This is a genomic window from Bacillus sp. AK031, assembly GCF_053903065.1.
The window spans coordinates 1031388-1089058 of record NZ_CP096424.1; the positions used below are offsets into that span (position 1 = coordinate 1031388).

The following is a 57671-nucleotide window of genomic DNA, read 5'->3' on the forward strand; positions in this document are numbered from 1 at the left end:
GTCTCAGCTCAACTGACCCGAATCTGCAGAACATTCCAATTCGCCTTGAAGAAGGAAGAAAGATCAGACAAGCTTTCGTGCCATCCGAGAAAAACTGGCTGATGTTTGCTGCCGATTATTCTCAAATTGAGCTTCGGGTTCTTGCTCATATTGCCGGTGACGAAAAATTGATCCACGCATTCAGGGAAGGAATGGATATCCATACAAAAACAGCAATGGATGTCTTCCATGTAGATGCAGATGCCGTTACCTCTAATATGAGGAGACATGCCAAGGCGGTAAACTTTGGAATTGTCTATGGTATAAGTGACTTCGGCCTTTCCCAGAGCCTCGGGATCACCCGGAAAGAAGCAGGAGAGTTTATCCAGAGGTATTTGGACAGTTATCCAGGGGTAAAAGAATATATGGATGACAGTATAAGTGAAGCGAAACAAAAAGGATTCGTGAAGACTTTACTGCAGCGCAGACGTTATATTCCTGAAATTACAAGCCGGAATTTCAATCTTCGCAGTTTTGCCGAACGGACTGCGATGAACACTCCTATCCAAGGTAGTGCGGCTGATATTATCAAAAAAGCGATGATTGATATGGCTGAAAGGCTCCAACAAGAAAATCTCCAAGCGCGCCTGTTGCTGCAGGTACACGATGAATTGATTTTTGAAGCGCCTGAAGAAGAAATTGAACGATTGAAGGTCATCGTTCCAGACGTGATGGAAAATGCAATTGAACTGGACGTCCCTTTAAAGGTTGATTATTCTTATGGTCCAACATGGTATGATGCAAAATAAGCAATATGGGTGGTGAACGGATTTGCCGGAACTTCCAGAAGTGGAAACCGTCAGAAGAACACTGGCGGAATTAGTTACAGGGAAAAAGGTCAAGGCAGTTTCTGTTTTTTGGCCGAAGATGGTTAAATTACCTGATGAAGTGGAGGAATTCAAGCTCACACTGCAGGGCGAAACAATCCAGGGAGTTGATAGAAGAGGAAAGTTTCTTATCCTCAATACGGATCATTATTCCCTGGTATCACACCTCCGGATGGAGGGAAGGTATGGCGTATTTCCAGAGGATGAACCTGTCGACAAGCATACTCATGTCATCTTTCATTTTGAAGATAGAACAGAGTTGAGATATAAAGATGTCCGCAAATTTGGGACTATGCACTTGTTTCCAAAAGGGGAAGAGTCTTTGAGTCTGCCCTTATCACAGCTGGGGCCCGAGCCGTTTTCACCGGATTTTACAGTAAGTTATTTAGCTGAGAGGCTGGGAAAAACAGATCGCGCTGTTAAAGCAGCGCTCCTCGATCAGACTCTATTAGTCGGACTGGGGAACATCTATGTGGATGAAGCACTCTTCCGGAGCGGGATCCACCCGGCCAGGAAAGCAAAATCGATAAAGAAATCCGAAATGAAAAAGCTGCACAAAGAGATAATTGATACTCTAAGTGAAGCAGTCGAACAAGGTGGCAGCACGATCCGCTCCTATGTAAATTCCCAAGGCCAAATTGGTATGTTCCAGCAAAAACTGTTCGTCTATGGCAGAAAAAATGAAGAGTGCAGAAACTGCGGCAAACCGATTGAAAAAAACGTAACTGCAGGAAGAGGAACACACTTTTGCCCTAATTGCCAGAAATAATGATGTGGAATTCAACAAAGTACAATAAAAAATGTTCTTAACAACTGATAAGCTCTTTCCATATACTATCGTAGCTTTTAGCGTATGGAGGAATAACGGAGATCCAGTAAGAGAGACCTGGTTTTCTTTACTCCTGATTCAAGGTTAGGGAGGAGCTTTACATCATGAGTGGAACACTATTATTATTGATGCTTGCATTTGCCGTAAGTCTGGATAGTTTTAGCACAGGACTGACTTATGGACTCAGAAAAATGGGAATCCCGCTTAGGTCAATTGTTATTATTTCGGTGTGTTCTGCAGGGTCGCTGCTTGCTGCTATGTCTATAGGGGGAGCAGCGGAAAATGTCCTTTCTGAAGGCATTGCAGACAAAATTGGAGGGTTCATCCTTATAGCTTTGGGAGCTTTTGTGCTTCTGCAATTTTTTCGATCGGGAAAAGAAACGGCTGCAGAGGATGAGAAAGTATTATTTAACTTTGAAATTGAATCTATTGGGCTTGTTATCAATATCTTGAAGCGCCCGACGGCTGCCGATTTTGATAAATCAGGTACCATTACGGGTGTTGAAGCGATCATGCTCGGGCTTGCTCTGTCCCTCGATGCCTTCGGTGCCGGAATAGGAGCGGCATTATTAGGTTACTCACCATTGCTGCTGGCGTTAACCGTTATGATGATGAGCATCGTGTTTTTGTCAGCAGGGTTAAAAATCGGTGAAACATGCGCCCATATGAGGTGGGTCCAAAAAGTATCGTTTTTACCCGGGGTGCTTCTGATAGTGATAGGTGTACTTCGGTTTTAATGAAGAAAGGGATGACTGATAATGAGTTCAATTATCGGGCTGACTGGCGGTATTGCCAGCGGAAAAAGCACAGTTTCCAGGCTGCTTATGAATAAAGGCTTTACTATTGTGGATGCAGACCTTGCTGCCAGGAAGGTAGTAGAACCTGGAGAACCAGCTTATGAAAAAATTATTGAAGTCTTTGGACAGAAGATCTTGAACGATGACAACACAATCAACCGTGGAGAACTGGGAGCGATCATTTTCCACAATCAAGAGCGGAGATTGCTATTAAATGAAATCGTTCATCCTGCTGTCAGATCCCAAATGCTCGCTGAAAAAGATGAAGCCTTTTTACAAGGCAAGAAGACGGTTGTCATGGATATACCTTTGCTGTTTGAAAGTAACTTAACTTGGATGGTTGAAAAAACGATTGTTGTTTATGTCGACAGGGAAACACAAATAAATAGGTTGATGGAGCGGAATTCACTTTCTGAGGAAGAGGCGCTGGCGCGTATCCAGTCACAAATGTCTTTGGAAAAAAAGAAGGATCTTGCACATGCTGTATTGGATAACCGCCGAACAATCGAACAAACGATGCTTCAGCTCGATGAACTGATTGCCAGTTGGAATTTGCAACCTTAAAAAGGAGCTGAAAAGCTTCTTTTTTTTTGCTGTGATACATAATGATGCTGTTAGTGGTACAGTGATACAGCTGAGCCCAAATCCATAGATTGTTGATTTTATTGGGCAAATGATTCGGGTAAAGTGTAGTTGAAACAATAGAATGGATCTGAATCAAAATTCTGAATAATTAATCATTTAAAATACGCAAATTAATCATTCAGTTTTTAAATAAATATGTTATACTAATGCTAGTTGAAACACACAAAAAGTATAACGTTTATATAGAGGGGAGCCAATATTATGAAGGCGAAAATTGCAATTAATGGTTTTGGACGTATAGGCAGAATGGTGTTTAGAAAGGCGATTCTGGATGACAACCTTGAAATAGTGGCAATCAATGCAAGTTACCCTGCAGAAACACTTGCCCATTTGATTAAGTATGACACAAATCACGGTACTTTTAATGCAGAAGTATCTACTGAAGAAAATGCAATCATTGTAAATGGCAAACATGTTAAATTGATAAGCAATCGTGATCCTAGAGAATTGCCTTGGAAGGATCTTGAGATTGATATTGTTATAGAAGCAACAGGAAAGTTCAACTCAAAAGAAAAAGCAAGCATGCACCTTGAAGCAGGAGCGAAGAAGGTCATTCTGACTGCACCAGGGAAAAATGAAGATGTTACGATTGTTATGGGCGTAAATGAAAGCGCTCTAAATATTGAGGAGCATGATGTAATTTCCAATGCCTCTTGTACAACAAACTGCCTGGCACCTGTAGCAAAAGTGCTGGATGAGCAGTTCGGAATTGAAAACGGCCTTATGACTACTGTCCATGCTTACACAAATGACCAGAAGAACATCGACAATCCTCATAAGGATTTGAGAAGAGCGAGAGCATGCGGGCAATCAATCATCCCTACAACGACGGGTGCTGCGAAAGCATTATCATTGGTGCTTCCTCAACTGAAAGGAAAGCTTCATGGTATGGCATTGCGTGTCCCTACACCTAACGTTTCTCTTGTCGACCTTGTTGTTGATGTGAAGAGAGATGTAACTGCAGAAGAAATCAATGAAGCTTTAATTACTGCTTCCCAAGGTTCACTGGAAGGTATCCTTCAATTCACAACAGAACCGCTTGTATCGATTGATTTCAATACAAACCCTAATTCTGCGATTATCGACGGCCTGTCCACAATGGTAATCGGTGACCGCAAAGTTAAGGTCCTTGCATGGTATGACAATGAATGGGGTTACTCTTGCCGCGTTGTTGATTTAACAAAGTATGTTGCGCAGAAAATGAAATCAAGCGTGAATGTATAATAGGAGAGTTCTGAACCGGGTTAATACCCGGTTCTTTTTTTGCTTTTCGGGTTATGATCGTCCCGTTTCATCCCCTGAAAATGCGTAAATATCCGATAAACAGGAAAATGAAATTCTGAAGCATTAAACGGGGAATAGTTTTATGAAAGCAATAACATATGTGTCCTCATGAGGGAAGCAGGTGCATAGAAACCGTTTGAGATAGCACTCTGCAGACACTTTGTTTATAAAAAAACTTTTGCAGAAAAATATTTGTTTTTTTTATTGCAAAACTGAAATAAACAAAGTATACTAACTTTCGTGAACTTCTTGAAAGCAAATGTAAATATTGCTAACTACTTAAAGGGTTAGGACCTCTTCGGACTAACTTTCCCCCGTGGTAGTTATAATCTTGCCAATGGAAATGTTCATTTTGACGAAAAAAATTATGTCAAAGGGGGAACAACAAATGGAAACAATGGGTAGACATGTAATCTCTGAATTATGGGGTTGCGATTTTGACAAGCTAAATGACGTAAATGGAATTGAAAGAACATTTGTAGATGCTGCACTAAGATCAGGTGCTGAAGTTCGTGAGGTAGCATTTCACAAATTTGCTCCTCAAGGTGTAAGTGGAGTGGTAATCATTTCGGAGTCTCACTTAACGATTCACAGCTTCCCTGAGCATGGTTATGCAAGTATTGATGTATATACATGCGGTGATCTTGATCCGAACATCGCTGCTGATTATATAGCTGAAGCACTGAATGCACAAACACGCGAAAACATTGAATTGCCGCGTGGAATGGGTCCTGTACAAGTTAAACAATCAAAAGTGAATGCACTATAAAAAGATAAGGAGCCTGCTGATCTATCAGCATGGCTCTTTTTTGCGTCTAAAATTTTCCATGACATCACGATCCAGCGAATCGGGGCAGTTCAGCTACTTTTGAAAGAGGAATGCTTTTTTTAAGTGACAAAAAAAGGTACAATAAAGATAAGTAGTAAAGATTACGGGAAAATATCCTGGATTATGAACCAGATCGTGAGGGAAGAAGCTTGGGAGTATTTTCATCGATATTATCAATATTTAAATCTGATATAGAAACGTCCGATAAGAATCCGGATGCCGGATTGCGTACACACTATTATAAATCCAGCTACGACAAGGTTTATAAAGCGATTCTGGATCTATATAACACCAGCGAATACAATATTCTTGCCGAATCAAGGGAGCGCGGAGAAATAACAGTGGAGAAAAACGGGTTTCCAGGCTATTTCATCGTGGTAACCGCCATTAATGTTCAGGCATTTGAAACGGCTGTAGACTTTAAAGTCAGTTCTGAGAAAAAAGTACCTGGTTCCTATCCAAAGATGAAGCAGGAAATTGCTTCTTATTATAAAGTGCTGGACAGCAGTCTTATCCGGGCATGAATGTCAACGTAATCATGTGATAAGACAACTTGTAATTATTATCTAGACTGTTTTCTAAGAGGTTGTGGTTTTTAGCCTATTATCTCCAGTTTTAATTTGAAATTTGTTCGTCTGGAGCTAAATCACTATATATTTACGAAAACAGCCATTATTTAAGTAGAACAATCGGAGCTGATATTATGAAATGTCCGTCGTGTAAATATAATGGAACCCGAGTGGTTGATTCCAGGCCTGTTGATGAAGGGCGCTCTATCAGGAGAAGAAGGGAATGTGAGATGTGTTCCTATCGTTTCACCACATTTGAGAAAGTGGAAGAACTGCCTCTTATCGTTGTGAAAAAAGAAGGAACACGAGAGGAATTCAGCCGCGAAAAAATGTTGAGGGGCCTCATAAAAGCTTGTGAAAAGCGTCCTGTCTCCCTTGATACTCTGAACAGTATTACTGGAGATATAGAGAAAGAGCTTAGAAGCGAAGGGTCTTCGGAAGTGAATTCGGAAAAAATCGGCGAGCTGGTGATGGACAGGCTGGCTAGTGTTGATGAAGTAGCCTATGTAAGATTTGCATCGGTTTATCGCCAATTCAAAGACATTAATGTTTTTATAGATGAATTAAAAGACTTAATAAAGAAAGACTGATTGTGATGTTGAGCTGAGGGGCGAAATCTTGGCTCTTTTTCTCTTTTTGACCTGCCGGCAGATCCAGGCAGTGAAAAAATGCTACAGTGATTGTTTTGGAAAGGTAAGGGAGATAAGATGAAGAACCATTGGAATAAGATCCAGCCAGTCGACAGGTACACAGTTTGCTTAAACGGAGTCATTCAAGAGTATGAGCGGAAAACCGTCACCTTTCTGTATCAACCGTTAATAGGGCCGGTTTGCTGCAGTCTTTATATGACATTGTTGAATGAAGTGGAAGAAAACAGGCTGAATTCAGGTCAATCAACCCATTATCACTTGATGAATTTTCTCTCCTCAAATTTGCCTGATGTTTATGAAGCGCGTCTCAAATTAGAGGGGATAGGTTTATTGAAATGCTTCGTTAAAGATGATGAAGATCCGCGTGAATTCATTTACGAACTTCAGCCGCCTTTATCTCCGCAGCAATTCTTTTCTGATGGGATGCTGAATGTATACCTTTTCAGAAAAATTGGAAAGACCCATTTTAACCGCCTTAAGAATTTCTTTTGTGATGAGAAAAAGGATTTATCACAATATCAGGAAGTTACAAGGTCATTTCAAGACATTTATACATCAAGCCAGAGTATCAACCTGCTTGATGAGGAAGCGGAGAATGAAAGCTCTCTTCCGCCAGACAAAAAATTTACAGATCCACAAAGTTCTCCGGGGGTTCCAGTAGATACAATCGACTTCGATTTTGATCTGCTCCTTTCGGGACTGTCACAAAATATGGTTCCGCGGCGAGCCTTTACCCCTAATGTGAAAGAGACGGTTGCGAAGCTTAGCTGCTTATACAGCATTGATCCCTTGCAAATGAAAAATGTGGTGTTGAGTGCCTTGACAGAGCAAGATGAAATCAATATTGAAGAGCTGCGAAAAGCTGCCCGTGACTGGTATCAGCTCCATAACGGAGGGGATCCTTTGCCGGATCTGCAGCCAAAAATCCAAAAGCGGGCTGCCCCGCCGAAAGCAAAACCTGCTTCAAAAGAGGAAGAGCTGATCGAATATCTTGAAACCACTTCCCCTAAACAAGTGCTCAAAGATATCTCCGGCGGGATTGAACCTGCTAAAAGCGACTTACAAGCCATCGAAGAAGTGATGATTTCAAAGAAGTTGTCTGCAGGAGTCGCCAATGTGCTGCTTCAATATGTTCTACTGAAAACCGATATGAAACTGACGAAGGGCTATATGGAGAAAATCGCTTCCCACTGGGTAAGGAAGAAGGTTTCATCAGCTCAAGAAGCCATGGAGCTTGCCAAAAATGAACATAGACAATATTTAACATGGGCAGAAGGAAAGAAAGATCCTAAAAAGAGTTATAAAAAACCTGTCCGAACTGAAAAGCTGCCAGACTGGTTTGATGAAAAACCAGCAGCCAAGACAGCAGGTGAGCAAGTACAAACGGATAGCAATGACGACTTTGAAGAACAAAAACGGAAGCTTGAAGAAAAGCTGAAGAAATACCGAAAGTAGGTGGAACAGAATGGAACCCATCAATAACACCCTGAAGAAGCTTGCGGCATCTCAAAGTTTTAAAGAAAGGTACCAGAGAATGCGGCAGGAAATCATTCAAGATGATTATGTAAAACACTTTATTGAAAAGAATCAAGGTAAAGTCACAAAGACAATGATCGATAACAGCTTGATGAAGCTGTATGAGTATATTACACAAAGTAAACAGTGTGTGGACTGTCCCAGCCTTGCCGGGTGCAAAAACTTAATGAAAGGCTATGACCCCCACCTGATCATTCGGGGGGACTTAATTGATATTGAATATCATGTCTGTCCACGCAAAGAAATGGACGATGAAAAAAGAAAATCTGAAAAGCTGATCAAAAGCATTTATGTTCCCCAGGATATTCTCCAAGCCTCTTTCTCAACGATTGACCTGGATTCACCAAGCAGACTGGAAGCTGTGGATCTTGCCAATGAATTCGTCGAAGCTTATGAGTCGGGTAGAAAGAGCAAAGGCCTGTATTTTCACGGGAAATTTGGTGTAGGCAAATCTTATCTTCTTGGCGCAATTGCCAATCAGCTTGCAGAGAAAAAAGTATCGTCCCTGCTTGTATACATGCCGGAGTTCGTCAGGGAAATGAAGCAATCCCTCAATGACCATTCGATGGATGAAAAATTGGATGCAGTGAAAAAAGCTCCTGTCTTGATGCTTGATGATATTGGAGCAGAGACAATGTCCAGCTGGGTACGCGATGAAATCCTCGGGACAATCCTCCAGTTCAGGATGCTTGAGAACCTGCCGACCTTCTTTACTTCCAACTTTGATTATGACGGGTTAAAACACCACCTTACCTATTCTCAGCGCGGTGAGGAAGAAAAATTGAAAGCGGCCAGGATTATGGAAAGAATCAAGTATCTGACAAGGCCGGTGTTCCTTGACGGTGCTAACCGGAGAGAATAATAAGGGTTTATGAAGCAGGGGGATTTATTTTTCTCTGCTTTTTATTTATGGTCCTGAAAACCCTGGCTATGCCGGGGGGCGGGACCAGAGAGCTTTTAGCGTGGTATAAAAAATTCCCCCTTCATGATAGGTAAACAGGTTTCTCTATCACTTCATTGTATGCCGTGTGAAGGCCATGAATAATGCTCTCTAAAATAAGGGGAAATTTTCCCGTTAAGCTGTGGAATAGCATTCGATTTAGGGTATATAAGAGGAATTTTTCCCCTTAAGCACAGCGAAATGAACCACTTTCGCATCTTTTTAAGAGAATAAGGGGAATTTTTCCGCTTATCTTAGCTGTTTTTCGAGTTTTTCCTTAAATAAGAGGAATTTATTCCCTTATTTTCAAAAGTTTTCAAAGGGGATAAATTGCTGGAGTAAATCATTCAGTGGGCCTTTTAGGCCGAGCCCGGTAAGAGAGGCTTCATGCCGCAGAGAAAACCACCATTCCACACTGGTGGTTTTGAATTAAGCTTGCTTCAGGTGTAGGTCTTTAACGGGGTATTTATTTTGCCAAGCAACAACCAATACAAAACAGCCTGCTGATAAATACACTTCATTTTTGGACGCATAATACAATGACCCTTGACTTCCTAAGGAAGTTCGTTCTAATTTGTCCATGCCCCCCATATATATAAAGCAGGGATTTGGCTTTAAAGGGGGGAGCGGATTTGTTTGAAATCATTTTCAAACAAAATGGAGATGCAAAGAATCTCCAAAAGTTCTTAGAAAAAGAATCGTGTGATACCTTGCTCCACGAAACTCTTTTTCAAAATCAAATGCATTATATTGTTTCGCTGAATAAGCGGGGAAATAAAACGAACATCTTAGATGGACTGTTCCAGTTCATTATGAAAATAAAACGGTTAGATTGGGCCGCATTTATTTTATCAGAGTACTACCTTTACAAGGATCCTCATGAACAGGAACAAATATTGACGATCATCAGTGAAATGCTTTTAGGGGAAAGAGAAGAATTGACCAGCCTGATTCAGGAATGGAATGAGACCGGTTACTTGAAGGACAACCTGGAAACGTTACTGGATAGTGAGGAGCCCGTTCATTTTGATTCATTTGTGAAATTCAGGTTAAAAGCTTTATTTGAAAGAATGATAATGTATGTTGAAAAGGCCATTGATGAATACAAGCTGGAGCAGGATTACCAAATGTTTGTGCAGATGCTGAGGGATTATCTTGCAAGTAAAAACAATCAGCAGGAAACCATACACCTTTACTTTTCCAGCTGTGACTTGCTGTTCTTCAATGCTGAATTGAAAGAGATGAAACGAAATGAGTTGTTCAGTGTGGTCGACAAAAGGCTTCTGACAAACCACCCGATTTACGTGGATTCCTATACGATTGCACCTCTGCTGTCCATGGCCCCAAAGTTGATTAACGTCTATTGCATGGAACCGGAATTGAAACTGATACGCACCATTCAGAATATTTTTGAAGAACGTGTCAGGATTTTACCGTTATCCGCTTTTCCAGGCACTGTACATCCCGCCATACGGGATGCAGCAAACGAATAGGAGAAATTACACCAACACGCTTGATTTTCCTCATTTAACCGACTATAATAACCTACATATTAACTTCATAAAGCAAGGTTATGATGAGGACACAAGTATTCACATACGGTTTACAGAGAGGGAAGCACAGGCTGAAACTTCCTAACACGATTGAATCACTTACCGCCTCTGAACTTCAACTATGAACACGAATGAGCGAAATCGACGCAGAAATTCGCCTTCCTTTACTCCCCTGACGAACAAGAAGCAAGAAGTTCAAGGAGATGAAGGAGAGAGGACCGGAGCGTATCCTAATACGTGAGGATCCGAATGAGCGAAATCGACGCAGAAATTCGCCGCCCTTACTCCCCTGACGAACGAGAAGCAAGAAGTTCAAGGAGATGAGGGAGGGAGGACCGGAGCGTATCCTAATATACGTGAGGATCCGAGCGAGCGAAATCGACGCAGAAATTCGCCGCTTATCGTTCGTCAGTATTGGTTGACGGCAGCAGCCGTTATATGATCCGGAGACATTTAGTCCAGAACTTTTCCAGGACAAATGTGAAGTTGGGTGGAACCACGAGATAATAACGACAAAACCTCGTCCCTTCATTATGAAGGGATGGGGTTTTTTATGTTTCAAAAGGTTTTTTCAAAAACCCCCAATCACACAAATTATTGAAATTAAGGAGGAACATCACTATGTCAGAGTCATTAAAAATTACATTTCCTGATGGAGCAATAAAGGAGTTTCCTCAAGGAACTACAACTGAAGAGATTGCTTCTTCCATCAGTTCTGGTTTAAAGAAGAAAGCATTGGCAGGAAAAGTTAATGGAAACTTGATCGATCTAAGAACACCAATTAAAGAGGATGGACCGATAGAAATCGTTACAGCTGATCATGATGATGCTCTTGAAGTGCTGCGTCACAGTACTGCACACTTGATGGCACAGGCAGTGAAAAGATTGTATCCTGATGCCAAACTTGCCATTGGCCCTGTAATTGAAGGCGGTTTCTACTATGATATCGACTCGGAGCACAGCATCACATCCGAGGATCTGCCAAAAATTGAAAAAGAGATGAAAAAAATCTCTGAATCAAACATTGAAGTTGTGAGAAAAGATGTCAGCCGCGATGAAGCACAGAAAATGTACGAAGAAATCGGGGATGAATATAAGCTTGAACTTCTGGAGGCAATCCCTGAAGGCGAACAGGTTTCCATCTATGAGCAAGGTGACTTTTTTGACCTATGCCGTGGAATCCATGTTCCTTCTACTGGAAAAATCAAAGAGTTCAAACTTTTGAGTGTTGCCGGCGCATACTGGCGTGGAAACAGCGACAACAAAATGCTTCAGCGCATCTATGGTACAGCATTCTTCAAGAAAGAAGATCTCAAAGAACATTTACGTCTTCTTGAAGAAGCGAAAGAGCGTGATCACCGCAAGATCGGTAAAGAACTGAACTTGTTCATGAACTCACAAAAAGTGGGACAAGGCCTTCCAATGTGGCTGCCAAAAGGTGCAACAATCCGCCGCATCATCGAGCGTTACATCGTCGATAAAGAAGAGAAACTTGGTTACGACCATGTGTACACTCCGGTAATGGGAAGTGTCGATCTTTATAAAACAAGCGGCCACTGGGATCACTATCAGGAAAACATGTTCCCTGTCATGGATATGGATAATGAGCAGCTGGTTCTTCGCCCAATGAACTGCCCTCATCATATGATGATTTATAAAAACAGCATCCACAGCTACCGTGAACTGCCGATTCGCATCGCGGAACTTGGAACAATGCACCGCTATGAAATGTCAGGAGCTCTATCCGGCCTTCAGCGTGTAAGGGGAATGACACTGAATGATGCTCACTTATTCGTTCGCCCTGATCAAATCAAAGAAGAGTTCAAGCGGGTTGTCCGCCTGGTTCTTGAAGTATACAAAGATTTCGATCTCAACGATTACTCATTCCGCCTTTCCTACCGTGATCCTCAAGATACAGAAAAGTATTTTGATGATGATGAAATGTGGAACAAGGCGCAGCAAATGCTTAAAGAAGCGATGGACGAAATGGAAATCGATTATTTTGAAGCGGAAGGCGAAGCCGCATTCTATGGTCCTAAGCTGGATGTACAGGTTAAAACAGCTTTAGGAAAAGAAGAGACACTTTCAACTGTTCAGCTGGACTTCTTGCTTCCTGAGCGTTTTGATTTAACGTATATCGGTGAAGATGGCAAGCATCATCGCCCGGTCGTTATCCACCGTGGTGTCGTTTCAACAATGGAACGATTCGTTGCATTCTTGATTGAAGAGTACAAGGGGGCATTCCCGACTTGGCTGGCACCAGTACAGGTTCAGGTCATCCCTGTTTCTCCTGATGTGCATTTCGATTATGCCAAAAAAGTACAAGAAGACCTGCAAGCAAAAGGACTGCGAGTAGAACTTGACAGCCGTGATGAAAAAATCGGATATAAGATCCGTGAAGCCCAAATGAGCAAAATCCCATATATGCTGGTTGTCGGTGATAACGAAATCAATGAAGAAGCCGTCAATGTAAGGAAATATGGGGAGCAGAACTCTGAAACTGTTCCGCTTTCTGACTTTATCAAGAAAGTAACGGATGAAGTGAATAGATAATACAAACGAAGAGGCCGCCCTTTAACCAAGGGCGGCCTCTTCTCATTATAGATTCGCCATTCAATTATGAGTTATCAATCGTAAACTCTTTTTCTCCACCATCACTGAAGTCTACCTCAAGTTCAATGCTCTCATAATTTTCTTTAAAACCAAATGCATCGACAAGTTGCTGTGCCACTTCTTCGTCAGGTGTATCCGCGTCAAAATCAAGCTGTTCAAAGGCAGGGAGAATCTCTTCAAAAGCCTCGCTGTCATCGTCGCTGTCATATTCACGGTCCGTAAGCTTATCTGTAATATCTATATCCAGTCCGTCTCCCTCTTTTTCATACTCAACGGCATAGGCGTTTTCAAGGTCGGGGTAATCTACTTCTAAATCAAAGAAATCGTAAGCAATCACTTGGTCTGCGTCTATTTCATCTTGATTTTGGCTTTGGTCTTCTGTTTGGTCCTGTCCTTCTTCAGAACTTTGGCATGCACCGAGTGCGAGTGTTATAGAAAGTGCTGTACTAACGGTGAATAATTTTTTCACGAAAAACACTCCTTTGTGAATTCTATGTGTATTAACCTTTATCACAAAAAATAATTTTTCAAACATTTTATAAGAAAACTGTTGCGTTATGAACGGACTTTTGATAAGATAATTCTTGTTGCAAAAGAAAGCGATCATTTGACAGTGTGATACTGGTTATGATATAGTACTAAGGTAATTGAATACAGTTTGCGGTAAAGAAGAAGCTACCCGCTTCTCACCTGATTGACGCACTAGGCAGTTGGCAGGTTTTACGAAATGTACTTTTTGACGTTTAACGTCTTATTGATGCGGGTGAGCTTGTGCCACCGGCATTTTTTTGTTGACTAAAACACTAACATTAGTTCCTGCAATAAATTTGCTCTATGCTGATCTTGCCCAAACGCCGTATTCTTAATAAACCTTGGAGGTGGCTGACTATTAGCAAAGACATGTTCGTTAACGAAGGCATACGCGCTCGTGAAATCCGTTTGATTGACCAAAATGGAGAGCAGCTTGGAATTAAATCCAAAAATGAAGCATTAGAAATCGCTGGACGTGTGAATCTTGATCTTGTATTGGTTGCTCCGAATGCAAAACCACCAGTGGGCCGTATCATGGACCATGGTAAGTATAAGTTCGAGCAGCAAAAGAAAGAGAAAGAAGCTCGCAAAAACCAGAAAATCATCAACTTGAAAGAGGTTCGCCTGAGCCCGACTATCGAGGAACATGATTTTAACACGAAGCTTCGCAATGCTCGCAAGTTCCTTGAAAAAGGAGATAAAGTAAAAGCTTCTATCCGCTTTAAAGGCCGTGCCATTACTCATAAAGAAATCGGCCAACGCGTATTGGATCGTTTCTCTGAAGCATGTAAAGATCTTTCTACAGTAGAATCGAAGCCAAAGATGGAAGGACGCAGTATGTTCTTGGTATTAGCACCAACTAATGAAAAGTAATGGATCGAGGAGGAATTTCAAATGCCAAAAATGAAAACTCACCGCGGCTCAGCTAAGCGTTTTAAAAAGACAGGTTCTGGAAAATTAAAACGTTCTCATGCTTACACAAGCCACTTATTCGCTAACAAATCTCAGAAGCAAAAGCGTAAGCTACGCAAAGGCGCAGTTGTTTCTGCAGGTGATTTCAAACGCATTCGTCACATGCTTGACAACTTATAATATCGAAAAGATTTACCACACTAGGAGGGAAATAATATGCCACGTGTAAAAGGCGGTACAGTAACACGCAGACGTCGCAAAAGAGTTCTTAAATTAGCAAAAGGATTTTTCGGATCAAAACATACATTATACAAAGTAGCTAACCAGCAGGTTATGAAATCATACATGTATGCTTACCGTGACCGTCGCCAGAAAAAGCGCGACTTCCGTAAGCTTTGGATCACACGTATCAATGCAGCTGCTCGCATGAACGGTCTTTCTTACAGCCGCATGATGCATGGTCTTAAACTTGCAGGTATCGAAGTGAACCGTAAGATGCTTGCTGATCTTGCTGTAAACGACGAAAAAGCATTTGCTCAATTAGCAGAAGCTGCAAAATCTCAAAACAACAAGTAATATTGTTGATGTAAGCCATTCTCTTTGGAGGATGGCTTTTTGTTTTGGTTAAATGAAAGTAGAAATCAACCAAAACTCCCCGTCATTCCATTATACTTATAGAGAACTATCATCCCACGAAAAGAGGCTTGCAAATAAATGAGCATACAAATTATACTCCTATTGGCTTATATTGTTATCCTGAACCTTACCGGCTTTATCATAATGGGAAACGACAAAACAAGAGCTAAGAAACAGCAATATAGAATAAGCGAGAGTTCCCTTTGGAAAGTGGCCTTCCTTGGAGGAGCTATCGGCAGCTGCATAGGGATGAACGTTTTCCGCCACAAGACCAAACATAATGTTTTTAGGTACGGCCTGCCACTGTTATCCATCGTCGAACTCGCGCTATTTAGCTGGATTGGCGTTATGATCTCTTTGAGGTAACCGCCGAAAAAGCTGCCCGCTTGTTCTAACAGCTCGTACCATTGTATATGCTGTAGTAACATAGGGGAAAGAGGTGGGAGCATGGATGAGAGGTACGCGGTTGTCTTTACTTTTGTAGAAGCAAGCGGAATTTTGGCTCCCCTCGCATTTATATTATTTCATATTGTCAGACAGTTCATTTTTATACCTGTCGTTCTTGTTTGCATAGTTGGGGGCATACTGTTCGGTAGTGTGTTTGGGACGATTTACTCACTGATAGGGTTGACGCTTCTGTCAGCAGGATCCTTTTTTATATTAAAAATGGTCCCGAGTTTCAATAAGAAGCTGTTGAATCTTAAGCAGAAGTGGTTTGGGCAGGGAGCTGTATTGACCGTGGGCCAGATAGCTGTATTGAGATTGGTACCATTTGTGCATTATCAGCTTCTGAATGTCTGTTTAATGGAAAGAAAGCCTAAGTTAGGTGATTATTTAAGAAGCTCGTTTGCGGCAAACCTTCCTCTCGCATTCTTTTATACTGTTTTCGGAGAATTTATTTCAGAATTTACACCTGGTATGGTTCTGCTCATTCTGTTAGGTTTGTTTATTCTGTTCTACACGTTAAGAGAAAAGGTGAAAATCATCAAATGGAGAGAGTTTTTTCATCAGCCATTATAAAAGGCTCTTTTCTTATACTTTGTTGTTATTTGATATGAACTCAAAAAATACTGCTATAATTCACAGAAAACAGTCTTATAAAAAAATCCGGAAAATGGAGCATCACTCCATTTCCGGATTCTTTTTTTTGTTCATAAATTCTTTTAATGGGCTTTTCCAGTCAATAGTGGCGTTAGGGTATCGTTCCATTATTTCAGTTTCAACGTATTTTATATCTTCATAGCTGATCCCTTTTAATGAATTGGCGTTTTCCACCCAGACAAAGATGGATACTACTTCAAACGCCTTCTCTGTTGTCCCCAGATATTTTTCCCCTTGGAATAAAACGCCTTTATAGGTGACAAGGAAATTTTTCCTTACGTTATCCTGGTCATCATAGAAATAAAATTTCTTCTGATCCTTAGCAAGTTCCAACTTGCGCTTCGGATTCACGATATATTTAAAAGCGCGGTATAATAAGTAAATAATAAGAATAAAGACCATGATTCTGATAAGTATCAGCATGTTCCAACCCTCCCACAATCAGACTGCATAGTACATCCACTTTTCTTTACGGATGAGTTAAAAAAAAGTTTCATTTTTTTAAAAAATATTTTCACTCCCTACAACGAATTTCGCACAATATGATATAGTATTCGAGGAATTCTATCATTTTAAGAGGGTAAAAAAACAAAGGGGGCTTCAACATGAATATCAATCGGTTGTTTGAAATGCAGAAAGCGCTGGATACATATATTGAAAATGAACATGGACTTGAAAAGAAAAAACTTGCCCGGGAAAAAACGCTGGCACTGCTAGTGGAAGTGGGAGAACTGGCAAATGAAACAAGATGCTTTAAATTTTGGAGCAAGAAGCCTTCTTCTGAGAGGAAAGTCATCCTTGAGGAATTTGTAGACGGGGTTCATTTTATTTTGTCCCTTGGAATCCAGCTGGGAATTAAGCACTTTGAGTTAAGAAAAGCCAGTTACAAAGAAGAGGATCTGACAAAACAATTCCTTGTTGTTTATCAATCCATAAATGATTTTATGTCGAAAAGGTCAGTTACCGAGTACGATCAGCTTGTTCACCAGTATTTTTATTTAGGCAAGATTCTCGGTTTTTCCCATGAGGAAGTAGTCGAGGCCTATGAACAAAAAAATCAAGTGAATTATGAAAGACAAAAACAAGGATATTAATGTGCAAATGAGGAAATATAATTACGCCGGCTAAAGGAAACAAGTGAATCTTTTGAATAAATTCAGATAATTTGTTATCATAGTCTTTGGTACATAAAATCATTAGGGGGTCGAAATAATGGCGAAACTAGACGAAACACTAAGTATGCTGAAAGATTTAACAGATGCTAAAGGTGTGCCAGGGAATGAGCGCGAAGCAAGAGAAGTAATGAAAAAATACATAGAGCCTTTCTCTGATGAAATTACGACAGATAACTTAGGGAGTTTGATTGCCAAGAAAGTCGGCGATGAAAACGGTCCTAAAATCATGGTAGCGGGACATCTTGATGAAGTCGGCTTCATGATTACTCAAATCGATGAAAAAGGTTTCCTTCGTTTCCAAACGGTTGGCGGCTGGTGGTCACAGGTCATGCTGGCACAACGCGTGACAATCGTAACGAACAAAGGAGACATCACAGGTGTTATCGGTTCTAAACCGCCGCACATCCTTCCTGCAGAAGCACGCAAGAAGCCAGTTGATATCAAAGACATGTTCATTGATATCGGGGCATCAAGCCGTGAAGAAGCAACTGAATGGGGAGTAAAACCTGGCGACATGGTTGTTCCTTACTTTGAATTCACTGTAATGAATAACGAGAAAATGCTGCTGGCTAAAGCATGGGATAACAGAATCGGCTGTGCGATTGCAATCGATGTCCTTAAAGGATTGAAAGGCGAAAACCATCCAAACGTAGTTTACGGTGTTGGTACGGTTCAAGAAGAAGTCGGTCTTCGCGGTGCGAGAACCTCAGCTTCTAAAATCAAGCCTGATATCGCTTTCGGTGTCGATGTAGGTATCGCTGGAGATACTCCAGGTGTATCTGAGAAAGAAGCACAAAGCAAAATGGGTGAAGGCCCGCAAATCATCCTTTATGATGCATCCATGGTATCTCACAAAGGATTGCGCGATTTCGTAACAGACGTAGCTGACGAAAACAACATCCCTTACCAGTTTGATTCAATCGCTGGCGGCGGAACGGATTCCGGAGCAATCCACCTGACTGCCAACGGTGTTCCTGCACTTTCTATCACGATTGCAACTCGCTACATCCACTCACATGCAGCGATGCTTCACCGTGATGACTACGAAAATGCAGTTAAATTAATCACTGAAGTAATCAAGCGTCTGGATAAAGACACAGTTGCTAAAATTACTTTTGAATAAGATTGAATGAAGGAGATCCTTAAAGGGTCTCCTTTTCTTATGAGGTAAGCATTCAATGAGGTTTGATGCTTGTGGTGGTCGTCCTGTTAAAAATGAGGGTTGGGTGCATAATCCAAACCAAAAGCGGATGCACTAAGCACCCGCTTTTCTTATTGCTTCAATCCTTCTTCAATGGTTTCCAGCAGCATTTTTTGCTCCTGAGGATCAGCGTGATTCCAAAATACTTCCATCAAGACACCAAGGCCTGGAAGTGTTTTTTCTTCTCCTCCTTGGATAGCATCAACAATCGTATCTTTTAACTGGTCCTGGTTATTTCCTGATACATTATGGATAATCGCATTTCGTAAATTTAAGCCCATCTTAAACGCTCCTTTACCCTGTTAGTAATGTTTTCATGGATATCTTCTCCTCTGTTGACGTTTATTATGTATAGAATCTGAGGTATAATGTAAATTCGAGAATGGATGGACTTTATTGCCCATTTTCTTTCAATACTTTTATTAAGGAGCCATTTCCTGTGAAATATGTTCAATCTGCGAAAAATCCGCAAGTAAAGCAATGGAAGAAGCTGCATACGAAAAAAGAACGTGACCGTTCTGGTACATATATTGTTGAAGGTTTTCATCTTGTCGAAGAAGCACTTAAGGTGAAAAATGTTGTAAAAGAGATACTGGTGAAAGAAGGAGTCGACCTCCCTTCATCCTGGGATATGGATGATACAGCGATCACCATGATTTCTGAGGATGCAGCTAAAGCTGTAGCTGCAACTGAAACGAGCCAAGGGGTCTTCGCTGTCTGCACTCAGCCGCAAGATTCGGATGTCCAATTAAAAGGAAAAACATTTTTACTGCTGGATGAAGTCCAGGACCCAGGAAACCTGGGTACCATTATCCGTACGGCTGACGCAGCAGGCATTGACACTGTCATCCTCGGTGAAGGGTCGGCCGATTTGTATAATCCAAAAGTTCTCCGCTCAGCCCAGGGAAGCCATTTTCATCTGCCCGTATTAAAAGGGAATCTATCTGACTGGATTTCCCTGCTTAAGACTGAAGGAATTCCCGTATATGGAACAGCACTTGAGAATAGTACTGAATATCATAATGTACCAAGTTCCGATTCTTTTGCCTTGATACTTGGAAATGAAGGCAAGGGTGTATCAGAATCAATCCTGAAATCGACCGACCGCAACCTGTATGTTCCTATTTATGGACAGAGCGAGTCGTTGAATGTCGCCATCGCAGCAGGCATTTTAATGTATCATCTAAAAAAGGCGCAGTAATTTTAGAAAAAGGTTTGAAATCCATTCCAATGTTTTCTATAATGAATGCACATATGTAAAAAACAATGACAGAGAAAAGTAGCTTGTTGTAACCATTGCAGGGAAAGAGTGCCTAGACTGAGAGCATTCTTATGGACAGCAAAGCGAAGTTCACCTCTTGAGTTGGCATCGGGACCGTTTCATGTTGAAACCGAAAGATGCCCCGGCGAAAAGCCGTTATCCCAATGAAGAGAACACAGGTGCATTGCGCCGTGTTTTAATAAGGGTGGTACCGCGACGATAACCTCGTCCCTTGATTGGGATGAGGTTTTTTTGTTGTTATCAATAAATTACCAATGAATTGAAGGAGGCCGTTTTGCATGGAAGCAAAATTAAAGCAGTTGCAAGAGGAAGCTCTAGGAAAAATCGAAGCTGCCGAAGGACTTAAAGAGCTTAATGATGTCCGTGTCGCTTATCTCGGAAAAAAAGGACCCATTACAGAAGTGTTGAGAGGAATGGGAAAACTGTCCGCAGAAGAACGTCCTAAGATGGGTGCGTTGGCAAATGAAGTGCGTGCAGCCATAACTGAACGTCTTGAAGAAAAAAATGAAAAGCTTGAGAAGGAAGCTGTCAACAAGAAGCTTGCGTCTGAAACAATCGATGTAACACTTCCAGGCAGACCAGTGAGAAAGGGAAGCAAACATCCTCTTACACAGATTGTTGAAGAAATTGAAGATTTGTTCATCGGAATGGGATACAGCATTGCCGAGGGTCCCGAAGTTGAAACAGATTTCTATAATTTCGAGGCATTGAACCTTCCAAAAGGACATCCGGCAAGAGATATGCAGGACTCTTTCTATATCACAGAAGATATTTTGCTGAGAACCCATACATCCCCTGTCCAGGCAAGAACAATGGAAAAGCATGAAGGCAAAGGGCCAGTGAAAGTTATTTGTCCGGGCAAGGTTTACCGCCGTGACAATGATGATGCGACGCATTCTCATCAGTTCATGCAAATTGAAGGCCTTGTGGTCGGTGAAAACATCCGTATGAGTGACCTGAAGGGTACATTGCAGGTATTCGCCAAGAAAATGTTTGGTGAAGACAGGGAAATCCGTTTGCGCCCAAGCTTCTTCCCGTTTACAGAGCCGTCAGTGGAGATGGACATTACATGTAAGATTTGCGGCGGTGAAGGATGCAGCGTATGTAAAGGCACCGGCTGGATTGAAATCCTTGGAGGAGGAATGGTCCATCCAAACGTATTGGAAATGTCAGGGTTCGATTCGAAAAAATATACAGGGTTTGCATTCGGAATGGGGCCGGAGCGTATCGCCATGCTGAAATATGGAATTGATGATATCCGCCACTTCTATACAGATGACATCCGTTTCTTAAAACAATTCCAAACTCAAGAATAAAAGGCTTAAGGAGGCAGAAAAATGTTTGTTTCATATAAATGGCTGCAGGATTACGTCGATCTTTCCGGCGTGGCCCCTGAAGAGCTGGCTGAAAAGATCACCCGCAGCGGAATCGAAGTAGAAGGTGTGGAAGTGATTGGCAAGGAAATCAAAAATGTAGTGGTTGGGCATGTCCTGGAATGTGAACCTCATCCTGATGCTGACAAATTGAATGTGTGCCAGGTTGATGTAGGTGAAGATGAGCCGGTTCAAATCATCTGCGGTGCACCAAATGTAGCCAAAGGTCAAAAGGTTCCTGCGGCTAAAGTAGGTGCGGTATTACCGGGTAACTTCAAAATCAAAAAAGCCAAGCTGCGCGGGCAGGCATCACATGGAATGATTTGTTCCCTGCAGGAGCTGGGCGTTGAAGGCAAGCTGGTTCCTAAAGAACATGCAGAAGGAATATATGTATTCTCACAAGATGCTGAAGTGGGAACAGATGCAGTGGCAGAATTGAACCTGGATGATGCAATCCTGGAACTTGGATTGACTCCAAACAGGGCAGACTGCTTGAGTATGCTTGGTGTAGCCTATGAAGTTGCAGCCATTCTTGGACAGTCTGTTAAGAAACCTGAATCCGAAGTGAAAGAAGCTTCTGAGAAGGCAGCGGATTATATCACAATCAAAGTGGATGCCACAGAGGATAATCCACTTTACGTTGGAAAAATGATCAAAAATATTAAAATCGGTCCTTCCCCGATGTGGATGCAGAACCGTTTGATCGCATCCGGAATCAGACCGCATAACAATGTTGTCGATATTACCAACTATATTTTATTGGAATACGGCCAGCCTCTTCATGCATTCGATTATGACCGTTTAGGTTCGAAAGAGATACTTGTAAGAAGAGCGAAACAGGACGAAGTAATTGTCACTTTGGATGATGAGGAAAGAAAGTTGAGTGACAACCATTTAGTGATCACTAATGGCACAGAGCCAGTAGCATTAGCAGGTGTCATGGGCGGTGCTAATTCTGAAGTAGGGCAGGAAACGACGACCGTGTTACTCGAATCTGCCTACTTTGCAGGTGGCACAGTCCGAACAGCTTCAAAAGATCATGGTTTGAGAAGCGAAGCGAGCACCCGTTATGAAAAAGGGGTGGACCCGAACCGTGTCAAAGAGGCAGCAGAAAGAGCCGCTTCATTGATGGCTCAATACGCCGGTGGTGAAGTCTTGGAAGGCTCTGTTATGGTGGACAATCTGAAAGTTGAGCCGGCTGTCGTGTCCATAACATTGGAAAAAATCAACTCCGTACTTGGCACGGATATCAGTGCTGAAGAAGTAAAATCGATTTTCACCCGCCTGCAATTTGAAGTAGCGGCAGAAGGGAATGAATTCACTATTACCGTTCCAACAAGAAGAGGGGATATAACTATCCAAGAAGATCTTCTTGAAGAAGTGGCAAGATTATACGGCTATGATAACCTGCCATTGACGCTTCCTGAAGGCGATGCGACAGCTGGGGCACTGACTCCATTCCAGATCAAGCGCCGTGCAACACGCAGAAACCTGGAAGGGTCTGGCTTGATGCAAGCCATCACTTACTCACTTACAAATGATGTAAAAGCCGATCAGTATGCACTTCATAAGCGTGAGCCGATCCGTCTGATCATGCCGATGAGTGAAGAAAGAAGCAACCTGCGTCTCAGCATTGTCCCGCAATTGCTTGAAGTGCTTTCTTATAATGCGGCAAGACAAAATGACTCACTTGGTTTCTATGAAGTTGGTTCTGTTTTCCTAAAAGAGGAGAACCAGGTACTGCCTTCTGAGCATGAACACATTGCGGGTGCAGTAACGGGCCTATGGAACAGCCACCCTTGGCAGGGAGAGAAGAAACCGGTTGATTTCTTCGTAGTGAAAGGCATCCTTGAAGGCCTGTTTGAAGAGCTGGGTGTAATCGAGCACATTAGCTTCCGCCAGGCTGAGCTAGATGGATTGCATCCTGGGCGTACGGCAGAAATCCTTTTGGGTGGCAAGGTAATTGGTTTTGCCGGCCAAGTACACCCGCAGGTACAGAAGGATATGGACTTGAACGAAACTTATGTGTTTGAAATCGAGGCTGCTCCTGTATTTAATTTTGATTTACCTGCATTACAATATGCACCTATTCCCAGGTATCCTTCTATTACAAGAGATATCGCCCTAGTGGTGAATCAGGAAGTTGAAGCGGGAGAACTTCAATCGATCATTAAAGAGGCAGGCGGCAAGCTGCTGAAAGAAGTTTCTATCTTTGACTTATACCAAGGAGAGCATATGGAGCCTGGCAAAAAGTCACTTGCTTATTCACTGAAGTACTTTGATCCAACACGTACGCTGACTGACGATGAAGTCGTAAAAGCCCATAATAAAGTGCTTGATGCTGTAAAAGAAAAAGCAGGCGCTGAATTGAGAGGATAAATAATAAAAGAAATCCGCCCCACACAGAAATTTTTCTGGTAGGGCGGTTTTTTTGATAAGTTTTTCGTTTATACGTCCAAATATACTTATATGAGCATATTACCTTATGTCAGATAACATCAAATGCTTCATTTATCCTTTTGCAAGCTTCTGTGCTTTCTCGCTATTGGCAAAATGCCACTTCGTTAACTTTTTCAAGCCTGCGGTTCCAGATGTGCGGATGATCCTGGCGCCAGCTATATCCACCTGTTTACCGGCTCCTTTTGGCAAGTTGAAGCCTGCTTCGGCACTGAGTTTATCCATTTCTTTCACAAAGGCATAGCGAGCCAGTATGGATGCTGCTGCCACTGACAAGTGGATGCTTTCCCCCTTGGTACTGAAAAGGACATTCTCTCTTTGGATGTCTTTCTGGCCGGCAAGGTACTTATAATAGGTGTTTTTTTCAGCAAACTGATCAATCAGAATGGCTTCTGGTGTTTCAGGAGAGATCTTCTCGAGTAAATTCAGGATTGCCCTGTTGTGAAGCAAAGCTTTAATTTTACCCTGGGACATCCCTTTTTCCTGCAGTTGATTATATTTTTCGTTATGGCAAACCAGGAGGCTGTAGGGAATGACGGAGAGCAGGTCTTTTGCAATTGAAATGATCTTTTCATCGTTCAGGTTTTTGGAATCCCTAACGCCAAGTTCCTTCAACAGCGGAATCTGTTCTTTTTTCACATAGGCTGCGACCACCGTAATCGGGCCGAAGAAGTCACCTGTTCCCACTTCATCTGAACCGATGAGGGACATCTCCGCAATAGTTGCCGGAAGCTTTGGATTCGTTTTTGGTTTGGCGCTGCTTCCTGCTGAAGGAGAAGCCTGGGCATTTCCCCAGCGGCTGGCTTCTTGCTCTCCACTGCCTCCTTGAAAAAGAACTTTTCCCGAGCGGTAAGCGGTAATTGTGCAGCCGGGGACCTTTGCAGTGAAGATAGAACCGGGAGGCATTTTATCTTGAAGTTTTTGATTATAATAGGTTTTCATTTCTTTTATTTTTGCTTGTGTGCATTGAAGTACGGTATTTGCCAAAAAGCCCATTCCCTTCATGAAAAATAGAGTATCATATGTATTTGGAACTTAAATCATATCAAACTTTTATAGCTTTTAGAATTGTTAACATATTTAGACTAAAAATGACAATTTCTTTTCCATAATAAATATTTTCATGTTATGATATTGTTTAGGATTCTTATGAGAGGGGGCTTTCGTGTTGTCTAAAGAACAAAAAAATCGAACAACTGTAGATATTTATGGTTCGCAATATGTGATTGTCGGAACAGAATCTACGAGCCATATCCGCCTTGTTGCTTCTTTAGTGGACGAAAAGATGAGAGAGATCAGCTCCATGAATCCTTCCCTGGACAAAAGCAAGCTTGCCGTATTGACAGCCGTCAATACACTGCATGACCATCTTAAACTGAAAGAGTACTGTGAAAGTTTGGAAGATGAATTAAAAAAGTTAAAGGATTGAAGATATTATGCTTGATTTAGCACTATTGATTATCCTCGTTTTAGGGTTTTTCATCGGATTGAGAAGAGGGTTCATCCTTCAGCTTGTACATATGACGGGATTTATTATCGCATTTATTATCGCTTATATTTATTATGATCAGCTTGCACCTAAATTAACGCTGTGGGTTCCGTTTCCTGTACTTGATGAACAATCTGCCTTGAATATGCTGTTTGAGACGACAAATCTGGATCAGGCATATTATAGAGCCATTGCATTTGCCATCATCTTTTTTGCTGCCCGGATTGTATTTCAAATCATCGGTTCAATGCTCGATTTTCTGGCGCATTTGCCGATTCTGAAGCAATTGAATGTTCTCGGTGGAGGGATTCTTGGGTTCATCGAAATGTATATCCTTATTTTTATCCTCTTGTACATAGCGGCACTGCTGCCGATTGCGATGGTACAGGAACTGATTAATGGTTCGGCCATAGCCGAGTTGATGGTGACCAATACACCATTTTTGTCTGACCAGGTCCACGACTGGTGGATTGAATACGTAAAAGAATAATTTCAGACCCAGGACCGGCTTGAAACGGAATCTCCGTTACCTAAGGCCGGTCCCTCTTTTTTGTGTGCTTTTGTAAAGGCCAAAAAAATCAAAAGTGTCTCTTTTCCTTTTGCAGAAGGATTCTGCTAGTATTAATAATGGAAGACATTACTCTGAAAAATTTTTTATAGAGGGTGATTCGATGGCTGTAAATAAAAAAGATATTATTAAACTACTTGAGAGAATTGCGATATATATGGAATTGAAAGGTGAAAATTCGTTCAAGGTGTCTGCATTCCGAAAAGCGGCGGCAGCGCTGGAAAACGATGACAGAAGCTTGAATGGCATTGATTCTTTCACGGCTCTGAATGGCATTGGAAAAGGAACTGCGGCAGTGATTGAAGAATATATAGCCGATGGCAAGTCAAGCGTCTTGGAAGAGTTGCAGCAGGATGTTCCCGAAGGGCTTGTACCTTTGCTGAAGCTCCCTGGACTCGGAGGAAAAAAGATTGCCAAGCTTTATCAGGAACTGAGTGTCACCAATATAGAAGATTTAAAGGAAGTATGTGAAGCAGGAAAGGTTTCATCCCTTTCAGGCTTCGGCAAAAAGACAGAAGAAAAAATCCTTGCAGCAATTGAAAGTGCGGGCTCGCAGCCGGACAGGCTTCCGGCTGCATATATGATTCCAATTGCAGAACAAGTTGAAAGGGCACTTGCCGGAATGAAGGGGATTAAAGAGTTCTCCCGCGCAGGCAGTCTCAGGCGAATGAGAGAGACCGTGAAAGATCTTGATTTTATCATTGCAGTGGAGGATGCACAGCTTGTAAAAGAGCAGATTATGAATCTGCCTGATATTAAAGAATCCTCTGCTGCAGGTGATACGAAAATATCCTTGATTTTCTTATATGACTGGGAAGTATCCGTTGATTTCAGATTAGTACAGCCGGAAGAATTCGCTACTGCCCTCCACCATTTTACGGGTTCAAAGGATCATAATGTAAGGATGAGGCAGATTGCGAAAGAACGTGGAGAAAAAATCAGTGAGTATGGAGTCGAAAATGCAGAAACGGGAGAAGTAACCACTTTCTCTAATGAAGAAGATTTCTTTGCCCATTTTGGCCTTCCATGGATTCCTCCTGAACTGAGAGAAGACGGAAAGGAAATTGAGAATTACACGAATGATTATGGACTCGTTCGGCTTCAGGATATCAAAGGCGATTTGCACATGCATTCGACCTGGACGGATGGGGCATATTCTTTAGAAGAAATGGTTGAAGCCTGCAGGAAGAAAGGATACAAGTATATGGCCTTCACCGACCATTCTCAATACCTTAAAGTTGCCAATGGACTGACTGCTGAGAGACTATTGAAACAGCGGGATGAAATCCGTAAGATAAATGATAAATATGATGATATCACGATTCTTTCGGGGATAGAGATGGATATTCTGCCTGATGGAACGCTTGATTATGAAGATGAAGTACTGGAACAGATGGATCTCGTGATCGCATCAATTCATTCAAGTTTCAGCCAATCTCGTGACAAGATCATGAGCCGTCTGAAAACAGCGTTAAAAAATGCCCATGTGGATATTATTGCCCATCCAACCGGGAGGATCATCGGCAGAAGAGACGGCTACGATGTAGATGTTGATATGCTGATAGAACTGGCAAAAGAAACGGATACCGCAATTGAACTTAATGCCAACCCAAACAGGCTTGATCTTTCCTCTCAAAATATCAGAAAAGCAGAGGAGGCAGGGGTGAAGATTGTCATCAATACAGATGCCCACAGCATCGACCACCTGGAATTTATGGAAATCGGTGTAGGAGCAGCAAGAAAAGGCTGGGTCAAATCAAGCTCTGTAATCAACACTTTTGAGAGCGAAGACTTGCTGAAATTTTTAAAAAGAAACGATTGATACGTTAGGGAGGGGTATACTCCATGAATGATAAAGTGTTAAGGACACTGGAATATAACAAAGTAAAGGAACTTCTTGCAGGATTTGCAGCCTCAGCGCTTGGCAGATCGCGCGCAGAAAGTCTTCATCCTTCTGTGTCTCTGGAAGAAGTGGTTAGAATACAGGCGGAAACGGATGAAGCGGCAAGTATATTGAGAATTAAGGGACATGCTCCGCTGGGAGGCATTTTTGATATTCGCCCAGCTGTAAAGCGTGCGACAATCGGGGGGATGCTCAGTCCTCAGGAATTCGTCCAGGTGGCCAGCACGATTTATGCCAGCAGGCAGTTCCGGCTTTTCATGGAAGATCTTGAGGACGAAGAAATCGACTTGCCTATTTTAGCTGAAAAAATCAGCGGCATGGCGGTCCTTACTCCATTGGAGCACAAAATCAAGGCGGTCGTTGATGAAAATGGAGCTATCCTGGACTCAGCGAGTGATTCCCTAAGGCAGATCCGCTCACAAATCAGAGCCAATGAAGGACGGATCAGAGAGAAGCTTGAAAGGATGATACGCTCAAGCAACGCACAAAAAATGCTCTCTGATGCTATCATCACCATCCGGAATGACCGTTATGTAATTCCTGTGAAGCAGGAGTATCGCGGGAACTATGGAGGGATCATCCATGACACATCTTCTTCCGGACAGACTCTATTCATCGAGCCGGAAGTCATTGTTTCTCTTAACAATACGCTGCGGGAGCTGAAGCTGAAAGAAGGACAGGAAATCGAACGGATATTGACTGAGCTGACAGTGGAGGTCAGTGGATATTCGGAAGATTTGCTTGATATCGTTTCCATTCTTTCGGATATTGACTTCATGTTTACCAAAGCGAAGTATGGCAAGTCTATTAAAGCGACCAAACCCGAAATCAACGGCGATCAGGTCCTGAAGCTGAACCGGGCAAGGCATCCCATGCTTTCAATAGAAGAAGCTGTCGCCAATGATATCGAGTTAGGCAAGGATTTCAGTTCGATAGTCATTACAGGTCCGAATACCGGAGGAAAAACCGTAACCCTTAAGACGATCGGGCTTCTGACTTTGATGGCGCAGTCCGGCTTGCAGATTCCGGCTTTGGACGGCTCTACAATGGGCGTATTCCAAAATGTTTATGCCGATATTGGGGATGAACAATCAATTGAGCAAAGCTTGAGTACATTCTCTTCCCATATGGTGAATATTGTGGATATCCTTGGAAAAGTCGATCATGAAAGCCTTGTACTTTTCGATGAACTGGGAGCCGGTACAGACCCGCAAGAGGGTGCAGCCCTGGCTATTTCCATTTTGGATGAAGTGCATCAACGTGGAGCCAAGGTGGTCGCCACCACTCACTATCCGGAATTGAAAGCTTACGGCTACAATAGAGATGGTGTAATTAACGCAAGTGTCGAGTTTGATGTCGAGACATTGAGCCCGACCTATAAATTGCTGATCGGGGTTCCGGGACGAAGCAATGCTTTTGAGATATCGAAGCGATTGGGGCTGGCTGATCGAGTCATCCATCGTGCCAAGTCACATATCGGCACTGACAGTAAGGAAATTGAAAATATGATTGCGTCCCTGGAAAAAAGCAGAAAAGATGCCGAAGCGGATTATGATGAAGCGCATGAACTGTTGAAGCAGGCTGAAAAAATGCATAAAGATATTCAAAAACAAATGATGGAGTTTTATGAAAAGCGGGACAGCATGTATGAGAAAGCTGAACTGAAAGCTTCCCGCGTCGTTGAACAAGCAAAAGAAGAGGCTGAAGGCGTTATTCGTGATCTCAGGAAAATGAGGCTTGAAAAAAGCGCACAAGTAAAAGAGCATGAGTTGATTGACGCAAGGAAGAGGATAGAAGGTGCGGCGCCTGTATTAGAAAGAAGCAAGCCTCAGAAAGCTGCTGCCAAACAAAAGCGCGAGCTCCAGCCTGGAGATGAAGTCAAAGTGCTTTCATTCGATCAGAAAGGGCATCTGATTGATAAGGTTTCTAATAAGGAATGGCAGGTACAGATGGGGATCATGAAAATGAAAGTCAAAGAGAGAGACCTGGAATTCATTCAAGCAGAGAAAAAAGTGGAAACAAAACCTCTAGCCACTGTAAAAGGAAAAGACTTTCACGTCGGACTGGAACTTGACCTTCGGGGTGAAAGGTTTGAAAATGCATTGTCAAGAGTAGAAAAGTATATTGATGATGCCTTGCTTGCCGGTTATCCACGGGTTTCCATCATCCATGGTAAAGGGACAGGAGCACTTCGACAAGGTGTTCAGGAATATCTTAAGAACCACCGCTCCGTTAAACGTGTAAGGCTTGGTGAAGCAGGAGAAGGCGGCACAGGTGTTAGTGTAGTAGAGTTTAAATAAGGCTTTCTTCTACTTCTATATCAAACAATACTTTTATTGCATGCGAAATAATAACTTTAAGGGAGTTTGGGGATGGAGAACTTTTGGGAAAATGAATTTATTCAAACAGCTGGTTATTACAGTGTTGTCATACTTTTCCTCGTCTTGTTTCTTTCAATTTTTGAACTTGTGACAAAGTACAAGAATTGGGAAGAAATCCAAAAAGGGAATTTTGCCGTTGCAATGGCCACTGGCGGGAAAATATTTGGAATTGCCAATATTTTCAGGCATTCCATTGCAGAAAACGATACATTGCTGACCACCATCGGCTGGGGTGTATTCGGTTTTCTGCTGCTGTTATCCGGATACTTCATTTATGAGTTTTTGACACCAAAGTTTAAAATTGATGACGAGATTCAAAAAGACAACCGGGCGGTAGGCTTTATCTCCCTTGTCATATCTGTTGGCCTGTCTTATGTTATAGGGGCAGGAATCTCATAAGGAGAGAAACATGGAAACATTAGCGAAAGTATTACTCGGGCTTTGTGCCGGATTTATCATTGTAGGCATTATTTACTTATTCTTCTTTGTGTAAAAATATTGCTAAGAGAACAGGGCTGCTGCGGCGGCCCTGTTTTTTTATGCAAAGCTATAGGAGAAAAGATAAGTTGTCCCAGGTATGAAACGCTGAAAATATTCATAATGTGTGTAAATAGCATTTCGAATTGTAAGAGTAGTAAAGATATACTATAATAGTATAAAGAATTAAAATTTTCTAATAATTTAAAAGGGGGGAATGAATTATGGAAAGGCCATGGCTTGAATTGTATCCGGAAGAAATTAAGAAGGAACTTGATTATACACCCGCACCGCTGCAGGACTATTTGACTAAAGCGGCAGAACTTTATCCTGAAAAGTCTGCCATCCATTTTATGGGCAAAGAGATCTCTTACAGAGACCTCTATGACTCAGCCTTGAAGTTTGCCAACTATTTAAGAAGTCTGGGAATAGAAAAGGGAGACAGGGTTGCGATTATGCTGCCGAACACTCCTCAATCAGTGATTGGCTATTACGGCATTTTATACGCTGGCGGTGTTGTCGTTCAGACTAATCCACTCTATATGGAGAGAGAGCTTGAATACCAGATGAATGATTCGGGTGCGAAAGTGATCTTGACGATGGATATCCTTTTTCCAAGGGTTTCAAAAGTAATGAATGATACATCTCTCCAGCACATAATTGTAACCGCTATCAAAGATTACCTGCCGTTTCCGAAGAATCTGGTTTATCCTTTTATCCAGAAAAAACAATACGGCATCGTGGTCAAGGTGGAGCCTTCAGAGAAATTTCATCTTTTTACAGAAATTATGAAGAAATCCAGCAATGAAACGATCGACCTGCCTTTTGATTTTGAAGAAGATCTGGCATTGCTCCAGTATACAGGCGGTACGACAGGATTTCCAAAAGGTGTCATGCTCACCCATAAAAATCTTGTATCAAATGCCGCAATGTGTGACACTTGGCTGTATAAGTGTAAGAAAGGTGAAGAAATCATTTTAGGGATCCTTCCATTCTTTCATGTATATGGGATGACCACCGTAATGATCCTGTCCGTGATGCAAGGATATAAAATGGTATTGCTGCCGAAGTTTGATGTGGAAACGACGCTGAAAACCATTCAGAAACAAAAGCCGACACTATTTCCAGGTGCGCCTACCATATATATCGGTTTATTGAATCATCCGGACTTAAAAAAGTATGATTTATCTTCTGTACATTCTTGTATAAGCGGGTCAGCTCCCCTTCCGGTAGAAGTACAGCAGAAGTTTGAGGAAGTCACTGGTGGAAAGCTGGTAGAAGGATACGGGCTGACGGAATCGTCCCCTGTCACACATGCCAACTTTTTATGGGATCGCGAGCGAATGAAAGGAAGTGTTGGAATTCCATGGCCGGACACGGATTCTGCCATCTTCTCCATGGAAACGGGCGAAAAGCTCCCGCCAAATGAAATTGGGGAGATTTGTGTCAAAGGTCCTCAAGTAATGAAAGGGTATTGGAACAGGCCGGAAGAAACCGAGATGACAATGAAGGACGGCTGGCTGCTCACGGGTGACCTGGGGTATATGGATGAAAAAGGCTACTTTTATGTAGTAGACCGCAAAAAAGATATGATCATTGCTGGCGGATTTAATATCTATCCACGGGAAATTGAAGAGGTCCTCTATGAACATCCTGATGTACAGGAAGTTGTCGCTGCCGGAATCCCGGATCCATACCGTGGTGAAACCGTAAAGGCATATATTGTACTGAAAGAAAATTCAAATGCGTCAGAAGAGGAATTGGATGAATTTGTAAGAAAGCATCTTGCAGCCTATAAAGTACCGAGAATTTATGAATTCAGGGATGAGCTGCCAAAAACAGCTGTCGGCAAAATCTTGAGAAGAGCACTGGTTGATGAAGAAAAGAGTAAGTTAGATAATGATGAAAAACTTGGTTGAGGTTCATTGGCTGGAGTTAAAGATACTTCAATTTGAAACCGTATAACATTGAGGCTAGTATTCAGCCTTCTTTTTGCAAGAGAAGTGGACAAGGATTTTATTCTTGACATTTATTCTCGAGCATTTTATTATGAAAATATGAATGAATAGTCATTCAGTATTTGAAGAGGCAGGGCATGATATGAAAAGAGACAAACCGAAATATAAACAAATCATCGATGCCGCTGTAATTGTGATTGCTGAGAATGGATACCATCAGGCCCAGGTTTCAAGAATAGCGAAGCAGGCTGGAGTGGCGGATGGCACCATTTATCTTTACTTCAAAAACAAAGAAGATATATTGATCTCATTATTCAGAGAGAAAATGGGAATGTTTGTCGAAAAAATTGAAGAAGTTATAGCAGGAAAACGAACAGCGGCGGAGAAGTTATTAATGATGATAGAAAATCATTGTAAAATCTTGTCGGAAGATCACCATCTGGCTATTGTCACACAGCTTGAATTAAGGCAGTCAAACAAGGATATACGTTTGAAGGTCAATGAAGTCTTAAAAGGATATCTATCAGTAATAGATAAGATTTTGACTGAGGGAATTGATTCGGGAGAATTTTCGTCCGATCTTGATATCAGGCTGGCACGCCAGATGATCTTTGGTACAATTGACGAGATGCTTACGAACTGGGTCATGAATGAACAAAAGTATGACCTTTCATCACAAGTCCCTGCTATACATAAACTGCTGCTTAACGGCTGTGGTTCCAGGGGCTGAAGTATTTGCATAAGGAGGTAGGAAAGATGCAGTATTTGAGCTGCAAGATTGAAAGCCAAACAGCACTGATTACAATCCAGCGTCCCCCTGCAAACGCTTTGGCAAGCGATTTGATCATTGAATTGGATGCCTTGATGGATGAATTGGAGAGTAACGAAGATGTAAGAGTGCTGCTTCTGCATGGTGAAGGAAGATTCTTCTCAGCAGGCGCCGATATTAAAGAGTTTACCAAGGTCGAAAGCGGAGATGACTTCACGAAATTGTCCAAAAGGGGCCAAGACCTCTTTGAACGCATGGAGAACTTCTCTAAGCCGATCATTGCTGCAATTCATGGCGCTGCCTTAGGAGGCGGCCTTGAACTGGCAATGGGCTGCCATATCCGCCTTGCCGGTGAAAATGCCAAGCTTGGCTTGCCTGAACTTCAATTGGGACTTATTCCGGGATTTGCCGGTTCTCAGCGTTTAGCTAAGTTTGTCGGTTCAGCAAAAGCTGCCGAAATGCTGCTGACGAGTGAGCCGATAAGCGGTAAAGAAGCAGCCCGCTGCGGATTGGCAAACAGGGCCTATCCTGATGAGGAAGTTTTTGAAGAGGCAAAGAAAATGGCGTTCACAATCGCGAAGAAGAGTCCTGTCTCCATGAAAGCAGCTCTCGAATTGCTTCGTTATACTAAAGATGACCGTTTCTATGAAGGTGTCGAGCGTGAAGCGAAACTCTTCGGAGAAGTCTTCATGTCAGAAGACGGTCAAGAAGGAATCAAAGCATTTATTGAAAAACGTTCTCCTGAATTCAAGGGCAAGTAAATTAATGGCCTGCTCTTGAAACTCAGATATAGAATATTTTTTTGCTTAAAATTTTCTCAATCTTTTTAAACAATTGAAAGTTTGAACTTTTAGGAGGGAACTAGAAATGAACATCTATGTACTTATGAAAAGAACTTTCGATACTGAGGAAAGAATCAGTATTTCAAACAATCAAATCAGTGAGGATGGTGCTGAATTCATCATCAATCCTTATGATGAATATGCAATCGAAGAAGCAATCCAGGTCCGTGACGAACATGGTGGAGAAATCACTGTAGTCTCTGTTGGCAATGAAGAAGGTGAAAAACAGCTTCGCACAGCACTTGCTATGGGAGCGGATAAGGCTGTCCTCATCAACACTGAAGATGACGTAGAGAATGGTGACCAGTTCACAACTGCAAAGATTCTTTCTGAATTCCTGAAAGACAAAGAAGCAGATTTAATTCTTGCAGGTAACGTTGCGATTGACGGAGGTTCCGGACAAGTAGGTCCACGTGTAGCTGAGCAGCTTAATATCCCTTACGTTACAACAATTACAAGCCTGAAAATCGATGGAGATACCGTAACGGTTGTACGTGACGTAGAAGGTGATTCTGAGACAATCGAAACATCCCTTCCTTTGCTGGTAACGGCACAGCAAGGTTTGAACGAGCCGAGATATCCATCTCTGCCTGGAATTATGAAAGCAAAGAAAAAACCTTTAGATGAAATCGAAATTGATGATCTGGACCTTGAAGAAGAAGATGTTGAGGCGAAAACGAAAACGATTGAAATCTTCTTGCCGCCTGAGAAGGAAGCGGGCAAAATTCTTGAAGGTGAGCTTGATGATCAAGTCAAAGAACTTGTCGAGCTTCTTCATACACAAGCCAAAGTCGTTTAATAAAGCTCTTTCCGTAAAAATTGCTGCTTAGAAAGATTAGTGAAATCGTTCTAAGGAAAAAGCGCGAATGGCCTTTGTGCCGGAATTTATCCGAAAAGCAGCAATCTAAGCGGCGACAGCTTTAGTTGTAGACCAATCAACAGAACATTCACTCAGGAGGTAATCTAACATGGCAAGAAAAGTATTGGTACTTGGTGAAGTAAGAGATAATGCATTAAGAAACGTTTCCTTTGAAGCAATCGCAGCAGGCAAGACGGTTGCAGAAGGAGGAGAAGTTGTAGGAGTTTTGCTGGGCGCTTCTGTAAGCGCTTTAGGAAATGAAATGATCCAATATGGAGCTGACCGTGTCGTTGTTGTTGAAGATGAGAAGCTTGATCAATATACATCTGACGGGTATTCTCAAGCAGTAATGGCTGTAATCGAACAGGAAAATCCGGAAGGCATTGTTTTCGGGCATACTGCTTTGGGTAAAGACCTTTCTCCAAAGGTTGCCAGCAAGCTTAGCACCGGCTTGATTTCTGACGCTACAGCTCTTGAGGAGGCAGGCGGCAACCTTGTATTCACCCGCCCTATCTATTCCGGTAAGGCGTTCGAAAAGAAAATCGTTACAGATGGATTAATCTTTGCAACAATCCGGCCTAATAACATCGATCCGCTTGAGAAAGACGAATCCAGAAGTGGAGATGTTAGTTCCGTCTCAGTGGATATTAAAGATATCCGTACGGTCATCAAGGAAGTTGTCCGCAAAGCAAGCGAAGGAGTTGACCTTTCCGAAGCGAAAGTTGTCATTGCCGGCGGACGCGGAGTGAAAAGCGAAGATGGTTTTAACCCATTAAATGAGCTTGCCGATGTTTTAGGAGGTGCTGTAGGAGCTTCCCGTGGGGCATGTGATGCGGATTATTGCGACTACTCTCTTCAAATTGGGCAGACTGGTAAAGTTGTTACTCCTGATTTATATATTGCCTGCGGTATTTCTGGAGCTATCCAACATTTAGCAGGTATGTCAAACTCTAAAATCATCGTGGCAATCAATAAAGATCCGGAAGCTAACATTTTCAATGTAGCTGACTACGGAATTGTAGGCGACCTGTTTGAAGTTGTTCCTATGCTTACAGAAGAATTCAAAAAGTTAAAAGTATCTTCTTCATAAGCAACCTAAGCAGCTGCTCTCAGAGCAGCTGCTTCACTATTTGTACTTTGATTGTAAAGCTGCCGGCTAAGAGGCCGCACGGAATTTCATCGTGCTAATACGATAATATATCGACTGATTTCTTCTGGTAACACAAGGTATGCCGCTTTGTTGGAGGGCTCATTTCCTGAAAAATTTGGTTATCCAACCATGAATAAACAAGGTGATTAAGGGTAAATTACCTCCGAGGCATATTTATAGCATCATCAAAAAAACGATGATATACTGACGTTAACTTTTAAAGATAATTGGAGGCGAATATAAATGGCTATTACGAACGCAACAGATCAAACATTCACAAACGAAGTAAGTTCAGGTTTAGTACTTGCTGACTTCTGGGCACCTTGGTGCGGGCCTTGTAAAATGATTGCACCAGTCCTTGAAGAACTTGATTCTGAAATGGGCGACAAAGTAAAAATCGTCAAAGTTGACGTTGATGAAAACCAAGAAACTGCAGGAAACTATGGTGTAATGAGTATTCCTACTCTTGTAGTTCTTAAAGATGGCGAAGTTGTTGATAAAGTTATCGGCTTCCAACCAAAAGAAGCTCTTGCTGAATTACTGAACAAACATTCATAATGCTGTGAGAAATTAAAGAAACGGGCCCTTTGGCTCGTTTCTTTTTTTATGGATGATATTCACAGTGCAAATGTATTCTTTTGCCAAAGGTTCTCCTGTTGACCTTATTCGACTAATTGCCTATGATTATTGAAGAAGTTTACTGTTTTCCGTTCATTTTATAAAGGTATGGCGCAGGGGGTGAATATAAATGAACGAGATCATTTCAAATAAACTTGCACTGCTGCCGGATCAGCCGGGATGTTACCTGATGAAAGACAGGCAGGGAACAGTAATCTATGTTGGGAAAGCCAAAGTGCTGAAAAATCGTGTGAGGTCTTACTTTACGGGATCTCATGATGGAAAGACTCAAAGGCTCGTCGGTGAGATCGAGGATTTTGAATATATTGTAACATCATCCAATTTGGAAGCGCTGATTCTTGAATTGAATCTGATCAAAAAACATGATCCTAAATATAATGTCATGCTGAAAGATGATAAAAGCTATCCATTTATCAAACTGACAGCAGAGAGACATCCCAGGCTTATCATTACACGCAATGTAAAAAAAGATAAGGGCAAATATTTCGGTCCGTACCCAAATGCAGGGGCGGCAAATGAAACGAAAAAACTTCTCGACAGGATTTACCCGTTGAGAAAATGTGATAACCTGCCTGACCGGGTCTGCTTGTATTACCACTTAGGGCAATGCCTTGCACCCTGTGTCAATGAAATCGAGCAGGAAACATATAAAAAACTAACCGATGAAATATCCCGCTTCCTCAATGGCGGCTATAAAGAAATTAAGACAGAGCTTCATGAGAAAATGACAAAAGCAGCTGAAAACCTGGAATTTGAAAGAGCAAAAGAATTCAGGGATCAGATTCAGCATATTGAAGCAACGATGGAGAAGCAGACGATGACCATGACGGACTTCACCGATAGGGACATCTTCGGGTATGCTGTCGATAAAGGCTGGATGTGTGTACAGGTGTTTTTTGTCCGCCAAGGTAAGCTCATTGAGCGCGATGTTTCCATGTTCCCGATTTATGATGAACCGTCAGAGGAGTTCTTAACATATATTGGGCAGTTTTATTCGAAAACTAATCACTTCAAGCCAAAAGAAATCAATCTTCCGGAAGGAATTGATGAAACCATCGTATCCGAACTCTTGGATGTGAGAACCACCAGGCCGCAAAGAGGGCAAAAAAAACACTTGGTACAACTGGCAGGGAAAAATGCGGAGATTGCATTAAAGGAAAAGTTCTCTTTAATTGAAAGGGATGAAGAAAGAACGATTCATGCAGTTGATAAACTGGGTGAGGCAATGGGCATCTATACACCACATCGGATTGAGGCATTCGACAACTCGAACATTCAGGGGACGGACCCTGTCTCAGCTATGATTGTTTTCCTTGACGGCAAACCCGAAAAGAAGGAATATCGAAAATATAAAATAAAATCTGTAAAAGGGCCTGATGACTATGATTCCATGCGTGAAGTAGTCAGAAGAAGATATACAAGAGTATTGAAAGAAGGCTTGCCGCTTCCGGACTTGATTGTGATTGATGGTGGAAAAGGGCAGATTGGGGCAGCAAAAGAAGTGCTCGAACTGGAATTGAATCTGGATATTCCAGTAGCAGGATTGGCGAAAGATGAAAAACACCAGACCTCAGAACTCTTATATGGCGACCCGCTTGAAATTGTGCCGCTTGAGAAAAGAAGCCAGGAGTTCTATCTCCTGCAGCGAATTCAAGACGAAGTTCACCGTTTCGCGATTACTTTCCACAGGCAGCTGCGAGGTAAAACGGCTTTTTCATCCATGCTTGATGAAGTAAGTGGAATAGGTCCAAAACGAAAAAAGCAGCTGCTGAAGACGTTTGGATCAATGAAAAAAATGAAAGAAGCCGGACTTGAACAATTCATTGAAGCCGGTTTGCCGAAAGCGGCCGCCGAGGAACTGATGGAGAAGCTGAAGGAAGAGTGATTCATCTCTCCTTGTCTGAGGATCAAAAATTGCATAGTTAACTCCCCTGCTAACCTGTATTATTCAAGGCTATTGGGGGTTTTTTAATAAAATGAATTTTCTTGGGAGATTCACGGCAAGACATATTATTACAGGGGGACTTAGCTTTTATAATGGTATGATTAATGGCTAAACATGGTATTATAGCGGGGAATAGCTTTTATAATGGTATGATTTTAAGTTAGTCTAAAAAGTGGACACAAGAAAAAGGTAGTGAGTTAGAATATAACTATCATTTATAAGGACGTGTTCACATGGGAAAACATTATTCATCCGAATATAAAGAGTATGTATGTAAAATGGTCGTGGAGGAAGGAAGAAAAGCGTCAGAGGTAGCTTATGAGCTGGAGATCCCCTACACCACGATGACTAAATGGGTACAAAAGTATAAACAAGCTAAGAACAGTAAGCATGACTATGTTACGCCTTCTGAGTTTGAGAAGCTAAAAAAGCAACATGAAAAAGAGATGAAAGCCCTACAGGAGGAGAATGAGATCCTAAAAAAGGCCATGCACATCTTCACGAAAAAAACCGAGTAAAGTTCGAGTTTATTGAAGCCCATAGAGATGAACATACGGTAGTGAAGATGTGTGAAGTGTTGAAGGTATCATCTAGCGGCTTCTATAAATGGCTGGAAAGACAGGCCATTGGCGAGACGGAAAGAGAAAAACGCAAGAAGGAATTGCTTCAGAAAATTAGTAAGTCCTATCATGAAAGCCTGGGGACTTATGGAAGCCCCAGAGTACATGATGATTTAGTTGAGTGGAACTATACGGTTTCCTTGAAGACAGTTGCGCGTTACATGCAGGAACTTGGACTGAGAGCCATTCCAGAAACGAAGTTTGTGGTTACGACGGATTCCAATCACTCTCTGCCTCTATATCCAAACGTGGTGAATCGAGAATTTACTGTCGATACACCAAACAAGGTGTGGGTCGCCGATATAACGTATGTCTGGACACTTGAAGGCTGGCTTTATCTGTCATCAATCATGGACTTATTCTCAAGAAAAATTGTGGGTTGGAGCCATGGAAAGACAATGAAAAAGGAACTAACCCTGGATGCTTTAAAAATGGCTTTAGATTCAAGGAATCCTGAAGAAGGACTCATTCACCATTCCGACCGTGGATCCCAGTATTGTTCGAATGACTACATCGATTGTTTAAAGGAAAGAGACATTCAAATAAGTATGAGCCGGAAAGGAGATCCATACGACAATGCTTGTATTGAATCCTTCCACGCCACCATTAAGAAGGAGCTAATCTACCGATTCCGTTTTGACACAAGGGAACAGGCTGCCAAGGCCATTAATTTCTATATCTCTGCCCGGTATAATGAGAAGCGGAAACATTCCACTTTGGGCTATTGTTCCCCTAACAACTTTGAAAGAAAATACCAACAGGATTCCTTAGAAAAAATCTCATAAATGTACCATTTGCCTGAGTAATGAGTGATTCAAAATTGAATCACTCATTACTCAGGCCCACCAAACGAAGTGCGGTAGCCATTAAGGGTTACAAAATACCTTTTTAGATTGCCCATTTTCTTGACAGAAGTCCAGATTAATGGCTAAACATGGTATTACAGCGGGGAATAGCTTTTATAATGGTATGATTAATGGCTAAACATGGTATTACAGCGGGGAATAGCTTTTATAATGGTATGATTAATGGCTAAACATGGTATTACAGCGGAGATCAGCTTTTATAATGGTATGATTAATGGCTAAACAAGGTATTATAGCGGGAAATAGCTTTTATAATGGTATGATTAATGGCTAAACAAGGTATTATAGCGGGAAATAGCTTTTATAATGGTATGATTAATGGCTAAACAAGGTATTATAGCGGGAATCAGCTTTTATAATGGTATGATTAATGGCTAAACAAGGTATTACAGCGGGGAATAGCTTTTATAATGGTATGATTAATGGCTAAACATGGTATTACAGCGGGAAATAGCTTTTATAGTGGTATGATTAATGCCTAAACATTGTATTATAGCAGGATTTACCTTTTATTATGGAATGATTATAGCCTAAACACATTATAAGAGCCTGGAATGTCTTTGTATATTATGCATCTTATCCAAGTAAGCCCATTACCTCGTTGGCAAGTGAAAGAATTAAACGAAATAGAAAATCTTATAATTGTCACGATTTTTAATATGTGTTAAAATGAATGAAAATTTTATAAAAATTATCACTTTTATACAAGTGGTGGTAGAGGTGCGGAATTCCATCAGTACAAGCTTCGAGGAGTATGAGCTCTTAAGACAGGCTTTGAAAGGGGGATCCGCCGAAGTGGAGACAGGCTCATGGCTGTTTTCTCTGGTTCTGTATTTAATAGATGCAGGATTGTCAAGATTAACAGTCTTGGAGAGCTATCTCACGTGGAACCTGCATAAGTTTGCGTTTTCACAGGCAATGAGATATTTCTCATTGCCTTTTTTAATGAGGTTGTTTTTTGAAATAGGCCGTTATTCTTGAACTGATTCTTTACTTAGCGTAATGGAAATGACCAAAACCAGATAGGAAATGAGGACGAGAATGTGGGACTGATTGTTCAAAAGTTTGGAGGTACCTCTGTCGGAGATATTGAAAGAATCAAAAATGTTGCCGGCCGGGTTAGAGAAGAGAGGGACAGAGGCAATGATGTAGTCGTCGTTGTGTCGGCAATGGGAAAAACGACAGATGGGCTCGTTGATTTAGCCTATCAAGCTTCATCAAAGCCGAGCAAACGGGAAATGGATATGATCCTGACAACAGGTGAACAGATAACAATATCACTGCTTTCAATGGCTCTTTTGGATACAGGATATGAAGCTGTCTCCATGACAGGCTGGCAGGCTGGACTTGAGACCGAGAACATACACGGGAATGCCCGGATTACAAATATCAATACCGACCGGATCAAGAAGAACCTGGAAGAAAACCGGATTGTGGTAGTGGCTGGTTTCCAGGGACTTGCAGAGGGTGGGGAAATCACCACATTGGGCCGCGGAGGGTCCGATACTACAGCAGTTGCTCTTGCTGCCGCTTTGGGAGCAGACAGATGTGATATTTATACAGATGTGGATGGAGTGTACACTTCAGATCCACGTTATGTGAAGAATGCCAGGAAACTTGCATCAGTAGCTTATGATGAGATGCTTGAACTGGCTAATCTCGGTGCGGGAGTACTGCATCCGCGAGCTGTCGAATTTGCAAAGAATTACGGTGTCCCTCTGGAAGTAAGGTCCAGTATGGAAAAAGAGAAAGGCACGATTATTGAGGAGGAAGTATCTATGGAAAAAGGATTGATTGTGCGTGGAGTCGCTTTTGAAGAGGAAATCATCAGAATGACAGTACTGGGGCTGCAAAATGAAATAACCAGCCTTTCTTCCATATTCTCTACTCTTGCCAAACATCATATCAATGTTGATATTATCATTCAGAGTAAAACTGAAACAGGAAGCATTAACTTATCGTTTTCCATTAAAAAAGGTGATTTGGAAGACGCGATGGAGGTATTGCAGAACAATAAAGATTCACTTGGTTTCAGCAGCATAGAACACGAGAGCGGTCTGGCCAAGGTGTCCATCGTCGGTTCCGGCATGATTTCCAACCCGGGGGTAGCTGCCCAAATGTTTGAAGTTCTGGCTAGTAATGAAATTCCGATCAAGATGGTCAGTACATCGGAGATCAAAGTGTCTGCTGTCGTAGATGAAGAACTAATGCTTAAAGCAGCCGAGGTTCTGCATTCAGAGTTTAATCTGGATAAGTCAGATGTGCCCGAAAAGGTTTCGGCACGTTAATAAAAAGGGGCTTCCCTGCCGGATAACAGGGAAGCTTTTTTAAGGTTCAATCGTATCTTTTAAATCAGTCCGTACAATAATTTTGACTGTCTTCGATCTCTTATGAATTTCTTCAGCCGCTTCTGTGACAGCTTTCTTTTGATTCTGTACCTGTTCCGCGAGAAAGCCTGCTTCCATTTTGAAGGAAATATCAGTCTTCAATGCCAGCCTTCTTTCAATGAACGGTCCGGATAATGTATAGATTTGCTCAGCTTTTTTTTCATCCGTTAGGTCAAGCTTACCCCATCCGGCTTCAAGGCAGAATGCTTCCATTTCTTCAAATGAAACCAGCGGAAACTTTCGTGCCAGGCTTTTTCCGCCCCAGTATAGAATATCGGTTGTATGTTTTCCAAGAATTTCAGGCAGCAGAATATCCCTCATTAGCTCATATCCAAATAAAGGAACGGTTTCCATTTTCCCTGCTATCTTCTCTTTGCTGCTATCCAAAGTAATCCCCTCTTTCTATAAGGCTCTCATTATTCAGGAACTGATAAGAGAGTTATCTATCTGATTATTTTCCACAGTTTCACTTAGTTATTCATTCAATGGGTATTGGGTTAGAATTTTTTCCAGTCCGTAAACTCTGTTATTAATCTATTAAAACATGAAGGATGCAAAATATAAATTGATTATATAAAAAATGTATAGATGGAATGTTTTATCGACATAATGTTTGTGACTATTCACCCTGCAGCTTTTGTTGGCAGACAGTACATTTATCTCCCGTATGACTCTGTTTTTCAGGTCTGAGAGTATTATCAATATATTAAAAATATTTTTGCGCTATCACCTAATTTTATGTATACGTTTTCTTGACGCTTTACTAACATGGGAGTAAAATGGACATGTCACATTTTTGTTATAATATGAAAATTTGCAGAAGGTTTATACCTTAAATATTATTGGCAAGTTCTTTTACATGCATTTTTTCATCACTAAGGGGGGTATATCATGGCTGGAAATCGTGAGTTTAATTATCGCAGGCTTCATTCATTACTAGGTGTTATTCCAGTAGGGATATTCTTAATTCAACATTTAGTAGTCAACCACTTTGCTACGCGCGGAGAAGAAGCATTTAACAGTGCTGCACACTTTATGGAGAGTTTACCTTTCCGGATCGTACTTGAAACATTTATCATCTTTCTTCCATTGTTGTTTCATGCTATTTATGGTTTATATATAGCCTTTACAGCAAAGAACAATGTAAGTAAATACGGTTATTTCCGTAACTGGATGTTCTTGCTTCAGCGTATATCTGGTGTGATCACGCTGATCTTCATCACGTGGCACGTATGGGAAACAAGGGTAGCGGCTGCATTCGGATCTGAAGTTAATTTTCAAATGATGGAAAATATTCTATCTAATCCGTTTATGATGGGCTTCTATATTATCGGAGTTATCTCTACTATCTTCCACTTTGCTAACGGATTGTGGTCTTTCCTTGTGAGCTGGGGAATTACAGTTTCTCCTCGTTCCCAAGTAATCGCTACTTATGTTACAATCGGTATTTTCGTTGCTCTATCCATCGTTGGAATCAGAGCATTATACGCTTTCGTTTAATTCTTAATTCAATTTTAAATAATACTAGACTGGATATTGGTATTTTCGTAGGAAAAGGAGTGAGTCTCGATGAGTAAAGGAAAAATCATCGTTGTCGGCGGCGGTTTGGCCGGCTTGATGGCTACAATAAAAGCAGCAGAAGCAGGAGCGCCAGTAGATTTATTTTCATTAGTGCCTGTTAAGCGTTCTCACTCAGTATGTGCACAAGGCGGCATTAATGGTGCAGTAAACACTAAAGGGGAAGGAGATTCTCCTTGGGAACACTTTGATGATACGGTATACGGAGGAGACTTCCTTGCGAACCAGCCTCCTGTTAAGGCAATGACAGAGGCTGCGCCTGGGATCATTCACTTGCTTGACCGTATGGGCGTAATGTTCAACCGTACGCCGGAAGGACTTTTGGACTTCCGCCGTTTTGGAGGAACTCAGCATCACCGTACAGCTTTTGCGGGTGCAACGACTGGACAGCAGCTTTTATATGCTCTTGATGAGCAAGTGCGCCGCCATGAGGTTGCGGGGCTCGTAAACAAATACGAAGGATGGGAATTCCTTGGTGTCATGGTCGATGATGAAGGGGTTGCCCGCGGAATCGTAGCACAAGACCTGAAAACAATGGAAATCAAATCATTCCCTGCAGATGCAGTCATCATGGCAACAGGGGGACCTGGAATTATCTTCGGTAAATCCACGAACTCTGTTATCAATACAGGTTCTGCTGCATCAATCGTTTATCAGCAGGGTGCATACTATGCAAACGGAGAATTCATCCAAATTCACCCAACGGCTATTCCGGGAGACGATAAGCTTCGCCTCATGAGTGAATCGGCTCGTGGAGAAGGCGGACGTGTCTGGACTTATAAAGACGGTAAACCTTGGTATTTCCTTGAGGAGAAATATCCTGCATACGGAAACCTTGTACCGCGTGATATCGCAACACGTGAAATTTTCGATGTCTGCGTTAACCAAAAGCTCGGTATCAACGGAGAAAACATGGTATACCTTGACCTTTCACATAAGGATCCTAAAGAGCTTGATATCAAGCTTGGCGGTATCATTGAAATCTATGAGAAGTTCATGGGTGATGACCCTCGTAAGGTCCCTATGAAAATTTTCCCTGCCGTTCACTATTCTATGGGTGGCCTGTGGGTAGATTATGATCAAATGACAAATATTCCAGGATTATTCGCTGCTGGAGAATGTGATTATTCACAGCACGGCGGTAACCGACTTGGAGCAAACTCCCTGCTGTCTGCCATCTATGGCGGTATGGTAGCGGGGCCTAACGCAATCAAGTACATGAATGGTCTTGAGAAGAGCGTGGATGAGCTTCCTTCTTCATTATTTGAGCGTTATGTTCAACAGGAAGAAGAAAAATGGAATGAAATCCTTTCAATGGACGGAACTGAAAATGCATATGTCATTCATAAAGAGCTTGGTGAATGGATGACTGATAACGTAACGGTTGTTCGTTACAATGATAAGCTTAAAGAAACAGATGCAAAGATCCTTGAGTTGATGGAGCGTTACAAAAACATCAATATCAACGATACTCAAAAATGGAGCAACCAGGGTGCGATGTTCACTCGCCAGCTTGGCAACATGCTTCAGCTTGCACGTGTTATCACAATCGGAGCCCTAAATCGTGATGAAAGCCGCGGTGCGCATTATAAACCGGATTTCCCTGATCGTAATGATGAGGACTTCCTGAAGACGACAATGGCAAAATACAATGCTGAAACCAATACGCCTGAATTCCACTATGAAGAGGTGGATACGTCTTTAATCCCGCCGCGTAAACGTGACTATACTAAGAAAAAAGGGGGTAAATAAAGATGAGTGAAAATAAAACAGTCCGCTTTATCATTACTCGTCAAGACGGCCCTGACACTGAACCATATACAGAAGAATTCGAGCTTGGTTACCGCCCGAACATGAACGTCATTTCTGCCCTGATGGAAATTCGCAGAAATCCTGTAAATGTAAAAGGTGAAAAAACCACTCCAATCAATTGGGACATGAACTGCCTGGAGGAAGTTTGCGGAGCATGCTCAATGGTCATCAACGGAAAGCCGCGTCAATCTTGTACGGCTCTAGTCGACAAGCTTGAACAGCCAATCCGTTTGGCTCCAATGAAGACATTCCCTGTTGTGCGTGATCTGATTGTTGACCGCAGCAGAATGTTTGATTCATTGAAAAAGGTTAAAGCATGGGTGCCAATCGATGGAACTTATGACCTTGGACCTGGGCCTCGTATGCCTGAGAAAAAGCGTCAATGGGCTTACGAACTTTCTAAATGTATGACTTGCGGTGTATGTCTTGAAGCTTGTCCGAATGTGAACTCTAAATCAGACTTCATCGGACCTGCTCCATTATCCCAAGTCCGCTTATTCAATGCCCATCCAACTGGTGCAATGAATAAAGACGAGCGTCTGGAAACAATCATGGGAGACGGTGGACTTGCGAACTGTGGTAACTCACAGAACTGTGTACAGTCTTGCCCTAAAGGGATTCCATTGACAACTTCCATCGCGGCGCTTAACCGTGATACATCTTTCCAAATGTTCAAGAACTTCTTCGGAAGCGACAATATGGTTTGATTTTAAAGATCCAACACCCGCAGGCTATAGAGCTTGCGGTTTTTTTTGTAATTTTTGTCTGTTTTACGGCTCTCTGGCAAGCGAAGGACATGAACCTGGGGGAAAACGAAAATCATGTCCCTCGCTTGAGAGGCGAAGGGCATGAACCTGGGGGAAAACGAAAATGATGCCCCTCGCTTGGGGAGCGAAGGGCATGAACCTGGGGGAAAACGAAAATGATGTCCCTCGCATGGGAGGCGAAGGACATGAACCTGGGGGAAAACGAAAATGATGCCCCTCGCTTGGGAAGCGAAGGACATGAGCCTGGGGGAAAACGAAAATGATGTCCCTCGCTTGGGAAGCGAAGACAAGAAACCGAGGGCAATCGAAAATGACACCTCTCGTCCAATAGTGAATAGCCAAAAACAGTAGATGAAAATGCATCTATTCCAACTTAATCCAGGAACCAACCCAAAAATCCTTTCTTCTTAAACCATAAAAATATATAATAGTAAGAAAAGAATGAACATTCATTCATTTCATCAAGAGATGAAGAAAAGAACTTATAACAAGTACAGGAGGCGCAAAAATATGAGAATTACATATATTGAAAATATGGAACAGTGGAAAGATCAATTTGACTTTAATATTGACATTAAAGTCAGATTTTCTGAAACGGATATGTTTGGCCATTTAAACAATACAGTTCCATTCACTTATTTTGAAGAAGCAAGGATTGAATTTTTTAAAAGCAAGGGCTTTATGCAGGATTGGGTACGGCCTGATCATGAAACGATTCCAGTTGTAGCCGATCTTCAATGTGATTTTCTGCGGCAAGTATTTTTCGATCAGACAATAAGGGTATTTGTTAATGCGAATAAGGTTGGATCTTCTTCGGTCGACCTTCATTATATGGGAATGGATGAACGTGATAGAGTTTGCTTTACAGGCAGAGGAACGATGGTGCAAATTTCAAAAAAGACAGGAAAGGGAGTACCTTGGACGGAAGAAATGAGATCTAAAATGACAAACCGCATCAGCATGTCCAAAAGTACTTAAGATGACGGCCGGTAACTGAGTGATGGATCGTGGGAAACCCAATGTCTGCAGATAAAAAAATAACCTTGCCTATTTTGTTATTTAAAGCCTCCTCTATGTCACTCTAAACCAATGCTTCACATATGATATCGTGACGACCGACAATACCCATCCCCGCGGTTTAAAGCTGGCGAAGGCAAGGAGGGTTACCATAATTGAAGGACAATGAATTTACACACAAACCGTTGCTTACCAAAAGAGAAAAAGAAGTATTCGAGCTGTTAGTCCAGGACAAAACGACTAAAGAGATCGCTGGTGAACTTTTCATCAGTGAGAAGACAGTTCGGAACCATATTTCCAACGCCATGCAAAAGCTTGGAGTGAAGGGGCGTTCTCAAGCTGTTGTAGAGCTTCTTCGCATGGGGGAACTCAAGCTTTAAAAATTACCGGCTGCCTGAGAGGACAGCCGGTTTTAATTATAAGCGGGTTTTCCTTCATTTTCGCGGCTGGAAAAGTCAGAGAATATTATGGCGAAATCAGCAATAATAAGGGCAATTAGAAATTACCTTGTAAAAGTTACTTGAAAAATGTCGAAAAAAAGGCGACAATGCTATGTATATAGCTATGTACGAAAAGGTATTGATAGGGAGTGGCATGCAATGAACAATAAATCGCCTGATATGGAAATCTTTGCAGATATTGAAAAAGACCTGCGTTACATATCATCAATTATTAAGCAAAAAGGAAGAGAAATATTAAGCCAATATTCAATTACACCTCCACAATTTGTAGCTTTGCAATGGCTTTTTGAGGCTGGGGATATGACGATCGGCGAACTATCCAATAAAATGTTTCTGGCCTGCAGCACTACAACGGACCTTGTGGACAGAATGGAGAAAACGGAATTGGTCGAAAGAGTGAAAGACAGTAAGGACCGCCGCGTGGTAAGGATTCACCTTCTTCAAGAAGGGGAAAGAATCATTGAAGAGGTAATTGAGAAACGCCAGCAGTACTTACAGGAGGTCCTGAAAGATTTCTCGCCGGACGAAATCAAAACACTGAACGCTAATCTATCTAAACTGCATCAAGAAATGAAATGAAAAATGAGGGAGATTTGTGAATCAGCCTATAGGAATAATTGACTCGGGAGTTGGAGGGCTGACGGTGGCTAAAGAGGTCATGCGCCAGCTTCCCAACGAGACGATTTATTATTTAGGAGATACGGCCAGGTGCCCATACGGACCAAGATCGGCAGAAGAGGTCAAGAAGTTCACTTGGGAAATGGCGGCCTGCCTGATGAATTATAATATCAAAATGCTTGTCATAGCATGTAATACAGCGACAGCGGTGGTTTTGGAAGAGCTTCAGGACATGCTCCCTGTACCTGTCATAGGCGTTATTCAGCCGGGTGCCCGTGCGGCCCTGAAACACAGTGAAAATGGCAGAATAGGTGTTTTAGGGACAGTTGGAACGGTGAATAGTAAAGCATATGATAAAGCGATTCATTCCATTAATGATACGATTGAAGTGACATCGCTGGCCTGCCCTAAATTTGTGCCGCTTGTGGAAAGTGCAGAATATGAAAGCAGGTGGGCTGTCGAAATTGTCACTGAAACACTGGCCTCTGTGAAAAATGAACCAATTGACACTTTGATTCTGGGGTGCACCCACTATCCTTTGCTTCAGAAAATCATACAAGATGTTGTGGGGCCAAAAGTAACCGTGATAAATTCTGGTGATGAAACAGCCCGGGAAGTCAGTGCAATCCTTGACTACCAGGGGATGTTAAACAAAAGCAGAAGCAAACCCGAGCATTCTTTTTTTACAACAGGTTCAACAGGAATGTTCTCAAAAATTGCCCAAGACTGGCTGCAATTGAATAACATAGAAACCCAAACCATCCTGCTCGGGAAGTGATTCCTGGTTGGATGGTTTTTTATTTCGGCACTTCACAAACAGTTGTTGGTTGCTGATGACGGCATTGCCCCCCTTTTTAGTCCACTTAATATGAGCTAATAATCCAAATTGTTTCATAGGAAAAAAAGAAGACCAAAAAATTCTATCATTTTTTCGGTCTAAATCTGAAAAGGGCTCGTATACATATAGTACAAACTGTCTGAGGAGGGTTCCCCTATGTCAAAGAAAACAAAGGCTGCAATTGTACTTACTGTGTTAACTTCATCCGTTTACCTGTCTGGGTGCGGATTGCTGGGTGGCGGAGAAAAAGCTAAAATCGATCCGCCAGGAGATGTATCATATTTAGAAGAAGGTGAAAAGGTAGATGTTGCAACTGAAAACAGCGAAGGAGAAGTGACTTCCTCCACATCTACAGAAGAAGAAGCAGCAAGTGTGATGACTGAATTATACTTGATAGATTCAAACGGCTACGTCGTCTCACAAACCCTGGCACTGCCTAATACGGAAAGTATTGCAAAACAATCATTAGAATACCTTGTAAAAGACGGCCCTGTTGAGCAGATGCTGCCAAATGGATTCAGGTCAGTTCTTCCAGCAGGTACACAGGTCAGCGTTAATATTAAGGATGGAACAGCAATTGCTGATTTTTCAAGTGAGTTTCAGAATTATCAGCCGGAAGATGAACTGAAAATCCTTCAGGCGGTTACCTGGACTTTGACTCAATTCGAGTCAGTTGAAAAGGTAGAGCTTCGCGTGAATGGCTATGAGCTGACTGAAATGCCAGTAGGAGGCACTCCTATTGACGAAAAAGGCCTTACCAGAAAAGTCGGCATTAACGTAGATACTTCAGGGATTACTGATTTGACAGACACTCATCCTGTAACCGTCTATTTTGTTTCTCAAAAAGGTGACAATACCTATTATGTGCCGGTTACCAAAAGGGTCAGCAATAAAATCGATAACAAAATTGAGGCAGTTGTACAGCAGCTTGTGGAAGGACCAGGATATCAAAAGAACCTTCTCAGCGATTTTACAGGTGTAGCCCTGCTTGATGAACCGACTGTAAAAGATAAGACAGTAACTCTTAACTTCAATGAAGGGGTCTATGGCAGTTTTGAAGAAAAAATTGTGTCTGAACACTTTATGAATTCACTTGTTCTCTCGCTTACAGAACAGGATGGAATAGAAAGTGTGGCTGTAATGGTCAATGGTGAAGGTGAACTGGTGAATGATAAAGGAGAAACGCTGAGTGAACCGGTAACCCGTCCTGAAAATGTAAATACAATTGGTTTTTAATAAGGTGATTTTTGATATACTATAGGTAATTAAGGTGAGAGGCAGCTTAAACTGCCTCTTCTCTTTTTGTCAGTATGAATGCTGGTGAATGGAGTTTCGGTAACGGCAGGTTGACTATACATATATTGCTAAACGAGGTGGATGAAGTGGGCAAGAAGATTATTATTGCTACTAAGAATAGAGGGAAAGCAAAAGAGTTTGAGCGGATGCTGTCTCCGAAAGGATATGAAGTTCTTACATTATTGGATCTTCCTGATTTTCCGGAGATCGAAGAAACAGGAGAGACCTTTGAAGAGAATGCGGTATTAAAAGCGGAAGAAGCCGCTGCAGCATTGAATGAAATTGTGATTGCTGATGATTCCGGTCTGATTGTAGATGCATTGGACGGAAGGCCGGGGGTGTATTCAGCACGATATGCAGGAGAGGAAAAAAGCGATGAGGCTAATATCGATAAGGTGCTGACTGAACTTAATGGGGTACCTTCCGGACAACGCACAGCCCGATTTTTCTGTGTGCTGGCAATAGCCGGTCCGAACATGAAGACAAAGACATACTCAGGAGCATGTGAAGGCAGAATTCTTGCTGAACGCCAGGGAACAAACGGATTCGGGTATGATCCTATCTTTTATGTTGAAGAAAAGGGCAAAGCAATGGCTGAATTAACATCTGATGAAAAGAGTGCCATCAGCCATAGAGGAAAAGCGTTACGACTATTCGAGGAGAATCTATCAAGTTTGGCTGGTGGCCGTAAATGAAATTAATTATTGTCAGTGACAGCCATGGATCCAAGGCTGAAATAGCGTCTATCTATGAGAAACACCAGGGGATTGCCGATGGATTTATCCATTGCGGGGATTCAGAATTAGAGTCGAGTGATCCGGCGATGTCAGGGTATCTGGCAGTTAGAGGGAATTGTGATATGGACAGTTCGTACCCTGAAGTCCTAACGGAACAGTTTGAAGACATTAAAATTATGGCAACGCATGGACACTTGTTTAACGTGAAGATGTCTTTAATGAACCTGCACTATAAGGCAAGAGAAGCCAGTGCTGATATGGTGTTTTTTGGGCATTCCCACCAGCTTGGAGCAGAAATGATCGATGATGTCCTGTTCGTTAATCCGGGGAGCATTTTGCTGCCGAGAGGGCGCTCAGAACGTACTTATGCGTTTATTGAGGCAATAGGAAAATCAATTACCGTGAAATTTTTGGACCATAATCATAAAGAAGTTGTTGATTTAAGGCGAGAGTTCTTTGTATAATGGGAAGGCGGCGATTCACCGCCTTTCTTTTTTCGAAAGCCTGTAAAAAAGTTTTTGAAAAAAATCAAAAAATGGTTGACTTTTTATTGCTATGCAAATATAATAAATATTGTCGCTAACACGTCCCAGTAGCTCAGCCGGATAGAGCAACGGCCTTCTAAGCCGTCGGTCGGGAGTTCGAATCTCTCCTGGGACGCCACTTATATTACATATTAACTGCGATATTTCAACCTTCTAAACCGTTTAGTGAAACGGTCAGTATAACGGTCACGTAAGAAATTACACCGTTTATTGGCTTATATCATTTAGGTATAGGAGGTTTTTTATTTTGACTAAAAGAACAGGATTGTTTGATGTTGGAATTGATGTTAGAGGGCTATTGAATGATATGAGTGTATCGGACCCAGCTGCTTCAAAACAGAAAACAAAACAGCATAAGGCACCAGAAGATTCTAAGTTGATTTCTGACGCCCTGGACATGATTACAAGGCAAATGAAGGTAAGTGGCAATAGAAGCCGTACTATAAGCGATTATGTGCTTCATGTTAAGCATTTCCAAAGCATAACCAATCTTCGATATGTAGGGGATATCACCGCCGACACTATTTATAAATGGTTGGATAGCATGAATGTTAGTAATCAGACCAAATTAACAAGGTTAAAGTGTCTTAAAGCATTCCTTTCTCGTTGCTTTGATAACGGTTGGATTCAGATAAAGTTTTGGAAGACGATTAATATAAAAGTTGACCAAAAGGTTAAAGAAGGGGCCACAGAGCACGATGTTAAGGTTTTGCTATCTTTACTAGACCTAAGTAGTTTCATCCAGCTAAGGGACGCTGTAGCGGTCCTGGTGATGTACAAGACAGGCGTTAGGATAAATACCTTAACACAACTTGAAGAACGTCATATCGACTTTGATAACAATGTACTAAATCTTGATGGCAGCATCATGAAGAATCATCAACAAATAAAACTGCCTTTTGATGACTTACTGAAACAACTGCTTAGTGTCCTTTTAAAACAAAATGCGATAATTAGAAGGGAATACGGGAAGAGTAACAGCTTGGTATTTATCACGAAATATGGGGATGTAATAGCAACTTCACCGACACACAATAATATCCAGAAGCGATTAAATAAGTATTCCAAAATGTATGGTTTGAAAAACATCAATCCCCACGCTTTAAGAAGAGGGTTTGCAAAATCATTGCTTGATAAAGGCGCAAATGTAGTGGTCATATCAAAGGCGCTTGGACACAGTGACGTATCTGTCACAACTAAGTATCTGCACTTAGATGTCGATGAGGTGGCAAATAACCTACGCGCATACCTGGGGAGCAATGAATAAGTACAATTTAAAGGCGGTACTATAGAAGCATCATAAACAAAAAAGAAAAGCCATCTGGACGGTGAAAAATTGTCAGGTGGCTTTTTTTATTTACGGCGGCAGCTTTTTGATATTAGCTGGACAGTAGTTCTAAAGGATGCTGCTCATATTGAACCCATGCATAATTGATTACTTTGTTTAGGAGAAGGTCAACCTGTACCTGGTCGTATACAATCCAGTTACCAATCTCTTTACCTTTTGAAAGGTCTAGCGGCATCTCAATTGCATTCATGATGGAATTCTTATGTCGAAAGTCTTTCCTTTTGCGAAACCATAATGAGCGTTGAGTATCTACATAGCATAATATGTTATATTCATTCCCGCCCAGCATTACCTTAAAATCAATTCCGCTTTCTATATCATCATAGGAACAGTAGGACACACTGTTAAATACATCTGATTCCTTTACTAACTGGAAAAAGTGAATTTCTCTTGATAGAGAAGGATAGGAGCGGAGCAAGCGGGCAGTAACGGCTGCCTCATCATACCCTTTTAATGCTCTCTCATGAACAAGCTTGTAGAATGCTACAAAGGCACTCTGGGTCGGAAAGCCTCTGTAAGTACAAATATATCCCCATAATGTGTACATCATATTTGGAAACCCATAGGCGAATTCTACTTTATTGTCTCTGTTATTGATAAAAGATGGAGACTCTACCTCTAGTACTTTTTCGATTTCGTGTGAGGAAATAGGCAGTCCCTTTGTTAGATTAATCATATTTTGACACTCTCCTCTTAGCTTATAATCCTTTTAATTGAGGGACTCCTTAAACTTCTCCGTCTAGAGCTCGTACTTCTTCTATGGTTATATCCAGCACTTTCTCCATAAGACGTTCTAGCTCTTCTCTCTCTGCCTGTGTCATGTTTCTTTGTTGGAAAGAAGTGCTACTGGCTATCTTCTTTAATTTCTCTCGTACCGCCTTGCGCTCTTCTCTAGAGGGCATCTGCTTTCTCATCTCCTCCAGAATGCGTTTATGGGCTGCATCTCTGCGTTCCTTTTCGGCAATGTATTCATCTTGGCGGCTGTCAATCTCTTTACGCACATGATTCATATCCAAAGTCTCTAAAAAAGTCTGTCTTGCATAGTTGATGTCAGCGAGAAGATTGTCGTTAGTGATTGTCCGCTTTGCTACTCGATAGTAATCCACCTGTAGGGCAAGGGACATATTCCTCTGGTATAGCATTCTGGCTTCATGTGCATATACATATGCAGGTGCTTTTTCAGCTTTTGGGTTGTACTTGCGGTACAAATTATTCTGCATGCGAAAAAAGTCTTTCCATATCTTACGAGCCTTGGTGTCATATATGATGGCATTTGGTCCCATCTGCCAACCCCATTCAGTTTTCCTTTTTACACGGTGGCTCTTCAAATCCTGTGGACCGCCGTAACGAATGTAGTCCCGCTTTAGGAGATATGCTCTTATCCGTGTACATGTAGTCTTTACTGTCTCTGTATCCACTTTGTGCTTTTTAGCTAATGCCTCATAAATTTCAGTAGAGAAAAGCACCAGGACTCCATAATCAGTATTGAGAATATCTTTGTCTTCAAGCAGAGAGTTAATGTAGTCAACGCCCCATTCTCTGTATTCCATCGATGGTATAAGGGCCATTCTCCAGAACCATGAAGGTATGGTGAATGTGAATGTAGCTTTTTTTCCTATACCAAACACCATTACATCCAGCATTCCTAAACCTTCCAGAAGTTCTTTTTTTCTCTCTGGTTTAAGTTTTTTTGCATAGTTGTGGCTCCATTTAGCGAATGCAAGCAGTTGCTCATAATTCAGTGTTACTTTATCCATTTTAGGTTTCTCCTTAAATTGGTCTTTTGGGTGACTCCTATAAGGTAAAAAAGCAATATATAATAAGAGTCACTAAAGAGACCACAATTTATTTTCAAAGCTCTTTTGTTATCCTCTGCACAACAGGGAATGGAGAGTTCTGGTACCCATTACCTAATTAAAAACAGCTGGATGAGGATATCAAACTATTTTAGAAAAAATTTCACCTATAGAGCCAAAAAGTACCATCAATTTGTGTGGCAAGTAATATCTCTATGAGTGGTTCGGTTGACTTACCATGCCCACCCGTTCCCTCAGAGAGGACAATGAGCCTACGGCTGGAAGGGGAGTGGTTCCTGCCCCTTTATGGGATGAATACCATTGGTGAAGTGCACACGCAGAAGGACAAAAAAGCAATAAGAGAAGCACACCCTATGTCCTTAGTAAACGGGTTGTTCCGCTTCGCTTCACAAAACTTTAGCTAACGCTAAACTTCAAGCCCGTTGACTAATGCCACTTTCACTGCTGTCATAAGAGTGCCGATAACACATACTCAATTAGAAGCTAATGGGACTGTTTATCGGTTTTCTAGTTTAGCAGTGAAAGGGTAGAGGAGGCGGCTGTGAACATTCCTTGCCCATTTAAGACCTTGGGCTTAGCCCAAACCCAGCCTCTCCACTCCTCAATTAGAAGGGAAAACCGTTAACCATTCAGCAAGGACGCAGGCCTTACGGAATATCCATGTGCCAGACGTTGTTGTACGGCGTCATAATAGACGGTTTTTGTCTTTGAATGCTTTTCCTTATGGAGAATTTCAAGCCAGGTTATTCGGTGTTCGTTGGCTTCACGTTGGCTTTGTGGCAGGTCTGGATTCATGTTTTGTTGTTTTAAGCGCTCAATTATCTGCTTATGGTCAGTCATTGTCTTTCATCCTTTCTATATGGGCAGTTAGCCATTATTGCTCTATTTCTCCGACATACTGTTTATCATGGTACATCTCATGATACAGGTAGCTCTCTACCTTTTGACGGTACTTGTAAGGGACTCTCCGCTTGCCTTTTTCAACCTCTGATAGAGTCGATGCACCCATACCGAGAATGGCAGCCAGCTCTATTTGTGTGAAGTTGTCGTGGACTCGCTTTATTTTTAAGCAACGGTGTAATGGTAAGCCGTCGCAATCCACTAAAACATGTTTAATTTCCATTGCTCGCATAAGGCTTTCGCGTTCTTCTGGTGTAATCATATATCATCATCCTTTATATGTTGTTTGTAATTTTGGGGTAGGGAAGCCGCCCCGCGAGAGACGGCTAGAGAGGAACCGAGGAAAAACCTCGACATATACCTTGAACATAATTACATCGAAACCATTTAAGAATTGAAAGTCAATAGATTTCTTCAACTTTCCAGAAAAAAAATTAACGGAATTGAAAGGAGGTGATGCAAACAGGAATTATAAGAAGCTCAATGAATAAGAGAGGGGTGATTAGGAGAAACGAAAGACAGGATGAAAAGTGGATGTTCAGAGTCTAACCTTGAGTGCATAGCGTTCAAGGTCTATTTGTGTGCATAAAAAAAGATGAGCCGCTGGAACGGACTCATCAAAAGAAAATATCAATTATCTATAGTATACAGAAAAACTAATATCAATCAATTGGAGAGGCGTACCTTCGTCTCTCCTTTTTTTATTTCAATTATCAGGAGGAATTATAATGACAACTCAATTCGATAAATTTACTTTTAAAATGCTATTAGCCACTACTATACGTGAAAAGGATGACAGCTATATTGTTAGTGAAATTTTTACCCGCTTCCCTTCTATTCAAGAGCTATTGGAAATTACAGAGGAAGAACTACTGGCAATCAAAGGTGTCGGAAAAGTGAAAGCACAACAAATTATTGCAGCACTAAAGTTAGCTAGACTAAATCCTAGTACAGCAGAAGAAAGATTTGCAATTAGAAGTCCAGAAGATGCATTTACTTACCTGAAAGACATGCAATACCTGCATCGTGAAGAATTTGTATGCTTAGGACTGAACACGAAAAACGAAGTAATGTTCAGACAAACGGTGTTCACTGGTTCGTTAAATGCTAGTATCGTTCACCCAAGAGAAACTTTCCTTCCATTGATAAAGAGATGTTGCGCCAGTGCTATTGTAGCTCATAACCACCCATCGGGGCAGCCAGAACCATCACGTGAAGATATTGAGGTCACTAAGCGGCTGGTAGAAGTGGGGAAAGTGGTCGGAATAGAGGTATTGGACCACGTTATCATTGGTGCCGAAAAAT

General features: G+C 41.8%; 59 protein-coding genes, 1 tRNA gene, 1 riboswitch and 2 other annotated features (2 of these 63 cut by a window edge). Of the genes, 51 read left to right on the top strand and 9 right to left on the bottom strand.

Features of this window, described 5'->3' with window-relative positions; translation table 11 throughout:
* The 12 genes from polA to thrS all read left to right on the top strand — a co-directional run.
* Positions 1 to 788, top strand: partial view of a DNA polymerase I gene (gene polA, locus M1E09_RS05135; protein WP_456273786.1) — the 3' end only. Its footprint begins 1840 nt before the window's first position; 788 of the gene's 2628 nt are visible here — the last part of the coding sequence; its start codon lies off the left edge, out of view; the stop codon is at positions 786 to 788.
* 22 nt (positions 789 to 810) lie between these two features.
* Entirely contained in the window at positions 811 to 1635 is an 825-nt protein-coding gene (gene mutM, locus M1E09_RS05140) for a DNA-formamidopyrimidine glycosylase (RefSeq protein ID WP_456273787.1), read from the top strand.
* A 164-nt stretch (positions 1636 to 1799) separates the two neighbouring features.
* Positions 1800 to 2432 carry a sporulation membrane protein YtaF gene (ytaF, locus tag M1E09_RS05145; RefSeq protein WP_456273788.1) on the top strand — a complete coding sequence of 211 codons (633 nt, stop codon included), beginning with the start codon at positions 1800 to 1802 and terminating at the stop codon, positions 2430 to 2432.
* Positions 2433 to 2453: 21 nt separating this feature from the next.
* A complete protein-coding gene (gene coaE, locus M1E09_RS05150) occupies positions 2454 to 3056 on the top strand; it encodes a dephospho-CoA kinase (protein ID WP_456273789.1) in 603 nt (200 codons plus the stop codon).
* Between the two features lie 282 nt (positions 3057 to 3338).
* Positions 3339 to 4361 carry a glyceraldehyde-3-phosphate dehydrogenase gene (locus M1E09_RS05155; RefSeq protein WP_456273790.1) on the top strand — a complete coding sequence of 341 codons (1023 nt, stop codon included), beginning with the start codon at positions 3339 to 3341 and terminating at the stop codon, positions 4359 to 4361.
* Positions 4362 to 4809: 448 nt separating this feature from the next.
* Positions 4810 to 5190, top strand: a complete 381-nt coding sequence (gene speD, locus M1E09_RS05160; RefSeq protein WP_456273791.1) for an adenosylmethionine decarboxylase — start codon at positions 4810 to 4812, stop codon at positions 5188 to 5190.
* 209 nt (positions 5191 to 5399) lie between these two features.
* Entirely contained in the window at positions 5400 to 5774 is a 375-nt protein-coding gene (locus M1E09_RS05165; RefSeq protein ID WP_456273792.1) for a cytosolic protein, read from the top strand.
* Between the two features lie 179 nt (positions 5775 to 5953).
* Positions 5954 to 6409 (top strand): transcriptional regulator NrdR, encoded by a 456-nt coding sequence (gene nrdR / locus M1E09_RS05170; RefSeq protein ID WP_456273793.1) that lies wholly within the window; start codon positions 5954 to 5956, stop codon positions 6407 to 6409.
* Between the two features lie 117 nt (positions 6410 to 6526).
* Entirely contained in the window at positions 6527 to 7924 is a 1398-nt protein-coding gene (locus M1E09_RS05175) for a replication initiation and membrane attachment family protein (protein ID WP_456273794.1), read from the top strand.
* A 10-nt stretch (positions 7925 to 7934) separates the two neighbouring features.
* A complete protein-coding gene (dnaI, locus tag M1E09_RS05180; protein ID WP_456273795.1) occupies positions 7935 to 8867 on the top strand; it encodes a primosomal protein DnaI in 933 nt (310 codons plus the stop codon).
* Positions 8868 to 9577: 710 nt separating this feature from the next.
* The gene (ytxC, locus tag M1E09_RS05185; protein ID WP_456273796.1) at positions 9578 to 10438 is read left to right on the top strand and encodes a sporulation protein YtxC; all 861 of its coding nucleotides are present in this window, start codon (positions 9578 to 9580) and stop codon (positions 10436 to 10438) included.
* Between the two features lie 681 nt (positions 10439 to 11119).
* Positions 11120 to 13051 carry a threonine--tRNA ligase gene (thrS, locus tag M1E09_RS05190; protein WP_456273797.1) on the top strand — a complete coding sequence of 644 codons (1932 nt, stop codon included), beginning with the start codon at positions 11120 to 11122 and terminating at the stop codon, positions 13049 to 13051.
* Between the two features lie 64 nt (positions 13052 to 13115).
* Here the strand turns inward: thrS and M1E09_RS05195 are convergent, their stop codons facing one another.
* Complete coding sequence (locus tag M1E09_RS05195; RefSeq protein ID WP_456273798.1) at positions 13116 to 13580, bottom strand: YusW family protein; 465 nt, start codon at positions 13578 to 13580, stop codon at positions 13116 to 13118.
* 191 nt (positions 13581 to 13771) lie between these two features.
* Positions 13772 to 13907: a sequence feature (ribosomal protein L20 leader region), on the top strand.
* 38 nt (positions 13908 to 13945) lie between these two features.
* Between M1E09_RS05195 and infC the strand changes: the two genes are divergently transcribed.
* The 5 genes from infC (at position 13946) to M1E09_RS05220 (ending at position 16210) form a co-directional block, all read left to right on the top strand.
* Complete coding sequence (gene infC / locus M1E09_RS05200; RefSeq protein WP_456273799.1) at positions 13946 to 14515, top strand: translation initiation factor IF-3; 570 nt, start codon at positions 13946 to 13948, stop codon at positions 14513 to 14515.
* Between the two features lie 21 nt (positions 14516 to 14536).
* Positions 14537 to 14734, top strand: coding sequence for a 50S ribosomal protein L35 (rpmI, locus tag M1E09_RS05205; protein WP_409251586.1), 198 nt, complete (start codon positions 14537 to 14539; stop codon positions 14732 to 14734).
* A 36-nt stretch (positions 14735 to 14770) separates the two neighbouring features.
* On the top strand, positions 14771 to 15130 hold the full coding sequence (rplT, locus tag M1E09_RS05210; protein ID WP_119548763.1) for a 50S ribosomal protein L20: 360 nt from the start codon (positions 14771 to 14773) through the stop codon (positions 15128 to 15130).
* Between the two features lie 138 nt (positions 15131 to 15268).
* Complete coding sequence (locus M1E09_RS05215; RefSeq protein WP_456273800.1) at positions 15269 to 15556, top strand: DUF1294 domain-containing protein; 288 nt, start codon at positions 15269 to 15271, stop codon at positions 15554 to 15556.
* Positions 15557 to 15637: 81 nt separating this feature from the next.
* Positions 15638 to 16210, top strand: a complete 573-nt coding sequence (locus tag M1E09_RS05220) for a TVP38/TMEM64 family protein (RefSeq protein WP_456273801.1) — start codon at positions 15638 to 15640, stop codon at positions 16208 to 16210.
* A gap of 102 nt (positions 16211 to 16312) precedes the next feature.
* Here M1E09_RS05220 and M1E09_RS05225 read toward each other — a convergent pair whose 3' ends face one another.
* A complete protein-coding gene (locus M1E09_RS05225) occupies positions 16313 to 16714 on the bottom strand; it encodes a sigma-w pathway protein ysdB (RefSeq protein WP_456273802.1) in 402 nt (133 codons plus the stop codon).
* 182 nt (positions 16715 to 16896) lie between these two features.
* On the opposite strand from M1E09_RS05225, the gene M1E09_RS05230 reads away from it, so the two are divergent.
* Positions 16897 to 17385: a dUTP diphosphatase gene (locus tag M1E09_RS05230; RefSeq protein ID WP_456273803.1), complete on the top strand. Its 489-nt coding sequence runs from the start codon at positions 16897 to 16899 to the stop codon at positions 17383 to 17385.
* Positions 17386 to 17503: 118 nt separating this feature from the next.
* The gene (locus tag M1E09_RS05235) at positions 17504 to 18589 is read left to right on the top strand and encodes a M42 family metallopeptidase (RefSeq protein ID WP_456273804.1); all 1086 of its coding nucleotides are present in this window, start codon (positions 17504 to 17506) and stop codon (positions 18587 to 18589) included.
* A 149-nt stretch (positions 18590 to 18738) separates the two neighbouring features.
* Here the strand turns inward: M1E09_RS05235 and sspI are convergent, their stop codons facing one another.
* Positions 18739 to 18948 (bottom strand): small acid-soluble spore protein SspI, encoded by a 210-nt coding sequence (gene sspI, locus M1E09_RS05240; RefSeq protein ID WP_456273805.1) that lies wholly within the window; start codon positions 18946 to 18948, stop codon positions 18739 to 18741.
* Between the two features lie 158 nt (positions 18949 to 19106).
* Between sspI and M1E09_RS05245 the strand changes: the two genes are divergently transcribed.
* From M1E09_RS05245 to pheT, 3 genes are all read left to right on the top strand, one after another.
* On the top strand, positions 19107 to 19868 hold the full coding sequence (locus M1E09_RS05245) for a TrmH family RNA methyltransferase (RefSeq protein WP_456273806.1): 762 nt from the start codon (positions 19107 to 19109) through the stop codon (positions 19866 to 19868).
* Positions 19869 to 19924: 56 nt separating this feature from the next.
* Positions 19925 to 20164 (top strand) — a binding site (T-box leader).
* A 63-nt stretch (positions 20165 to 20227) separates the two neighbouring features.
* Complete coding sequence (gene pheS, locus M1E09_RS05250; RefSeq protein ID WP_456273807.1) at positions 20228 to 21265, top strand: phenylalanine--tRNA ligase subunit alpha; 1038 nt, start codon at positions 20228 to 20230, stop codon at positions 21263 to 21265.
* Between the two features lie 21 nt (positions 21266 to 21286).
* Positions 21287 to 23701 (top strand): phenylalanine--tRNA ligase subunit beta, encoded by a 2415-nt coding sequence (pheT, locus tag M1E09_RS05255; protein WP_456273808.1) that lies wholly within the window; start codon positions 21287 to 21289, stop codon positions 23699 to 23701.
* 132 nt (positions 23702 to 23833) lie between these two features.
* Here the strand turns inward: pheT and rnhC are convergent, their stop codons facing one another.
* Complete coding sequence (gene rnhC, locus M1E09_RS05260; protein ID WP_456274905.1) at positions 23834 to 24721, bottom strand: ribonuclease HIII; 888 nt, start codon at positions 24719 to 24721, stop codon at positions 23834 to 23836.
* 226 nt (positions 24722 to 24947) lie between these two features.
* Here rnhC and zapA point away from each other — a divergent pair, with 226 nt between their 5' ends.
* From zapA to M1E09_RS05335, 15 genes are all read left to right on the top strand, one after another.
* Positions 24948 to 25208 (top strand): cell division protein ZapA, encoded by a 261-nt coding sequence (gene zapA, locus M1E09_RS05265; RefSeq protein ID WP_456273809.1) that lies wholly within the window; start codon positions 24948 to 24950, stop codon positions 25206 to 25208.
* A gap of 7 nt (positions 25209 to 25215) precedes the next feature.
* The gene (locus M1E09_RS05270) at positions 25216 to 25758 is read left to right on the top strand and encodes a CvpA family protein (protein WP_456273810.1); all 543 of its coding nucleotides are present in this window, start codon (positions 25216 to 25218) and stop codon (positions 25756 to 25758) included.
* A gap of 181 nt (positions 25759 to 25939) precedes the next feature.
* A complete protein-coding gene (polX, locus tag M1E09_RS05275) occupies positions 25940 to 27658 on the top strand; it encodes a DNA polymerase/3'-5' exonuclease PolX (RefSeq protein ID WP_456273811.1) in 1719 nt (572 codons plus the stop codon).
* Between the two features lie 23 nt (positions 27659 to 27681).
* The gene (locus M1E09_RS05280) at positions 27682 to 30039 is read left to right on the top strand and encodes an endonuclease MutS2 (RefSeq protein ID WP_456273812.1); all 2358 of its coding nucleotides are present in this window, start codon (positions 27682 to 27684) and stop codon (positions 30037 to 30039) included.
* A 72-nt stretch (positions 30040 to 30111) separates the two neighbouring features.
* On the top strand, positions 30112 to 30519 hold the full coding sequence (locus M1E09_RS05285; protein ID WP_456273813.1) for a DUF350 domain-containing protein: 408 nt from the start codon (positions 30112 to 30114) through the stop codon (positions 30517 to 30519).
* A 302-nt stretch (positions 30520 to 30821) separates the two neighbouring features.
* On the top strand, positions 30822 to 32516 hold the full coding sequence (locus tag M1E09_RS05290; RefSeq protein ID WP_456273814.1) for a long-chain-fatty-acid--CoA ligase: 1695 nt from the start codon (positions 30822 to 30824) through the stop codon (positions 32514 to 32516).
* A 181-nt stretch (positions 32517 to 32697) separates the two neighbouring features.
* On the top strand, positions 32698 to 33285 hold the full coding sequence (locus M1E09_RS05295) for a TetR/AcrR family transcriptional regulator (RefSeq protein ID WP_456273815.1): 588 nt from the start codon (positions 32698 to 32700) through the stop codon (positions 33283 to 33285).
* Positions 33286 to 33311: 26 nt separating this feature from the next.
* Positions 33312 to 34085, top strand: coding sequence for an enoyl-CoA hydratase (locus tag M1E09_RS05300; protein WP_456273816.1), 774 nt, complete (start codon positions 33312 to 33314; stop codon positions 34083 to 34085).
* Positions 34086 to 34191: 106 nt separating this feature from the next.
* Complete coding sequence (locus M1E09_RS05305; RefSeq protein WP_456273817.1) at positions 34192 to 34965, top strand: electron transfer flavoprotein subunit beta/FixA family protein; 774 nt, start codon at positions 34192 to 34194, stop codon at positions 34963 to 34965.
* Between the two features lie 169 nt (positions 34966 to 35134).
* Positions 35135 to 36115 (top strand): electron transfer flavoprotein subunit alpha/FixB family protein, encoded by a 981-nt coding sequence (locus tag M1E09_RS05310; RefSeq protein ID WP_456273818.1) that lies wholly within the window; start codon positions 35135 to 35137, stop codon positions 36113 to 36115.
* Between the two features lie 303 nt (positions 36116 to 36418).
* The gene (trxA, locus tag M1E09_RS05315; RefSeq protein ID WP_456273819.1) at positions 36419 to 36733 is read left to right on the top strand and encodes a thioredoxin; all 315 of its coding nucleotides are present in this window, start codon (positions 36419 to 36421) and stop codon (positions 36731 to 36733) included.
* Between the two features lie 190 nt (positions 36734 to 36923).
* Positions 36924 to 38699 carry an excinuclease ABC subunit UvrC gene (gene uvrC / locus M1E09_RS05320; protein ID WP_456273820.1) on the top strand — a complete coding sequence of 592 codons (1776 nt, stop codon included), beginning with the start codon at positions 36924 to 36926 and terminating at the stop codon, positions 38697 to 38699.
* 293 nt (positions 38700 to 38992) lie between these two features.
* Positions 38993 to 39277: a transposase gene (locus M1E09_RS05325; protein WP_456273821.1), complete on the top strand. Its 285-nt coding sequence runs from the start codon at positions 38993 to 38995 to the stop codon at positions 39275 to 39277.
* A gap of 11 nt (positions 39278 to 39288) precedes the next feature.
* Positions 39289 to 40164: an IS3 family transposase gene (locus M1E09_RS05330; RefSeq protein WP_456274906.1), complete on the top strand. Its 876-nt coding sequence runs from the start codon at positions 39289 to 39291 to the stop codon at positions 40162 to 40164.
* A gap of 788 nt (positions 40165 to 40952) precedes the next feature.
* Positions 40953 to 41131, top strand: a riboswitch (Lysine riboswitch).
* Positions 41132 to 41288: 157 nt separating this feature from the next.
* The gene (locus M1E09_RS05335; protein WP_456273822.1) at positions 41289 to 42533 is read left to right on the top strand and encodes an aspartate kinase; all 1245 of its coding nucleotides are present in this window, start codon (positions 41289 to 41291) and stop codon (positions 42531 to 42533) included.
* Between the two features lie 39 nt (positions 42534 to 42572).
* Here M1E09_RS05335 and M1E09_RS05340 read toward each other — a convergent pair whose 3' ends face one another.
* Entirely contained in the window at positions 42573 to 43019 is a 447-nt protein-coding gene (locus tag M1E09_RS05340) for a YslB family protein (protein ID WP_456273823.1), read from the bottom strand.
* 504 nt (positions 43020 to 43523) lie between these two features.
* On the opposite strand from M1E09_RS05340, the gene M1E09_RS05345 reads away from it, so the two are divergent.
* The 13 genes from M1E09_RS05345 to M1E09_RS05405 all read left to right on the top strand — a co-directional run bounded on the left by M1E09_RS05345 (position 43524) and on the right by M1E09_RS05405 (position 53568).
* Positions 43524 to 44132: a succinate dehydrogenase cytochrome b558 subunit gene (locus M1E09_RS05345; RefSeq protein WP_456273824.1), complete on the top strand. Its 609-nt coding sequence runs from the start codon at positions 43524 to 43526 to the stop codon at positions 44130 to 44132.
* Positions 44133 to 44201: 69 nt separating this feature from the next.
* The gene (gene sdhA / locus M1E09_RS05350; RefSeq protein ID WP_456273825.1) at positions 44202 to 45962 is read left to right on the top strand and encodes a succinate dehydrogenase flavoprotein subunit; all 1761 of its coding nucleotides are present in this window, start codon (positions 44202 to 44204) and stop codon (positions 45960 to 45962) included.
* A 2-nt stretch (positions 45963 to 45964) separates the two neighbouring features.
* Positions 45965 to 46729 carry a succinate dehydrogenase iron-sulfur subunit gene (sdhB, locus tag M1E09_RS05355; RefSeq protein WP_456273826.1) on the top strand — a complete coding sequence of 255 codons (765 nt, stop codon included), beginning with the start codon at positions 45965 to 45967 and terminating at the stop codon, positions 46727 to 46729.
* A 267-nt stretch (positions 46730 to 46996) separates the two neighbouring features.
* Positions 46997 to 47140: a hypothetical protein gene (locus M1E09_RS05360; RefSeq protein WP_456273827.1), complete on the top strand. Its 144-nt coding sequence runs from the start codon at positions 46997 to 46999 to the stop codon at positions 47138 to 47140.
* 159 nt (positions 47141 to 47299) lie between these two features.
* Positions 47300 to 47767, top strand: a complete 468-nt coding sequence (locus M1E09_RS05365; protein ID WP_456273828.1) for an acyl-CoA thioesterase — start codon at positions 47300 to 47302, stop codon at positions 47765 to 47767.
* 194 nt (positions 47768 to 47961) lie between these two features.
* Positions 47962 to 48186, top strand: coding sequence for a helix-turn-helix domain-containing protein (locus M1E09_RS05370; RefSeq protein ID WP_006838260.1), 225 nt, complete (start codon positions 47962 to 47964; stop codon positions 48184 to 48186).
* 219 nt (positions 48187 to 48405) lie between these two features.
* Positions 48406 to 48846 carry a MarR family winged helix-turn-helix transcriptional regulator gene (locus M1E09_RS05375; RefSeq protein ID WP_456273829.1) on the top strand — a complete coding sequence of 147 codons (441 nt, stop codon included), beginning with the start codon at positions 48406 to 48408 and terminating at the stop codon, positions 48844 to 48846.
* Positions 48847 to 48862: 16 nt separating this feature from the next.
* Positions 48863 to 49663, top strand: a complete 801-nt coding sequence (gene racE / locus M1E09_RS05380; RefSeq protein WP_456273830.1) for a glutamate racemase — start codon at positions 48863 to 48865, stop codon at positions 49661 to 49663.
* Positions 49664 to 49879: 216 nt separating this feature from the next.
* On the top strand, positions 49880 to 50959 hold the full coding sequence (locus tag M1E09_RS05385) for a GerMN domain-containing protein (protein ID WP_456273831.1): 1080 nt from the start codon (positions 49880 to 49882) through the stop codon (positions 50957 to 50959).
* Between the two features lie 206 nt (positions 50960 to 51165).
* Entirely contained in the window at positions 51166 to 51714 is a 549-nt protein-coding gene (locus tag M1E09_RS05390; RefSeq protein ID WP_456274907.1) for an XTP/dITP diphosphatase, read from the top strand.
* Positions 51711 to 52220: a metallophosphoesterase gene (locus M1E09_RS05395; RefSeq protein WP_456273832.1), complete on the top strand. Its 510-nt coding sequence runs from the start codon at positions 51711 to 51713 to the stop codon at positions 52218 to 52220. The genes M1E09_RS05390 and M1E09_RS05395 overlap by 4 nt, the downstream gene beginning before the upstream one ends.
* A gap of 122 nt (positions 52221 to 52342) precedes the next feature.
* Positions 52343 to 52419 (top strand) — tRNA-Arg (locus tag M1E09_RS05400).
* A gap of 129 nt (positions 52420 to 52548) precedes the next feature.
* Complete coding sequence (locus M1E09_RS05405) at positions 52549 to 53568, top strand: tyrosine-type recombinase/integrase (RefSeq protein ID WP_456273833.1); 1020 nt, start codon at positions 52549 to 52551, stop codon at positions 53566 to 53568.
* Positions 53569 to 53680: 112 nt separating this feature from the next.
* Here M1E09_RS05405 and M1E09_RS05410 read toward each other — a convergent pair whose 3' ends face one another.
* From M1E09_RS05410 to M1E09_RS05425, 4 genes are all read right to left on the bottom strand, one after another.
* Entirely contained in the window at positions 53681 to 54325 is a 645-nt protein-coding gene (locus tag M1E09_RS05410; protein ID WP_456273834.1) for a hypothetical protein, read from the bottom strand.
* 49 nt (positions 54326 to 54374) lie between these two features.
* Positions 54375 to 55406: a hypothetical protein gene (locus M1E09_RS05415; protein WP_456273835.1), complete on the bottom strand. Its 1032-nt coding sequence runs from the start codon at positions 55404 to 55406 to the stop codon at positions 54375 to 54377.
* A gap of 681 nt (positions 55407 to 56087) precedes the next feature.
* A complete protein-coding gene (locus tag M1E09_RS05420; protein ID WP_456273836.1) occupies positions 56088 to 56306 on the bottom strand; it encodes a hypothetical protein in 219 nt (72 codons plus the stop codon).
* Between the two features lie 34 nt (positions 56307 to 56340).
* On the bottom strand, positions 56341 to 56628 hold the full coding sequence (locus tag M1E09_RS05425) for a helix-turn-helix domain-containing protein (protein WP_456273837.1): 288 nt from the start codon (positions 56626 to 56628) through the stop codon (positions 56341 to 56343).
* A 466-nt stretch (positions 56629 to 57094) separates the two neighbouring features.
* On the opposite strand from M1E09_RS05425, the gene radC reads away from it, so the two are divergent.
* A protein-coding gene (gene radC / locus M1E09_RS05430) for a RadC family protein (RefSeq protein ID WP_456273838.1) crosses the window boundary here: on the top strand, positions 57095 to 57671 show its 5' portion. Its footprint extends 32 nt past the window's final position; the window shows 577 of its 609 coding nt (coding positions 1–577); it begins with the start codon at positions 57095 to 57097; its stop codon lies beyond the right edge, outside the window.

What these genes read in the sequence shown, in the direction of transcription:
- M1E09_RS05345 (WP_456273824.1), top strand. Translation starts at nt 43,524, where the DNA reads ATGGCTGGAAATCGTGAGTTTAATTATCGCAGGCTTCATTCATTACTA.
- M1E09_RS05390 (WP_456274907.1), top strand. Translation starts at nt 51,166, where the DNA reads ATGCTGTCTCCGAAAGGATATGAAGTTCTTACATTATTGGATCTTCCT.
- M1E09_RS05365 (WP_456273828.1), top strand. Translation starts at nt 47,300, where the DNA reads ATGAGAATTACATATATTGAAAATATGGAACAGTGGAAAGATCAATTT.
- M1E09_RS05425 (WP_456273837.1), bottom strand. Translation starts at nt 56,628, where the DNA reads ATGATTACACCAGAAGAACGCGAAAGCCTTATGCGAGCAATGGAAATT.
- M1E09_RS05325 (WP_456273821.1), top strand. Translation starts at nt 38,993, where the DNA reads ATGGGAAAACATTATTCATCCGAATATAAAGAGTATGTATGTAAAATG.
- M1E09_RS05305 (WP_456273817.1), top strand. Translation starts at nt 34,192, where the DNA reads ATGAACATCTATGTACTTATGAAAAGAACTTTCGATACTGAGGAAAGA.
- M1E09_RS05295 (WP_456273815.1), top strand. Translation starts at nt 32,698, where the DNA reads ATGAAAAGAGACAAACCGAAATATAAACAAATCATCGATGCCGCTGTA.
- ytaF (WP_456273788.1), top strand. Translation starts at nt 1,800, where the DNA reads ATGAGTGGAACACTATTATTATTGATGCTTGCATTTGCCGTAAGTCTG.
- M1E09_RS05235 (WP_456273804.1), top strand. Translation starts at nt 17,504, where the DNA reads ATGGCGAAACTAGACGAAACACTAAGTATGCTGAAAGATTTAACAGAT.
- rpmI (WP_409251586.1), top strand. Translation starts at nt 14,537, where the DNA reads ATGCCAAAAATGAAAACTCACCGCGGCTCAGCTAAGCGTTTTAAAAAG.
- thrS (WP_456273797.1), top strand. Translation starts at nt 11,120, where the DNA reads ATGTCAGAGTCATTAAAAATTACATTTCCTGATGGAGCAATAAAGGAG.
- M1E09_RS05395 (WP_456273832.1), top strand. Translation starts at nt 51,711, where the DNA reads ATGAAATTAATTATTGTCAGTGACAGCCATGGATCCAAGGCTGAAATA.
- nrdR (WP_456273793.1), top strand. Translation starts at nt 5,954, where the DNA reads ATGAAATGTCCGTCGTGTAAATATAATGGAACCCGAGTGGTTGATTCC.
- dnaI (WP_456273795.1), top strand. Translation starts at nt 7,935, where the DNA reads ATGGAACCCATCAATAACACCCTGAAGAAGCTTGCGGCATCTCAAAGT.
- rnhC (WP_456274905.1), bottom strand. Translation starts at nt 24,721, where the DNA reads ATGAAAACCTATTATAATCAAAAACTTCAAGATAAAATGCCTCCCGGT.
- rplT (WP_119548763.1), top strand. Translation starts at nt 14,771, where the DNA reads ATGCCACGTGTAAAAGGCGGTACAGTAACACGCAGACGTCGCAAAAGA.
- M1E09_RS05290 (WP_456273814.1), top strand. Translation starts at nt 30,822, where the DNA reads ATGGAAAGGCCATGGCTTGAATTGTATCCGGAAGAAATTAAGAAGGAA.
- M1E09_RS05410 (WP_456273834.1), bottom strand. Translation starts at nt 54,325, where the DNA reads ATGATTAATCTAACAAAGGGACTGCCTATTTCCTCACACGAAATCGAA.
- speD (WP_456273791.1), top strand. Translation starts at nt 4,810, where the DNA reads ATGGAAACAATGGGTAGACATGTAATCTCTGAATTATGGGGTTGCGAT.
- M1E09_RS05415 (WP_456273835.1), bottom strand. Translation starts at nt 55,406, where the DNA reads ATGGATAAAGTAACACTGAATTATGAGCAACTGCTTGCATTCGCTAAA.
- M1E09_RS05310 (WP_456273818.1), top strand. Translation starts at nt 35,135, where the DNA reads ATGGCAAGAAAAGTATTGGTACTTGGTGAAGTAAGAGATAATGCATTA.
- M1E09_RS05280 (WP_456273812.1), top strand. Translation starts at nt 27,682, where the DNA reads ATGAATGATAAAGTGTTAAGGACACTGGAATATAACAAAGTAAAGGAA.
- sdhA (WP_456273825.1), top strand. Translation starts at nt 44,202, where the DNA reads ATGAGTAAAGGAAAAATCATCGTTGTCGGCGGCGGTTTGGCCGGCTTG.
- M1E09_RS05285 (WP_456273813.1), top strand. Translation starts at nt 30,112, where the DNA reads ATGGAGAACTTTTGGGAAAATGAATTTATTCAAACAGCTGGTTATTAC.
- pheT (WP_456273808.1), top strand. Translation starts at nt 21,287, where the DNA reads ATGTTTGTTTCATATAAATGGCTGCAGGATTACGTCGATCTTTCCGGC.
- trxA (WP_456273819.1), top strand. Translation starts at nt 36,419, where the DNA reads ATGGCTATTACGAACGCAACAGATCAAACATTCACAAACGAAGTAAGT.
- M1E09_RS05420 (WP_456273836.1), bottom strand. Translation starts at nt 56,306, where the DNA reads ATGACTGACCATAAGCAGATAATTGAGCGCTTAAAACAACAAAACATG.
- sspI (WP_456273805.1), bottom strand. Translation starts at nt 18,948, where the DNA reads ATGGGCTTAAATTTACGAAATGCGATTATCCATAATGTATCAGGAAAT.
- M1E09_RS05155 (WP_456273790.1), top strand. Translation starts at nt 3,339, where the DNA reads ATGAAGGCGAAAATTGCAATTAATGGTTTTGGACGTATAGGCAGAATG.
- M1E09_RS05360 (WP_456273827.1), top strand. Translation starts at nt 46,997, where the DNA reads ATGATGCCCCTCGCTTGGGAAGCGAAGGACATGAGCCTGGGGGAAAAC.
- coaE (WP_456273789.1), top strand. Translation starts at nt 2,454, where the DNA reads ATGAGTTCAATTATCGGGCTGACTGGCGGTATTGCCAGCGGAAAAAGC.
- M1E09_RS05300 (WP_456273816.1), top strand. Translation starts at nt 33,312, where the DNA reads ATGCAGTATTTGAGCTGCAAGATTGAAAGCCAAACAGCACTGATTACA.
- M1E09_RS05375 (WP_456273829.1), top strand. Translation starts at nt 48,406, where the DNA reads ATGAACAATAAATCGCCTGATATGGAAATCTTTGCAGATATTGAAAAA.
- M1E09_RS05225 (WP_456273802.1), bottom strand. Translation starts at nt 16,714, where the DNA reads ATGCTGATACTTATCAGAATCATGGTCTTTATTCTTATTATTTACTTA.
- infC (WP_456273799.1), top strand. Translation starts at nt 13,946, where the DNA reads ATGCTGATCTTGCCCAAACGCCGTATTCTTAATAAACCTTGGAGGTGG.
- uvrC (WP_456273820.1), top strand. Translation starts at nt 36,924, where the DNA reads ATGAACGAGATCATTTCAAATAAACTTGCACTGCTGCCGGATCAGCCG.
- M1E09_RS05270 (WP_456273810.1), top strand. Translation starts at nt 25,216, where the DNA reads ATGCTTGATTTAGCACTATTGATTATCCTCGTTTTAGGGTTTTTCATC.
- M1E09_RS05175 (WP_456273794.1), top strand. Translation starts at nt 6,527, where the DNA reads ATGAAGAACCATTGGAATAAGATCCAGCCAGTCGACAGGTACACAGTT.
- sdhB (WP_456273826.1), top strand. Translation starts at nt 45,965, where the DNA reads ATGAGTGAAAATAAAACAGTCCGCTTTATCATTACTCGTCAAGACGGC.
- pheS (WP_456273807.1), top strand. Translation starts at nt 20,228, where the DNA reads ATGGAAGCAAAATTAAAGCAGTTGCAAGAGGAAGCTCTAGGAAAAATC.
- M1E09_RS05215 (WP_456273800.1), top strand. Translation starts at nt 15,269, where the DNA reads ATGAGCATACAAATTATACTCCTATTGGCTTATATTGTTATCCTGAAC.
- M1E09_RS05385 (WP_456273831.1), top strand. Translation starts at nt 49,880, where the DNA reads ATGTCAAAGAAAACAAAGGCTGCAATTGTACTTACTGTGTTAACTTCA.
- polX (WP_456273811.1), top strand. Translation starts at nt 25,940, where the DNA reads ATGGCTGTAAATAAAAAAGATATTATTAAACTACTTGAGAGAATTGCG.
- M1E09_RS05230 (WP_456273803.1), top strand. Translation starts at nt 16,897, where the DNA reads ATGAATATCAATCGGTTGTTTGAAATGCAGAAAGCGCTGGATACATAT.
- M1E09_RS05220 (WP_456273801.1), top strand. Translation starts at nt 15,638, where the DNA reads ATGGATGAGAGGTACGCGGTTGTCTTTACTTTTGTAGAAGCAAGCGGA.